Source organism: Endozoicomonas ascidiicola, from assembly GCF_001646945.1.
GTDB lineage: Bacteria > Pseudomonadota > Gammaproteobacteria > Pseudomonadales > Endozoicomonadaceae > Endozoicomonas > Endozoicomonas ascidiicola.
This window is the reverse complement of record NZ_LUTV01000003.1, coordinates 124,327-181,997: the sequence shown is the minus strand read 5'-3', so window position 1 is coordinate 181,997 and position 57,671 is coordinate 124,327. Positions and strand designations below refer to the sequence as shown.

The following is a 57,671-nucleotide window of genomic DNA, read 5'->3' as shown; positions in this document are numbered from 1 at the left end:
ATGTTTTATCTTATGTTCTTCCAGGTTCGGATAGTTGATGCTTTCTAAAATACGCTCTTCTGTTTCAAAGTGAATGGCCGCGTATTCTTCAAGCATCTTCAGGGTTGCTCGCAGGGTACTGATTGAGGCGCCGATTTCATAATCGTGATAAAACGTGTTGATAATACAGACAAGCCCGCGGTGCTGCTCATCAATAATATTTACACCAATGCACAGTTTATCTGTCCAGACGATATATAACGGTTTATCAGCGTATTTGGGTTGATCTTCTGTGTAACGAAGCACCATCAGTTTCTCTCAAATAAAAAGTATCGATCATTGGTTCTGCCAAAATAAATGCTAACAAGATGCTCGAAAAGCAAACAACTCGTAGTTCCTCTTAAGGGCAGAGCAGGAATGGCGGCAATTCACCCCACCCCTGCACAGATCCATACTTTTACTGCCCGTGCATACCACTCCCAACTCCGGTATCTAACGTCAAACGTTGTTCAAGCCATGAATGACCATGGTCGGAGTGCGACTGTTACTTAGTCAAAAAACAGGATTTAACCCGGCTAACCACTTATAAATACTCAACCGGATGACACCAATCACGCATCAATGCAATGCTGATTGTTCATTAGCCTGAATCTCAGCCTGAGCCATTACTTGCATTTGTTGTTTATAGTTTTCAACAAACACATCAGATGACATGTTACCGATCAGGTCTACAAACTCCCGATCTTCTTTCACAATGTGATCCATCCACCAGCGCCTCAGAAAAGGCATCACGCCATAAACATCCTGATCGGTTTTAACCGACGACAGCAGTTGCTGAGTTTTCAGCAGAAGGTTGTCATGGCTAATCCGATGCGCGTCTAATCCTTCAAAACCAAGACCCGCCATAACCGCTTCTTCTGTAGCAAAGTGGATCTTTGCGTAGTCTTCAATGGTTTTGAGCGTGGACTGCATGGTCACCATAGAGGCGCCCATTTGAATGTGGTAATAAAATGAGTTGATCAGACTCACCAGGCCACGGTGCTGTTCATCAATAATGTTGATGCCCAGGTTCAGATCATCAGACCAGACGATATATAACGAGTTGTTCATGTGCGCTTCTTGGTTTCAGTGGCCTTCGCCACTTTCAGTTAATAATTCGTTACTTGCCCTGCAGGGCTTCCACTTGTTGAATCAGTTGATCAGCTAAGCCAATACCACCGCTTTCTGCCATGGAAATAGCCAGCTCAGAATCGTGCCAGTCGCGCATAAACGACTGTTCTTTACTATTAAACGGATTGTCTTCCGCCAGCACATCATTGGCCTGCCGCATGCTTTTCAGCATTTGCCGGAAGAACATGGCTTCAAAGTCGGTTGCCGCCTGTTCCAGCTTGCCGTTATTGGGCTTTACCGTTGACGCTGAAATGCCGGTTCGCATGTCTGGCGCCATTAACCGTGGGTCTGGTGAATCAATCTTCATTTGTTACGTCTACTTAAATTACGATCAGCTCAGCCTTTAAGGCGCCAGCGGATTTCAAAGCCTGCAAAACAGCCATCAAATCAGACGGTGTTGCACCCACTCGATTAAGGGAATCTACGACAGACTGCAGAGAAGTACTTTCCGGAAGTACAAACAAATGACTTCCGCCTTCTTCCATGGTGATGTCCGTATTTGGCGTTATGGCAGTCTGGCCTTGATTAAGAATTCCTTCCGGCTGACTGACATTGGACGATTCCCGAATATTCACCACCAGATTGCCGTGACTGACCGCTGCCGGCAGCACGCCCACATATTCGTTCATGACCACGGTGCCGGTGCGACTATTGATCACCACACGAGCCGGTGGTTTTTCTACGACAATGGGCATGCTTTCCATCATCGCCATATACGCCACACGCTGATCCGGGTCTTGCGGAGCCTGAACGGTGATTGATGCGTTATCCAATGCTTGAGCCGTTCCTTCGCCAAAGCGTTTATCAATGGCTGCGGCAATATTGCGCGCAGTGGAAAACCCCGGATTACGAAGGGTCATCACAATATTTCCACCATCCGCAAAGCTACCGGGCACTTCCCGTTCAACAATGGCGCCGTCGGGTATACGACCAACTGTAGGTACGTTAACGGTCAGACTACTGCCACTGTTGCCATCTACGCTGATGCCAGAAACCACCACACTGCCTTGAGCCAGAGCGTAGATATTGCCATCCACACCTTTCAGGGGCGTCATCAACAAGGTGCCGCCTTTTAAACTGCCCGCATCACCAATGGACGACACTGTGATATCAATTTTCTGGCCGGGGCGAGAAAAGGATGGAAGGCTGGCGGTGACTGAAACCGCGGCAACATTCTTCAGGTTAGGGTCAATACCTTCCGGAAGCTGAACACCCAACTGCCTCAACATATTGGTTAAAGACTGGGTGGTAAATTTAGTCTGGCGGGTTTTATCACCACTGCCATCCAAACCCACGACAAGACCATAGCCAACTAACTGGTTACTGCGGACACCTTGAATATCCACCAGATCCATCAATCGTGAAGTGCGTTCATTGCCCTGAGCAACACCTGTCACCAAAAACAAACTACCGAGACAGAGACTCAATACATAAGAAAATCGATTCATAACCATCTCAGAGCGGGAACCAGGAACTGTTCAAGAATTTCGTTAACCAGCCCGGTTCGTTGGCATCCGCCAGGAATCCTGTTCCGGAATAGGTAATTCGGGCATTGGCCATACGCTGGGAAGAGACAATGTTCTCAGGGCTGATATCTTCCGGACGCAAAATGCCGGAGATACGAATGTATTCATCGCCCTGATTTAACCGAATCCATTTTTCGCCACTCACCGCCAGCGAACCATTGGGTCGCACTTCCAGAACCGTCACGGTAATACTGCCAGATAGCATGTTCTGCTGAGCACTGGAACCACTACCGGCAAATGAACGACTACCTTCCAATGAATTATTCATGGAATAACCACTGCCAAAAATGGAACCCACAGTGCGGCCAAACAGGGTTGGATCAGAGATCGCTGCACTGCTGTTTTTGCTCATGTCCGTACCCGCACTTTTGCTGGAACGGGTTTCTTCATCCAGTCGAATGGTCAGGATGTCGCCAACCCGATACGCCATGCGATCCTCAAACAGCGAGGTGGCATAACCGGCCTGGTATAAACTGCCATGGTTGTATTGCACTGCCTGCTCCGGCGGCAACTTGGGTGGCTGCCAATCGGTTTCTCCGGGCGTTGGCTTGGGTGGCAGAGAGCTGCAACCCGTGAGCAGTATCACCATGACAATCATTAACATCCTGATCATTGGATACACCTCACTACAGCGTCTGGTTAGCAAATTGCAGCATCTGATCCGCTGCCGCTATCACTTTGGCGTTCATCTCATAGCCACGCTGGGCAGTGATCATGCTGACCATTTCTTCCACCATATTGACGTTGGAAGATTCCAGGGTGAATTGCTGTATGGAACCAGCGCCGTCTTCTCCGGGCACAGATTCTGCAGGCTGACCACTGGCGCCACTTTCTGCGAACAGGTTGTGACCCAAAGCCGTCAAACCGGCTGGATTAACAAAGTTCACCAATGTGATCTGGCCAATTTCTTCTGGCCCGGCATTGCCCGGAATGGTTGCTGTGACAGTGCCGTCTTTACCGATGGCGATACTGGTGGCTTCTGGCGGCACTTCGATGCCCGGCTCCAATAGCTGACCGCTGCTGGTGACAATTTCACCTTCCGCACTCAACTGAAACTGACCGTTACGAGTGAATGCCTGAGTACCGTCGGGCATTTGCACCTGAAAAAAACCTTCGCCTACGATGGCAATATCCAGAGGCGCCGTTGTGGTTTGAAAACCGCCCTGTGTGAACACTTTCTGAGTGCCCGCCACCTGAACACCGGTGCCCAGCTGAATGCCGGTAGGGTATTCAGAATCCTGTGTGTTGTTAGCACCCGGCTGACGCTGAACCTGATAAAACAGATCCTCAAAGACGACACGGTCACGCTTAAAACCAACCGTATTAATGTTGGCCAGGTTGTTTGAGATCGCCGTCATCTGGCGATCTTGCGCAGTGAGGCCAGTCTGGCTGACCCATAAAGCAGAATTCATTGGTTACAAATACTCAAATCAGATACATATCAGCCGCGCAGCAATACATCGCCGGCTGCCGCCATGTCCCGCGAGGTAGACATGACTTTTAATTGCATTTCAAACTGGCGGTTCAGGGACATAAACGACACCATTTCACGGACGCTGTTCACGTTGCTGGCTTCGATAAAACCAGAGGCCAGTCGTACCGTTGGGTCTGCTACCGGTGGAGCGCCATTTTCTGTGCGAAACAGACCATCGGTGCCTTTTATCAGGGGCTGTTCAGCGTTGACCAGCTGCAACTGATCAATCACTGCCATTTCGTTATCCCCTTCCGGCAGAATACTGATGGTGCCATCTTCACCAATAAGCAGTTGCTCATGGGGCGGGATTTCCACAGGACCGTTTTGCCCCATCACCAGATGACCACTGGCATCTGCCAGCATGCCTTCAGCGCTAAGGGTTAAACTGCCGCCACGGCTGTACGCAGGCTCACCACCAATGTCGTTTACTTGCAGAAAGCCCGGCGTTGCTAAAGCAACATCAAGGCTTCTACCAGTCTGCTGCATGGCACCTGCTGCAAAATCACTCCAGACGTCACCGGTCTGAACCATGACCCGGGTAGGCATACCTTCGCCGGGTAGCGCATTGGCCACTGCCTGGGAATAGTCCGCCTTGAAACCACCGGTATTGACGTTGGCCAGATTGTTGGCGTGCTGCTGTTGCGCCTGCATGGTTCGCACGGCACCGCTCATGGCGGTATGAATTGCCTTATCCATTACATGGACTGCATCAGAATCTGGTTCATTTCATCGCCGGCCTGAACCACTTTGGCACTGGCCTGATAGGCGCTTTGAGCGACAACCATATCCACCAGTTCGCGGGTCATATCAACGTTGGAAGCTTCGAGTGCGCCTGCAACCAGTGAGCCAGTGCCAGCACTGCCGGGCTGATCAATCATGGGTTCGCCGGAAGTACTGGTCGCCACCCAACTGGTGCCGCCATTTGGCTGAAGACCGTTGTTATTTGGGAAGGTCGCCAGAGCAATAACACCGAGGAGACGTGTTTCGCCATTGTTGTACATGGCGAATACTGAGCCATCGTCGGCTACTGAGAGATTGGTGTATTGGCCAGCGCCGTAGCCGTCTTGGGAGTTTGTAGAAACAGATGAGTCGTTACCGAACTGCGTCAAATTGCTTAAATCGATATTGAAATCCAGATCGCCTGCAGCGCCGGTATCATACTTCAGATTAATGTCTCCACCGCTCAGCAGTGTGCCATCTTCATCAAACTCCAAAGTCGCAAAACTAGCTGTTTCTGTACCTGAACCATCAGCCTTGGGTACATTGACATCCACATCCACATTATTAACTTGATAATGAACATTCCATTCATTGTCACCAGACTTCACGTAATAAGCCGTAGCAGTATGAGAATTACCCTGCTGGTCATAAACTATCGAAGATGTTGTGAAGTTGTAACTTTCTGGATTAGAGTGATCGAAGTCAATTTCCGGTGCCTTCTCACGAGTATCTAGGTTTGCTTTGATAGTGACGTTGTCGGTTGCTTTTGATGGCAAATCACTGGTATCCGCCTGCAAATCTGACAGAGAACCCGTTACCACGTTTCCGTTATTATCTACCGGAAATCCCTGAAGCTTATGCCCCATATTATTAACAATCAGGCCATTCTTATCAGTTTCAAAATAACCGGCACGGGTATAAACATTCTCTCCGGAAGGGTCTTTCATCACAAAGAAACCTTCACCACTGATCGCCATATCCATGCTGTTTGTGGTGTAGCTGATAGAACCCTGGCTAAACGATTGCTTCACCGCAGCCACATAGACACCGCCACCACTAGCGCCGGTGTACAAATCAGCAAACTGTGAGTCCAGTGACTTGTAACCAACGGTGTTCGAGTTGGCAATATTGTTACTGATGGTGCCCAGATCTTTAGAGGCGGTCTGTAAGCCTGTGATACCGATATTCAGTGCCGACATGGTGTTATTGTTCCTGAGCTAAACGTTGAATCTGGGAAAAAGCCTGCAGAGCCGGCTGTCTGAAGTAAGGGTTGGATGCCATCTCGGGCTGGCTGCCGGAAGCAGCGCCCTGAATTTCCATAATGTACGACAGTGGAACAAGGCCGATACCTTCTGCCTCTATCAGGATTTCCTGACCATTGCCTGGCATTACCACACTGTTGACTGAGGTGCGCTGAACAATGGCCACTTCGGTTTCTTTACCATCAAAAGAGGCGGTTGCTTCCAGTCGGTATTTACCTTCAGGCAGAGGCTCATCCAGATCGCTCAGGTCAAATTCAATCTGACCAGACTTCTGAGCACCCATTGGCAGGGTTGCAACAACATTGTCGTTTTCATCGTAAACATTGATGGTCAACTCATCGGTACTGGCCTGAAGGAGGATTTCACCTTCAACGGTCTGCCCTTCAGACAGATCAGCCACATTGGCCAACACCATGATTTCTTTACCCACCAGCGCAGACGCATAAAGTGCCTGAGATGAATAAATCTGAGCGCCCAAATCACCCACGGCACTTTGCATTTCCGTCATGCCGGTCATCATGGTCAGGTCGGATAGCTGGGTGACCATCTGACTGGTATCCATGGGTGCGGTTGGATCCTGATTATTCATCTGCACCATGAGCATTTGCAGAAAGGCATCAGAATCCAGCCCATTATTTGGGTTGTTTAACTGCGGCGGCGCTGCCTGAGCACCACTGATTCCTGAAACAGACATGTTCAATATTCCTGTTATTGACCGAGACTCAGCAGGCGTTCCTGCATTTGTCGGGCGCTGTTCATGACTTCAATGTTGCTCTGGTAGTTACGGGAGGCAGACATCATGTCTGCCATCTCTTCCACCACGTTGACATTGGGATAAAACACATTGCCATCTGCATCTGCCATGGGATGATACGGCTGATGACGTGCAACAGCAGGGGCCTCACTTTCCAGAATTTCAGTGACAGACACTGAATAGCCGGAAGCCGGTTCGTCATTTACCTGATTCAGCACCGCAGAAAACTGTGGCTTTCGGGCTTTGTAAGCTTCTTCAGCAGAAGCAGCCGGAGTTTCGGCATTGGCCAGATTACTGGCCACGGTATTCAATCGCAGGGACTGGGCAGTCATGGCCGACCCGGCGATATCAAAAATTCGGTTTAGAGACACAGAGAAAATCCTGAATTACTTAAAAGACTATTGCCCATTAATGGCTCGTTCGAGGCCACGGACTTTCATATTGAGAAAGGTGAAACTGGTTTCATATTCCATGCGGTTGCGGGCAAACGCTGCCTGTTCCTGACCCAGCTCAACGGTGTTGCCGTTATGAGATGGCTGCAGCGGTGTGCGTTCATACACAGCAGGTTCTTTCGGGCTGATGTCATCCAGAGACAAATGATTTTCTCGGGTGCGCGTAAGGGACAGCTGGTTTTGCTGCTGTTGAAATACTTGCTTAAAATCCAGATCCTGCGCTTTGTATCCCGGTGTATCGATATTGGCGATATTGCCCGAGATAACTTCTGCACGCTGACCTCTCAGCTGCAACCCCTGCTCGTGAACTCCAAGAGTCTTGTCAAAATTGACACCCATTAACTACTGCCTGCTGTCGTTTGATTTACATTTTCAAACCCGGTTAAAGCAATAGGCGTGCCAAAAAATAAACTTATTATCAATTATGTGAATTAGCGCAAATCACTCATACATTTCAATGGCCTATCGTGAAATACTCGAAAGCCTGTTTTGTAAGTCAGAGTGTTTATCAATGAAGGCGGAAATTCTTTTCCGCATGGAAGCGGTGACATCAGCAATTTCAAGCGCTATACGGCAACTAATACAGGCCTGCACCTCGAGGAAAGCATTTTCCGCCTTCCTTATCATTGCAGTGTCCGGAGCGCTTCAGGCCGAGACGTTTGAACATCAGGTAATCAGTGCTGGAGAACAGTTTCTCCATGCCAAGGCTGCCCGCATAAAAAAAACGCTGGCCGCCACGGGATACGAAACATCGGTAATACCACCGTCGACACGCTTGAGCATGCCAGCCTGCTCATCAACACCGGTGATTGAAGACTTCAGTCGTAGTGATATAGGAGACCAACGCCTTAAAGTTAAATGTCTTTCTGGCAAACACTGGAGTGTTTTTCTGCGGGGGAATATTGCGATGTATAAACCGGTTCTGACTGCGAACCGATTACTTGAAAGAGGTGAAGCCATACCCTCATCAGCGGTTTCATTAAAACGACAGAACCTGGCTGAACTCAGGAAAGGGTATTTATCCAGCAAACAGGCCCTGGCTTATCGAGTCACCCGTGTCCGGATAAAGACCGGCACACCGATAGCGCCCGATATGCTGACTTCAGAGCAATTGATTTCCAGAGGGGATAGAGTTGTGATCAAGACGGGTGACGGCACTGTGAATATCAGTGTCGCCGGTGAAGCAATGGAGGGCGGAGGGATAAATGACCAGATCCGGGTACGGAACCTTAACAGCCAAAAGATGGTCTACGGTATCGTGACCGGGCGGGGAGAAATCACCATCAAATGAGAAAAAGCAGCCGTAAATTTAATTTTTTCCCATTAGTGACGATTACGGTTTGCCTGCAAATGCTGTGTGAAGAAAATTGTTGAGTGGTGGATGTAATGAGTACAAGCAAAATTGGTGGCAATGATCTGTCACTGTTGATATCAGAGCCTCGTCGGTTTGCTGACAAAAAAGATCAAGCAAGTGTGGGTTCAACCAATGCGAAACCATCGTCATCCTTAGTGGAACAAGCCACCGAGAAGGCGATGACGACACCTGACGTTGATACCGCAAAGGTGGAAAGCATTCGCCGCGCTATTTCCAATGGTGAGTTGAAGATTGATGCAGAACAACTGGCACAGAAAATGCTGGAGTTTGAAGACGCTATTTTTGGCGCAGAGACTGAGTAAACACTTGCATGGCCACCATCCCTGAAATCCTGACGACAGACCTGAGCCTTTTGAAACAGTTGAAAGCACTGTTTCTTCATCAGCAGGCCTGTATCGCCAGCCGAAACACTGATGCTCTGCAGAAAAGCAATGAGCAGATGGATGAGATTGGAGCGGCTACGGAACAAAACAATCACCATAAAGCGCAATACCTTCAGGAAAATCGCATTCACCTTGCTGCAGGCACATCATGGGAAAGTGCGGTCAAAAGTCGAATTAATGCATGGCCTGTGAACCATTCGAAACAAGCGCTGGATATGCTGGCGGAGATCAGCGCACTGGCAAAAGAATGTCAGGCGCTCAGCAGAGATAATCAAAAGACAGTCGTCTTGCAAATGACACTGACTGGCAAAGCCCTTAATCGTTTACGCGGGCCGTCTGTGGATAACGGCAGTTCTTATTTTGCGGATGGTTCTCAGAATATGACCAGTGATTCTATGTCGCTTGCTATTGCTTAATATTTTATACGCTCCTCGTTCCCATGCTCTGAAGTTGTCGCGAAAGGGTGAAAAGGGCTAAATATTCTAATATCGTCGTTCCCGCGTAGGCGGGAACCTACCACGAACAGTGGATCTCCGCCTGCGCGGAGATGACGACTAAGTGTTTTATCCTTATCAATATACCTTTTGCGACAACCTCGCTCCGCATGGGAACGAGGTTTCTGGAGTTTTTCGGCAGCCTTGGAGCTGGGGACGAAGTGTCGTATGTCGTCGTTACTACGCAAACTCATCTTGCCTGAGGGCAAATCCGGCAGATAATTCATCCAACACTTTCTGCTCGCTACGCTGGTATTGCTTGATCAGCGCTTCCTTCTTTTTTTGCAGTAATTTATCAGCCGTTTTTAGTTTCTTCTGCTGTTCTACCAACAACGCTTCACGACGACGGTATTGCGATTGCTCCACCGCCAATTGCTGACGTTGATGTCGAATAACATGATCTAACTGGCGACTGAACTGCCAATTAGCCTGCAGCTCCAGAGTAGTGATCTGACGACCTTGTTGGTGATAAAGATTCTGCTGAAAACTGTCCAGACGCAGTAGACGATCCTGCTCTTCTTCCAGCTTTTGTCGTGCTTGCACTGAGGCGCGCTTCTCTTCTTCAAAAGCCGACTGCTGAAGTTCTCGCCAATGGGTTAAGCCATCTTTTCGTTGCGTCATGTTTTGCTTTTCCAGACAGAGGAGAGCGATGCCAGCGATGATTCAAAATCAGCACTCTCGCTGATTTCCTGCTGTAACAACCCGGTCATAACCGGCAATAGCCGTATCGCTTCATCCAGCTGTGGATCTGAACCGGCCTTGTAAGCACCAAGGGTGAGCAGATCTCGATTGTGCCGGTATAAGGACCAACCACGACGGAAACGCTGCGCTTCACGGATATGTTCCACAGATGCTATCTGCGGCATAACCCGGCTGGCAGAAGCCTCAATATCAATGGCGGGATAATGCCCGAATTCTGCCAGCTCCCGGGAAAGTACAATATGACCATCCAGAATTGCACGAGCAGCGTCAGCTATTGGGTCCTGCTGATCATCCCCTTCTGATAACACGGTATAAAATGCTGTGACCGAGCCACCGCCGGTTCTGCCATTACCAGCACGCTCCACCAGACGGGGAATCATGCCAAAAACAGACGGCGGATAACCTCGTGTAGCCGGCGGTTCACCAATGGCCAGAGCAACTTCCCGCTGCGCCTGGGCATAACGCGTCAGAGAGTCCATCAATAACAAGACATCCTGTCCCTGATCACGAAAGTATTCAGCGATACGATGGCACAGGTTCGAGGCTTTAAGCCGCATCAGCGGTGGATCATCAGCAGGGGAAACCACAACCACTGCACGACGAAGACCTTCTTCACCAAGAATATGCTCGATAAATTCCCGGACTTCCCGTCCACGCTCGCCTACCAGACCCACCACAATAATATCGGCCTTGGTAAATTTCGTCATCATCCCCAACAACACACTCTTACCAACACCACTGCCGGCAAACAAACCAAGGCGCTGGCCTTTGCCCACAGACAACATGGAGTTTATGGCTCGAACGCCAACATCCAGAGGCTCTGTGACCGGGTGGCGTTGTAATGGGTTGATGGTTTCTCCATCAAAGGGAATGTACTCATTGGTGAGCAATGGCCCTTTGTTATCCAACGGCGTACAGACCGCATCAATCACCCTGCCCAGCAGGGATGGACCAACAGGAATACCATTGTCGTCATTTAAAGGGATTATTCGATCACCAGGGCGAAGGCCTGAGGCTTTACCGACAGCCATTAGGTAGATGCGATCCCGATCAAAGCCCACCACTTCTGCTTCTATACGACGATTACCAGTCGTTTCAATCTGACAGCGCTGACCTGTTCTCAGGTCACAGCCACTGGCTTCCAGTTTCAGCCCGGCAACCCGTTGCAAACGACCATAGGTCGCCATGGTGTTCAAACCAGTCACCGCCTGTTTAGCCAGTTCGCAGCGCTGGATCAGGCTAGTCATTTATTGTCTGCCCAGCGGAAATCGATCCGCTTTCAGAAACTGCGAAACAGAGTTTATATAACCTTCCATTCGCAAACCCACACTGGCATCCACTTCGGACTGATCACAGAAAACACGGCAGCCGCCTTTTTCTTGCGCGTCATCCGCAATCACTTCTACTGAGATCTCTTGCCCGAGATTAAGATCCTGAAGTTTGTCAGTATCATCAGGGTTCACATGAATACGTAACTGCTTCGATGTCCTTGGTAACAGGGCAATCGCACCGTTGACCACACGTTGTATCGCTTCTGGCTGCAGCATCAACTCCGCCTGCACCATTTCTTTAGTAATGCTGCTCACCAGCTGAACCACAGCATCCGTCAGTTCGTGATCCTGCGTTTCGCCATAGATCTGAAGCTGTGAAACAACCTGTTTCAGCAAAGCATGCTGCTGTTGCAGTTCAACCTCATGATTTTTTAATGCTTGCGCTCTACCTTCCTCAACACCTTGGGCAAAGCCTTGTTCGTGTTCTTTTTTTTGTTCCTCAACCTGTGCTTCCTGCTCACTCCTAAGCGCTTCCTGTCCTGCCTGAAACCCATTTTCATAGGCTTTATCGCAGGCAGCTAATAGGGCAGCTTCTGTAATTTCCGGCTCTTGGGGAGACTCTTCAATGGCATCGAGACTTTGATCTTCATGCTTTGGCTCGTCATACTCAAGCTCAACAGGTTCATTGCTCTCGGCAACGTCAGCTGATGTTTCTGGCAGCTCAATAAAAGGCCGAATCGACGATGCAGCGACTTTAGCCATCGACATATCCACCAAAGGCACTAACAGCTCAGACTCAAATCGGCTCGCTAAAACCGGGAACATAAGCTCCTGTGATGGTCTCTTGTCGTCCATCAGTTAACCAGTTCCTCAGAGGCCATTGATATTTCGATAAGCCCATCAGATTCCAGTTTCCTGGTAGTGTTGAGCATTTCACGACGCGCCTGCTGGACTCGACTCATTTTCACTTGCCCGGCGGTTTCCATCTCATCCCGCACATAGCTGGAACCACGCTGAGTCATGCAGCCAAATACCTTGTTTGTGTCGTCTTCTGACAAACCTTTCAGCGCCAGTGCAAGTACATCTTGTGGGGTATTCTCGATCACCAGACGCAACTGTTTTTCATCAAGCTGTAACAAATGTTTAAAGGTAAAGCGAAGGGATGCCACCAGCTCGGCCACCGCTTCGTTGCTTTCCCGCAGGTGCTCCATCATCAGCTCGCCGGCACTGTCTTCTACATGGTTAAGAATCTCTGCCAGCTGTCCGGTTCCATCAATGGAATGAGGACGGCTACGATCATCGTCGATACTTTCCAATAGCGCACAAATAGCATCAATACTGGCCGGAGGAACTTTATCCAGTGAACCAAGACGACTAACAACGTCTAATTGCTGCTGCTGTGGTAATAGTGACAGCACTTCAGCTCCGCGCTCCGGCTCCATACAGGTCAGTAGAACCGCCTGCAATTGAGGAGGTTCATCGCGCATGGCCTCCACCAGAACATCCGCTTCGAGCCAGACCAGTCGTTCAAGAATCGGACTGAGCTCATCAGACATCATGGACTCCATCAGACTTCCGGCTTTTTTATCACCAACAACCGTGCGAAGCGTACGCTGAACGTAATCACGGTCGGTGATTAACGGCAGCTGTTCACTTTCCCGCAACGCCTTGTTACTGACGTATTCCAGCTCCTGCAGCGTAATGTCGTTTAACTGTGTCATCGCGCGGGTGAGGCGATAGACTTCAGAAGAGGCCATTTTTTTTAGAACCTCTGCCGCCGCCTCTTCTCCCAGACCAAGCAGTAGAATGGCAGCCATTTCCAACTGAGTTCGCTGGCTTTCAATCCCGTTAAGATCGTTGCCGGGTTGCATTGCTAGTTCCATGATTTACTCCGGCTTAATCCACTGTTTCAGAACATGAGCAATCAACTCTGGTCGCTCGGTGGCCATTATTCGTGCCTGTTCCAGAGTCTGCTGAGGCGTGTTTGGCGTGACCAATACGCCTTCCGGCGTCAGAAGATCAACGGGGGATAGCTCGACTGGTGCTTGAATTTGTGTGATTGGCCTTCTGCGGAGTATAAAGACTCGAAGCAGCAGACCCAGACAAATCGCCACCAAAACAATAGCCAGCATGGCCATCACGTTGGCAGCGGATTGCCCGGTGTATTCCTGCAGGGTATTTTCCCACTGACTCTGGCCGGACTGGGCAATCATGGATTGCAGGAATGGCAGGCTATGAAGACTCATCACATCGCCACGCGCCTCATCAAAACCCACCGCTTCTCTTGCCAGGGAGTTCATAAGGGCCAACTGCTCTGGTGGAAACTCTGTGTTACTGACCGATGGAAGACTATTAATAACAATGGCAACGCTCAGCTTGCGAATCTGCCCTGTGGCTTCTCGAATGTTGCTGACCGTTCTACCCAGCTCAAAGTTACGAACCGATTGGGATTTTTGCCGTTGCTGACTGTCAGCCCCTGGCACAACAGCCGCAGGTTGACCGGCAGTGGTCGTATTTTCTGTACTATTGTCTGCCTCAGAAGAAATGCTTTCGCTACGAACCACAGCGCTTTCAGGATCAAAACCTTCACTGGTTTTTTCCACAACGCTGTAATCAACATCTGCTGTGACCTGAACCCGTATATTGCCACTGCCCACCACCGGTTCCAGCAAATTGAGAATGCGCTCAATATATTGCCTTTCCATTTGTCGTGTATGGGTGATCTGGCGATTTGACAGGTTCAGTTCATCAGGCTGACCGGTGAGCAATGTGCCGTACTGATCCAGTACATTTACATTTTCTGGCTGCAGTTCAGAGCGACTACCAGCGACCAGATGAATAACGGCGTTCACCTGTCGTGAATCCAGCTGCATGCCAGGCTTAAGATCCAAGACGACAGATGCAGTGGCCTGTGACTGACCCCGCATAAACGCACTGCGCTCTGGAATAGAGATGTGAACCCGGGCATTCCGCACTGCATTCAGTGTCATGATCGTTTTAGACAGCTCACCTTCCATGCCCTGGTTATAGCGCGTTTTCTCAACAAACTGACTGCGCCCGAGAGCACTGCCACTTTCCAGCAATTCCATACCCGCGGGCAATTTTGGTGTAATACCGGCAACGGCCATTTGCATACGAGCACTGGCAATACTGTGGTCTGGCACCAATATCTGGCCAGAATTGGGGTCAAGGCGATAAGGAATAGCCTGACCATCCAAAACACCAACGACACCCGCCGTATCAAACTGTTCCTGACCACCGAACAATGGACGCCAGTTGTCGTCACCCTGCCAAAACCAGAGTGTTCCCAGAACCGCCACGAGGGCAGCAAAGCCAATACCGGCAAACAGCAGCATCTGCCCCGTCGGCAACCGATTGGTGATGGATTCAGGCAAAGAAGCGCGTAAGTTACGCGCTTTAGCCGTGAGTGTTTCCAGCAGCGGGCGGCTGGATGCCGTTGTCTGAAGCGTTTCCTGAGTCTGGGCTTGTGTCACGTTACCAACTCACCCCTTAAACCGGCATATTGAAAACAGTTTCATAAGCGGATACCACCCGGTTACGAACCTGCATCATTGTTTGAAAACTTAAACTGGATTTCTGACTGAGAATCATGGCGCCGGCTACATCGTCGCTGGCTCCGATTTCGACAGCATGACGCGCTTTGTCCGCTACCTCTTGACGATGATTGACCTGCTCGACGGCCAGTTCAAACAGATCAGAAAATGCTACCCGGTCAGTGTCTGGTAATTCACCAGAGGCACCTGCCAGTATTTGTGGTTGCACCGTATCAACCGATGCTGCGGACAATGAACCTGAATTTGGCATTTCGACCAGAGGCGTTATGTTCATGGGTATTCCTGTCTATCTCTGCCCGGTCTCAGGCGTAAATCAAATGTCGGTTGTCAGCATCAAAGCGATAAGCAGAAAATCTGCCTGACGCTTTCTCATTAGACGATAAATGTTCTGTATTGATGCCCATTTCGCGCAGGCGAGCCAGTTTGTAGCGGAGCATGCGGGTCGATATACCAAGGGCTTCTGCCGTTTTTCCGCGATGCCCCTGATGTTCATGAAGACATCGAACGATATGCTGAAGCTCTGCTTTTTTGCGTCCGGGCTGTGGCAACTGCTCAATTTCCCGGGAAATTTCAGTTTGAGCGTTTTTGACCGGAATCGCTTCAGTCTGCAAAACCTCTAAAACCTCTTTAGGTGCAAGCGGTGCAGATACTGATTCCAACATCAGATCATCAGGACGTATAACAAGATGACTGGACATCACTACTGCACGTTGCAATACATTATCCAGCTCGCGAACATTGCCAGGCCATTGATGATTCTGAAGGCATAGTTCAGCCTCCGGTGACAAAACCGGTGGCTGTAATTTTTCCTGAAGCGCCGAACGTTTCAACAACGCATTCGCCAGTGGAAGAATATCTTCCCGACGCTCTCTCAATGGCGCCCAATGAATGGGGAACACATTCAAACGGTAATACAAATCTTCACGAAAGGTGCCGTTTACTACCTGCTGACGAAGATCCTGATTGGTTGCTGCCACAACACGAACATTGAGTTTAATCGGTGCATTACCGCCAAGGCGGTCAACTTCACGCTCCTGCAGCACACGCAGTAATTTTGCCTGTTGAGCCAACGGCATTTCTGCGACTTCATCCAGAAACAGTGTGCCGCCGTTGGCTTGTTCAAATTTACCTTCCCTGCGACTGGTTGCCCCCGTAAACGCGCCTTTTTCATGGCCAAACAAGATCGACTCCAGCATGCTCTCAGGTAACGCTGCACAATTCACGGCAACAAAAGGGCCTTTAGCACGGGAGGAATTATCATGAATAAAACGGGACAGTACTTCTTTGCCCGTGCCACTCTCACCGGTAATCAACACGGTTGCCGGTGAGGCGGCCACTTTACGAGCCAGCTGCACGGTTTGCAGGCTGGAAGGAGAGGCTGCAATAATCGTACTTTGATGCTCTGAATGGCTAACCGCAGATCCAATTGATTTCAATAACGCCGCTTCATTCAACGGCTTGGAGAGAAAATCAACAGCGCCCATCTTGATAGCATTGATGGCTTTTGCTAAATCGTTGTGCGCACTGATCAGCAGAACCGGCAATCCTGGCTGTAAAATAGATAGCCTTTGATGAAGCTCGTAACCATCACCAGACGATTGTCTTTTTTCCGCGCCAGTGGAAAGATCTGCATCAATAATCACCAGACTGTACAAACACTCTGAGACGACACATTGCGCCTGCTCAATACAGGAAGCATGGTCGACCTGAAACCCCTGGCTGTTAAGCAGGTCACTCAGGTAACTGGTCGTCAGTGGATCACTATCCACTACAAGGATTCGATGCATTTGCCGGTACGTTCTCTCTTTTGAAGCGGAATTATTTTTCCAGTTTGGCATCTTTGACCGCGGTGTCGGTATCAGGTCTAACCGTCTCGTTATCTGTGTTAAGCCGCACATCAACACGTCTGTTGCTGCGCTGACTTGCATCCGGGTAGCGTTCACCGTGATGACGCACAGCCTTTATCAACGTTTTATCGATACCAGCACTAATCAAGTAAGTTTCTACGGCTTTCGCGCGGTATCTGGATAAATCCAGATTTCTCAGTTGAGGGCCACTGCTGTCTGAGTAACCATCAATAGTGATGCTGGTGATAGCCTTTGGATCATATTCCTGATAACGGCGAATAAGATCGAGCTCTGGGCTGGAATCATTGAGTACTGAGCCACCTGAATCGAAGAACACTGACGTTTTTTTGATTTTTTCAAAACGAACTGGCGGCAGTTTTTTCCGGCAGGCTGAGAAATCGTTGTAAGGCACCTGGAAGTCTACAGATGACATGGCAATGGAGAGCTCTTTCCCTTCTGTCGATTTTAGATTTATTCTCCCCCAATACCCCTGAAACAGCTTATCTGCCAATTGACTGATATTTTGGCGGAACAACACTGTTCCATTTTCCTGGAAGGAGCCATTAGAAAGCCGTGTCGCCGCTGTGTATTCATGCCATGGCGCAGCCTCCAGAAGGAGGACTGAACTTCTTTGAGCGGCTGTTGTTAAAGGAGCATCAAGAACAAGCTGCAACTCGCTCTGATCTCTGCTTTGCAGATACAATTCACCCTTAGTGTAACTGTTCAATATTAAACGACAGTCAGTATCTTTACTGGACGCAGACCAACGCCCGCTATGCAGTCGCTTTTCTGGATATTGAACTTGCCAGCTTGTTGCTTTGGATGGTGCTACAGTCTCGGCATCAGCCAATGAGGAAATGGCCAAGACTGAAACAAGCATCAAGAAACGGACTGCATAGGCTTTTGATAGCTTTATTACATGACCATTCTGCTGCTGACTGCATATACATAACAGTGTCGCTATCATTTTGGTGCTTACTTTAGATTTTCAGAAATCGGAAATCCGAGTCAAACACCAATCGAGATTACTAACCACACTATTGGTATGACGTATGTTTACGGATTCGCAAATGAAGTAATTTTGTCCTGCTTCGCGAAATCGTCTGGACGCACTAAATTCGCTATTTTCATTACTCGGTATCAATATAATTCGAATAATGAGTAACGCGTCACAAATCTATTTCAAATTTAAGTAAAGATAAACACTTGTTGTTTAGGTTTTGTACGCAGCAGTGTGCGTACTTGCACTTATTATCAAAAATCTCTATTCGTTTTCTAATGCGCAAAATTTCTCAGACTGGCCTACCGCTTTTCTAGAATCCAACAGCTTCAGTATTTATAACACCACCAAGATGCTTGTCTGACTATGGTCGTTTGTTGCCATATTTATTTTGTCTTGAATGGCTAATGAGGAGTAGTTCGTAAAAATGAGACCTTTTGATCTGATTCAAGGTAGAAACAACGCTGCATCACAATCAGAGTCACTGACAGGTCTGTTTGAATCCATGGGAAGCAAATGTACTGAAGCACTTGCTAGCACTATCAAAAAAGAATGGGGTGAAGCAATTTGTCTCGAACAACGACCACCCTCGGAAGAAACACTAGAACAACCCGTTATAGCGGATGATCAATTCATCACTCATCATTTCACGGTGGCAGAACATGCCCAGGCACGACTATTTATTCACCGGCTAATACCCACCATACTGGTGGATATCGCCTGCGGTGGTAACGGTGAGGTGTCAATAGCCAGGCCATCTTTAACCATTAGTGAAAAACACCTTCTCGGTAAACTGGTCAGATTTATCACTGCGCAGCTTCAGCGTTCATTGGAAGAAGTGACTGAGAATAGCGGGCTTGAATTTCTAGCCCTGTCCGGTAATGAAGCCATCAGCAAAAGTGAACAAGAACCAATCGAGCTTTTTCATACCCTGACGCTATCGATTGGAACGAATACCGTCGACATTCATTTTGTGATGTCCAGGGAAAGCTTCGCTCTGCTACAAGAAGACGATACGGATCATTTCGTTTCCTCTGTTGACCCTGAAGAATTGAATACTGCACTTCATACCGTGCCCGTGTCACTCACGGCAACGCTCTGTGAATACACAACCCGACTGCGAAATATACAACAGTTAAAGCCTGGTGATTTTATTCCCATCCGAATGAGCTCAGTGGCCAATATTCACAGCGCAGGGCGTCATTTATTCAACGCTCAGGTGGTGAAAATGAACGACCAGCTTTGTCTGCAAGTGATGGGCTGCAACGATCGCGCTTCTAACTTTACTACCGAACTCTAAATTCCAGGTTAATTCTATATGTCTGATGTACTTATGGATCAGTTAACGACTGACTCTGACGCTACTCTACAGAGTGAGCATGATGCCGCCCTGCCTTTGGACAATGACGCCAATAACACCACCGATCTGTCCATCATTCTTGATATTCCGGTCACCGTTTCTCTGGAAGTGGGGCAAGCCGAGTTATCGATTAATGAACTGCTGGCTCTTAAGCAGGACTCGGTGATTGAGCTTGACCGTAAAGTCGGCGAAGCACTGGACGTACGAGTGAATGGGCGACTTATTGCCCAGGGCGAAGTGGTTGAAGTGAATGGCCAATACGGCATACGACTGAGTCACGTAGTCAAACAGCCAGCCGATGCGGCGTTCAAACTAAATTGAAAATACGACCATTACTGTTAGCTCTACCGCTGCCCTTCTCACTGCCAGTGTATGCCAGTGAGAAGAGCGGCAATCTCGATACTTTGAGTTGGGCCATACAAACCGGTGCCATGCTGATGTTTGTGCTTGGTCTGTTTCTAGCGTTGGCATTTTTAATGAAACGCATGCGTGGATATTCCGTTGCCGGCAGTCGTATGAAATTACTGGAAACATTGCCTCTTGCCCGTGGCGAGAAACTTTGCCGGGTGCAGGTGGGTGATCAGGTAATGATTATTGGCGTTACCGCCGGTGGCATCACACGTTTAGGTGAGCATTCGGTGGAGCCAGAAGAACAGACGGTTCAAAACAACAGCGCATTCGCACACCTGTTAAAAAGTTGTACTGCCATTAAAACCAGCGGTAGCAAGGTGGCGGAACAGTGAAACTCAGTCTCCTTAAAAAGAAAATTCTGCCAATCAGTTTTCTGGGTATGCTTTTGTTTGCTCCGGCGGCTCTGGGTAATATCCCACTTTTCCAGATGACTCAGGCATCCGGTGGCCAAGAGTACAGCGCTAGTCTGCAGATTCTGTTACTGCTGACGTCTCTGTCTTTTCTGCCAGCCGTGTTGCTCGTAATGACCAGCTTCACCCGGATTATCATCGTGCTTTCCCTGTTGAGGCAGGCACTGGGTGTTCAGCAAATACCACCGAACCCTGTGCTGGTCGGGCTTGCGCTGTTTCTGACCCTGTTTATCATGCAGCCGGTGCTGGATCAGGTGTATGTCCAGGCAGTTGAACCTTACATGCAAGAGGAAATGACGCTTAAAGAGGCTGCATCTGTTGCCAGTGTTCCCGTGCGCGGATTTATGTTGCGACAAACCAGAGAATCCGACCTTGTTCGTATGCTGGAAATTTCCGGAAATCCAACTCAGCTCAGTGCTGATGAGATTCCGTTCAGCGTATTAATTCCGTCGTTTATTTTGAGTGAACTGAAAACGGCGTTTCAAATTGGCTTTATGCTGTTCATACCCTTCCTTGTGATCGATATGGTGGTCGCCAGTGTGTTGATGGCCATGGGTATGATGATGTTATCGCCGCTGGTGATTTCGTTGCCCTTTAAGTTAATGCTGTTTGTGCTTGCGGATGGCTGGGGCATGACCGTCGGCACACTTGCCGCCAGTTTCGGGTAATCAGATGACTCCAGAAGTTGTAATCGATCTGTTTCGTCAGGCTCATATGCTGGTTGTCATTATGGTTTCGGTCATTATTGGCCCAGGGCTGGTACTGGGTTTAATTGTTGCGCTGTTTCAGGCAACGACCCAGATCAATGAACAGACCCTCAGCTTTCTTCCCAAACTGATAGTCACTCTGTTAACCCTGAGCGTGGCAGGACACTGGTTACTGCAGCAAATGCTGGCACTGTTTGAACAGTTGTTTCTGGATATTCCCGGGTTGATTGGCTGATATGGTCACAACCGCTGAACTCACAGCATGGATTGGTCAGATTATCTGGCCTGCCTGTCGTATTGCTGCCGCACTCTGGTTGATGCCTATCTTTGGTCGCAACAATTTGACGCGCCATGTACGACTTGTGTTGTGCATAAGTTTATCGGTGCTGGTTGCGCCGTTGTTGCCACCTTTGCCTGTCGTTGAACCCATGTCGATTCAAGCCATTCTGCTGATTGCCCAACAGGCACTCATTGGGCTTGCCATGGGATTTATTATTTTACTCTGGCAGGCGGTGTTTGCTTTTACTGGTCAGGTGCTTTCCATGCAGATGGGTTTAGCCATGGCCGTTATGAACGACCCAACCAATGGCCCGGGCACACCCATTATTGGTAAGTGGCTGCAGACCATGGCCTTGCTGGTTTTTCTGGTGATGGATGGCCATATGGTCATCGTTCAGGTGCTGGTTGAAAGCTTCCGCACTTTGCCTATCGGTGTCACTCCCGACAACACACAATTTATGCAGCTGGTGATGCGCGGTGGCTGGTTATTCAGCAGTGGTCTTTTAGTAGCCTTGCCCGCGGTCATCAGCATGTTGCTGGTGAATATGGCCTTTGGCGTTATGAATCGAGCTGCAGCACAGTTAAATATTTTTGCCTTGGGTTTTCCCATGACGTTGTTGCTGGGCCTGTTCACCATGCTGTTTACTCTGGACAGTATGTCCAGCGTGTTTGTGGATCTCAGTGATCAATCACTACTGTATTTACGACAGTGGACGGTCAACTGAGATGACAGACAGTACACAGGAACGCACGGAACAACCCAGCGAGAAACGCCGCCGGGAAAGCCGGGAAAAAGGCCAGATTCCCCGCTCTAAAGAACTGGTCACCGGCCTGACGTTATTGTCTGGCTCTGCCGTGCTCTATCTGATGGCGGGCACCATGGTAGAAACCATGGAGGGAATCCTCCGGTTGAATCTGGCCCTGAGTCGGGAAACGGTGTTTGCTGAAAAGCAGATGGGCATACATTTGCACAGCTCATTGAGAACGGCATTTACCAGCCTGTCGCCATTTTTTATCACGCTGGTTTTGACGGTTCTGATAGGTTCGGTTGCTTTGGGTGGATGGGTGATGAGCCCGAGCTTAATGAGCCCGAAATTCTCTCGAATTAACCCCGCTCAGTGGTTTGGCAAAGTCTTTTCCCTGGCGTCGTTAATGGAACTTCTGAAGTCCATCTTGAAAGTCGGGCTGGTCATCGGTTGCCTGCTTTGGTTGCTGTACGACTATTATCCGTTATTACTCAGCCTGTCTCGTGTGCCATTACCGGTCGCATTCAGCCAGGGTCTTCAGGTTCTGGCGATTGCCATGATTGCTTACGCAGCTACCCTTGGCATTATTGCCCTGATTGATGCCCCGTGGCAGCTGTTTCAACACAACAAGAAAATCATGATGACCAAAGAAGAGGTCAAAGAAGAATTTAAGAATCAGGACGGTAAACCGGAAGTAAAAGCCCGGGTTCGACAGCTGCAGAGGGAAGCAGCAAATCGTCGCATGATGCAAAAAGTACCTGAAGCCGATGTCATCATCACCAACCCGACTCACTACGCCATTGCCCTGCGTTATGCCCCGGAGAAAGCAGGTGCCCCATTTGTGATTGCCAAAGGCACCGATGAAACCGCGCTGAAAATCCGCGAAATTGCGGCAGAACATAAAGTTGCCGTGATTGAAGCGGCATTACTTGCTCGAGCCATTTTTTACACGACAAAGATCGATCAGGAAATTCCAGGGGATCTTTACATGGCTGTTGCCCAGATTCTGGCTTATGTACAACAGCTGAAGTATTACCGACAGGGTGATGAAATGGCACCTCCCGTGATGCCGACACTGAACATTCCTGACGGTTACGAATCCAAATACCAGGCCCCTGAGACATTATGATGTTGGAACTCTCATGACCCCCACGACCTTTCGACAACACCTGCAGACCTCGCAAAATTATCTGGGCGTGCCACTGCTGTTGCTGGCGCTGCTGGCCATGGTCACTTTGCAGATTCCACCCCTGCTGCTGGATATGCTGTTTACCTTTAACATCGCATTGTCGCTTGTGGTGCTGCTGGTGTCTGTGTATACCTTGCGCCCACTGGACTTCCGGGTATTCCCCACCATTCTGTTGATTGCTACGTTGATGCGACTGGCGCTGAACGTTGCCTCGACTCGAGTGGTTCTGCTGTATGGGCATAACGGCGGTGATGCAGCCGGTAAGGTTATTGAAGCGTTTGGTAACGTGGTGATTGGCGGCAATTATGTGGTGGGTATTGTCGTCTTTATCATCCTGATGGTAATTAACTTTTCGGTAGTAACCAAAGGTGGTGGTCGTATATCAGAAGTCACCGCTCGATTTACCCTAGATGCCATGCCCGGTAAACAGATGGCCATCGACGCGGATTTGAATGCCGGCCTGATTAATCAGGAAGAAGCCCGAACCCGTCGAGAAGAAGTACGACAGGAAGCCGACTTCTACGGAGCAATGGACGGTGCCAGTAAATTTGTTCGTGGTGATGCGGTTGCCGGCCTGATGATTCTGGCCATCAACATTATCGGGGGTGTCATCATCGGTCTCATGCAACATGGAATGAGCTTTGCCGACGCTTTTGAGACTTATGCACTGCTGACTATTGGTGATGGTCTGGTGGCACAAATTCCCTCGCTTATTTTATCCACAACCGCCGCTATGATGGTGACCCGGGTTTCCGATTCGGAAGAGATGGGTAAGCAGCTATCTCGTCAGATGTTCACGTCACCGAAAGCGTTGAGTGTTTCTGCTGCCATCTTGATTATTATGGGCCTGGTGCCGGGTATGCCGCACCTGGCGTTTCTTAGCTTTGGTTCTCTTGCTGCATTTATTGCCTGGAAAATGCATACACGTCAGTTGACTGAAAAGACCACCAGCCGGGATAAAAAAGATATCGCTGAAAATATTACAGCGCCTCAGCAAGCCGAAGCACGAGAGCTTTCCTGGGATGATGTACCTCAGGTTGATCTACTTGGGCTGGAAATTGGCTACAAACTCATCGCCCTTGTGGATAAAAAACGTAACGGTGAACTACTGGATAGAATCAAGGGTGTGCGTAAAGCACTGTCCAGTAAAATTGGCTTTCTAATTCCCAGTGTCCATGTGCGTGACAACATCCGTCTGCCAGCAACGGTTTATCGAATCAGCCTGATGGGTATTGCCATCAGCGAAGGTGAGTTGGAACCAGATCGCCTACTGGCACTGAATCCGGGACAGGTTTTTGGTGAGGTTGAAGGTACAAAAACGACAGATCCTGCCTATGGGATGGATGCGGTGTGGATAACCAAAGAGCAACGAGAAACAGCAATTGCTCTGGGTTACACCGTGGTTGACCCTGCCACCGTTCTGGCGACTCATCTCAGTAAAATTCTGGATGAGCACACCCACGAACTACTGGGCTTTGAAGAAACCCAGAAGCTTGTGGATAAGCTGGCTACTCTGTCACCAAAACTGGCAGAAGAACTGGTGCCGGGCAAACTGACCATCAGCACTCTGAGAACGGTTTTCCAACAGTTGTTGATCGATAAAGTACCACTGACGGATTTACGAACCATTGGTGGTGCATTGCTGGATGGTGCTGGAAGAAATAGTCATCCCGTGTTGTTGGCTCAGGATGTTCGTGTTGCTCTGAGAAGAACGATTATTGATGAGCTGATTGGTATGGAACCCAATGTGCCTGTCATTACTCTGGCACAAAATCTGGAACAGCTGTTACTGCAGGCGTATCAAACTTCCCAGCAAACCGGACAGTTTGCTCCGGATGCGATTCCGCTGGACCCCAACGTTACACGACAACTGCAACAGTACATGCCAGAAGTAACCGAGAAACAGCAGACAGCCGGCAAACGTCCAATCCTTCTGGTAGCACCACAGCTAAGGCCATTGCTGGCTCGATTTGCCCGTATTTGTGCGCCAGAGTTGCGCGTGCTGTCTTACAATGAGATACCGGATAACCGGCAGATTGCGGTTGAAGCGACGTTGGGATAAATGAATCAATGCCTGCAGCCACTCTGATCATGGCAGCAGGTATTACTCATAACTGATTAGTGCAAAGCCCCCAGGCTGTTATCACCGTCTAATTCGGTTCGACTGATAATTTCATCCTGAACTTCTTTGCATAATTCAACAAAGAAAGCACTGTAACCCGCCACACGCACAATCAGGTCACGGTACAGCTCCGGGTTGTTTTGTGCAGCTTTTAACTGCGCATTATCAATGTAATTAAACTGCATCTGCGCGTTTCCCATCATCGATGCGGCTCGCAGCAAATGAGTGATACCTTCTTCACCCTGCCGGGTATCCAGACTGCCTTTCACTAATTTAAAGTTATGAGACATCCCAAGGCTCATGGCTTCCACATTGATTTTACTCACCGATTTAATCACTGCCGTCGGGCCAAAGCGATCAGCACCCTGAGTTGGACTCATACCATCGGACAGTGGTTTACCAGAATGACGACCATCAGGCGTTGCCCCGACCATTGAGCCTAACGGCGTATTAAACGACTGCGACAATGTGCCGTGGATCATTCGGGCATAAAGCGATTTTTGCTGATTCAAACGCTGCTCAGTGAAATCGACAATATCTTTCGCAATGAAATCCGCATAGTCATCATCATTACCGTATTTCGGCGCTCTCAGACAACCAAGACGCAGCTCTTCATATCCCTGCCAGTCTGCATCCAGCGCAGCCTTAAAGGTTTCCAGCGTGTATTTTTTATCATCAAACACCAGTTTGCGAATCGCCGCCATGCTATCGACATAGGTGCCAAGACCCGCAAAGATGGTGCCCGGGCCTTCGTACAACACAGCACCGCCCGCGGTCACATCTTGCCCTTTCTCCATACACCCATCGACCCACAGAGACATATAAGGGTTTGGCATTCTGTCTCTGACCAGCTTCTGGTTAATAACAGTGCCCGTGGCTGTCATCGATATGATGTGCTCAACTTGTCGTTTAACAGCCGAATCAAATTGTTCGTAAGAGGTGAACTGCGATAAATCGCCGGTATCAATTCCTTGATAAGAGCCGTGGCTTTTCATAAATCCACGATTCAATACAAACTCAATGGCAATAGGCCATTGCGTGAAGCCACCGACCGTCCATTGATGGATCCGACCTGATTTTTGCGGTTCAACACAGCCCATCAAGCAGTAATCCCGGGCATCTTCAAAATCAAACCCTTTACGCAACATCATTCGAATATGAGCATCATCAAAATGAATTGCGGGCATTCCAATCCCCGCTTTGATGACTTCATTGATGGCTTGAAGATATTGTCTGGGTGAGCCGTTATGCACACGACAGGCTAAGGATGGTTGATAGACTTTTACTCGCCTCACCGCCTCCATAACCAGGTAAGTCAGCTCGTTGGTAGCATCCCCACCTTCACGCTTTTGTCCGCCAACACACATATTAATAAACGGCATATATCCGGCAAAATAAGTTGCCGTGCCACTGGGGGTATACCAGATCATTTCCGAGCATTTCAGAATGAAGCAACCAAGCAGTTCAAAGGCCTGCTCTTGGGTGATGTTGCCACTGGCCATATCCGCAGCAAAGAGCGGGTAAACATATTGGTCAATTCGGCCCAGTGATGTACTGCACTGGTTTTCTTCCATTAAAAACAGCGACTGAATCGTCCAGATGGCCTGCAGTGCTTCCTGAAAAGTTTCAGGAGGATGTTCAGGCACCCTGAGGGTAACGCTTGCGATCTGCTCAAGCTCTGCCTTTCGGGCAGGGTCACTTTCTTGACCTGCCAGTTCCAATGCATGGGCTGACAGACGTTGGGTGTAGATTTGAATGCCTTCACAGATCAGAATGGCCGCCCGATAGTGATTTAACTGATCTTCGTCGTATTCTTTATTGAGGTTAGCTAGCTTTTCTTCGGCTTCCGCTTTCAGCCCACTGACGCCTTTGGCAAACAGAATGATGTCATAGCCCGGGCTGGTATCACCGCCACCACTGGTGTGGTGATAGGTCAGATCACTGACACAGGCTTCGGCTGAAAACTCCCACAAACCCGGTACTTCCCGAAACTGCTGCTCACAGATTTCATCCAGTGATTTGCCTTCCCAGAATGGGAATATTTGATCTTTCAAAATCTGCTTATCGGAGTCCGATAGGTAGTATGGATCCTGTGGGCGGCTATCAATGGTATCCAGTTCATCTTGCAACCAGCGCCAGGCGGTATCCGGAGAAAAAGCACCGGCTCTTGGTTTGCCGCAGGGGTGACCGACAATAAGCTCACCACCTTGAATCAGCATCGGTGCGGTTTCACAGGCTCTTTTAAAACCCATGGCCCGGCGTACATTATTCGGCAGGTTTGGGTAGTTTTTTGTGATTTCCGTATAAGCCAGCGCACGGTGAATAGTAATGCTCGGCTTTACTGTCAAATACTGATCTTTCAGCAGTTGTAAACGAGAAGGCAGCCCTGATGGGACAGCATTTGATGGTATTGCGCCCGACATTTGAGAACTCATTATTGAACCCATCATCACATGATCATCACATGGCATCGAAGAAAATTTCAGCGATACCAGCAGCATTATTATTGCAGGTAGGAGGTAACGAAATTGGAAAAGTCTAAAGAAGATAAAACGACACCGGATTATTAAGTAATGCCGGCGTCATCAGTATTGATAATTACTCAGCCTTGGCCATTGGCAGAATAACTTCAACTTCATTGTGTGGGCGTGGAATAACATGAACAGAGATCAGCTCACCTACACGTTCAGCCGCTGCAGCGCCAGCATCGGTAGCCGCTTTAACAGCACCAACATCACCACGTACCAGAACAGTCACCAGACCACTGCCCACCATTTCTTTACCCAGCAGAGTGACATTGGCCGACTTCACCATGGCATCAGCCGCTTCGATAGCGCCGATTAAACCCTTGGTTTCAACCATGCCCAAGGCATTTGAAATAGACATTGCAAGAACTCCTTAATTATTGTCTGCAATTTTGCCCACCACCTAATCGATGATGGAGCTGTTACAAAAAATCTGCGTTTCAGTAATTGTGCAATAACGAGACCGGGTAATGGCCTCTATGTCTACAGAGGTTGTCGCAAAATTCCAGAAATCTCGTTCCCATGCTTCGCGTGGGAACGAGGTGTACGAGATATCTGGAGTTATGCGACACCTCCCTACATTCTGTGGTAACAGCCACTTTTCAGTGACGAACCAACCGAACATCAAAATCAAATCGTTCCAGAAACTGATCAAACATATCCATTTCGAGGCTGCTGTATCCGGGATTGCCCGGAACCGGGTATTCCAGATCCAGCATGTCGTACTTTGACTTGCCCAGCTGGTGATAAGGCAGAAAATCGATACGCTGTATGCTGCCTTTTTTAGCCAGATTTGAAACGTATTCAATGGCACCAGTAATGGATTCATAGGAATCGTTATAGCCACGAATTAAAGGCATACGCACGACAACATTCGCCTTTAACTCAACCAAACGTTCAAGGTTACGCTTCACCTGTTCGTTGCCAATGCCAAACAGCTGTCGGTGCAAATCCGTATCAATCTGTTTCAGGTCAAACAGGAACAAGTCGGTGACAGGTGCCAGCTTTTCATAATTGGTAATGTTCGTGGTGCCGTTGGTTTCAATAGCGGTATTGACCATGGCCTTTTTGCATTCCGCCAGCAAAGCCGCAGCAAAATCGGCCTGCAGGCTAACCTCACCACCACTCAGGGTGACACCGCCGCCAGACGACAGATAAAAGTCATAGTCTCGAAGGATGATGTCCATCAACTCAGAAACCGTAACTTCTTTCCCCATGATGTTGAGCGCTTCTGAAGTACAAATCTCTTCACAACGCTTACAACCGATGCAGTCCACCGTGCGGTCAACATGATGGATGGTTTCACTGCCCTGAACCTTCATGACGTGCACACCGGCAGGGCACACTTCAGCACAGCGACCACAACTGACGCATTTATCCCGGGAAAACATCACCTGATATTTACTGCTGATGCCTTCCGGATTTGCACACCAATCGCAGCGAATATTACATCCCTTAAAAAAGACCAGCGTCCGGATACCTTCACCATCGTAAATCGAGTATCGCTGGACGTTAAAAATCCGACCTTTCTGTTCAATCGCCTGTTCAAACGTCTGCTCAATCATGCCGTTCTCTTACTCCAAAACCATTGCTCTGAACGGGTCATGAAAGACGACGTCGGTTATTCACCGATATCGTCTTTCATGCCCTTATCATCAGAAACTATCCAGAACGGTTCGGCTGATAATTTCATCCTGTACTTCTTTACAGAGCTCAACAAAGTAAGCGCTGTAACCAGCCACACGGACAATCAGATCACGGAACTTTTCAGGCTCTTTTTGAGCCTGGATCAGCATGTCGTTATCGATGTAACTGAACTGCATCTGACCATTACCCAGAACAGAAGACGTACGCAGCAGTGTAATCAGACCTTGCTTGCCTTCCGGTGTATCCAGCAGACCTTTCAGGAACTTGAAGTTATGAACCATACCAATGTTCATACTTTCCACGTTCATGCGGCTAATGGATTTGATGATCGCCGTCGGGCCTTCTTTATCCGCACCCTGAGTCGGGCTGATACCATCGGATAGTGGCGCCCAGGCCAGTCGACCATTCGGCGTGGCGTTGGTCAGTTCGCCGATAGGTGTGTTGTTGGAAATAGACAGCGTGCCGTGGCTCAGTTTTGAGTAGAGCATGTCGTATTTCTGACATTCCGCTTCTGTCCACTCGGTGATATCACGAGCAAAGTCGTCTACATACGGGTTATCGTTACCGTACTTCGGCGCACGCAGTGCATCGTGACGGAGAGTTTCGAAGCCTTCAAAGTTGGCTAACAACGCATCTCTGAACTGTTCAAGGGTGTACTTGCGATCTTCAAATACCAGCTTCTTGATCGCCGCCATGGAATCCACATAGGTTCCAAGACCGGAGAAGATCAGACCCGGGCCGTAGTTAACCATGGCACCGCCAGCAGCAAGATCCTTACCCTGCTCCATACACCCTTCCACCATCAGCGACATCAGTGGCTTAGGTGCATAGTCTCGGTGCACACGCTGACTGACCACGGTACCGATGGCAGAGAGTCGAACGATCTTGGCAATCTGCGTCTTCACCGCCTGATCAAACTTATCAAAAGTGTCCAGTGCTTCCAGAGATCCGGTGTCTTCACCCTGTACCGAGTCAAACAAAACCATACGACCACGGTTCAACACAAACTCAATGGCGATGGGCCACTGGGTATAACCGGTGGATGTCCACTGATAGATACGACCGGATTTCTGCGGCTCTACACACCCCATCAGGCAATAATCACGGGCATCCGCAAAATCGAAGCCTTTGCGCAACATCATCTTGATGTGAGAATCGTCGAAGTGACAGGCTGGGAAACCCATGCCCGCTTTTACGACTTCTACGATTTTTTCCATGTAGTGCTGTGGCGACTGGTTATGAATACGACACGCCAGAGATGGCTGGTACATTTTCACAAAACGAACTGCGTCCATCATCATCAGGGTCAGATCGTTGGTGGCATCACCACCCATGCGCTTCTGACCACCAACCGTCAGGTTGATGAATGGCTGATAGCCGGCAAAGTATTTTGCACCCGCTTCAGAAGACACCCACATCAATTCGGAACATTTGATGATAAATGCCTGCATCAATTCCACCGCCTGATCCCGGGTCAATCGACCGGAATCAATGTCCGCCTGATACATTGGCAAGCAATACTGATCCATACGACCCAGTGACAGGCCGGTCTGGTTTTCTTCCACTTCAAATAGGGATTCTACGGTCCAGACAGACTGCAGCGCTTCCTGGAAAGTCTGTGGTGGATAGGCAGGTACACGCTCATTGACGTCTGCAATAGTCAGAAGATCCTGACGACGAGCCGGATCATTCTCACGGGCTGCCATCTCACGGGCCTGTGCCGCAATGCGGCGTGCGTAGATCATGACACCTTCGGTAGTGTCCAATGCTGCCTTGTAGAAATAAATACGATCGATGTCTTCTGGATTTTCCATCGACAGGTTCGCCAGATGGGCACGAGCCTCATCCTGAACACCCTTCATACCTTTGGTGAACAGCACCACATCAAAACCAGGGCAGGTATCACCACCGCCGTTGATTTGATGGTAGGAAAGGTCAGATACAAACGTTTCGCCACTGAATTCCCAAACACCGGCTTCGCGATACTGGGTTTCACAGATTTCGTCGACGGACTTGCCTTCCCAGAACGGAGCCAACTCTTCACGAATCAGTCGTTTATCTTCTTCGCTGACAATGAATGGGTCCTGTGGACGAGTGGACATGGTGTCCAGCTCATCCTTCACCCAACGCCAGGCGATGTCTGGCGAGAACGCACCGGCTCTTGGCGCACCACAAGGGTGACCAACAATCAGCTCGTCCGCCTGAATCAAAATCGGCGCCGTTTCACAGGCATAACGGAAGGCTTTAGCGCGCAACATAATTGTTGGCATGCCCGGGTTTTCTTTAACTACCTTGGTGAAGGCCACTGCACGATAAGTGGAAATGGATGGCCGGGCATTCAGGTAATTACTTTTCAGGCGCTGAACCCGTGGCGTCATGCCTTCCATCGCCTCAGCAGAGATCGCTAAAGACTGGGCACCATCACAACGACTGTGAGCCTGCATGGTACTTTGGTTACCGCTATTTTGGTTTCCGCTATTTTGGGTACCACCATACACACGAACCTGCAACGCAGAATGATGTGCCGACAGATTCTGTCGCGCAGCCATCAGCATTTCAGAGAGTTCGTTAATAATAACGCTACTGTCGTTTAGATTGGCGCCATGGAACAGTGCGTCAAACATCGGGAAGCCATCAACGGCTTTCGGGCCACGAACTTCAGACAGTTCGCACAATTTCAGCCACAGACATTCAACCAGTTCGTAGGCCTGCTCGCGGGTAAGACGGCCCGCATTGATGTCCGCCATCATGCAATCGTTCAGCGCACGGTCAAAACCTTGAGGGCTGACAGCAAAGCTGCCATTTTCCAAATGCAGGGCTAGCTGCAAAACATAGAATGACTGACACGCTTCTTTAAAGTTACTGGCTGGCAGGGCAGGCACTTTTTTCAGAATGTCTGCGGATTCCAGCAGTTCTTTTTTACGGTACGTGTTGGACTCCACCATGGCCATGGATTCAGCCTTGCTCGCCAGAGTCCGCGCCAGTTCGATCACCCCGTTGCAGCCATAGGCAATTGCACGACAGGTGTTCATGGCATCCTGCCCCAGTAATTCAGGCTGGCTTTCAACCCGGGAGCGAATGCCCAGAAGACCACTTTTGATAACGTCGTAATAATCCGGCGCTTTAATGGTGGAAGCGGCTGCTGACGGAATCAAACTTAAGACCGACTCAGATGCCAGCTCTTCCTGACTGTGGAAAATGGCCGCTCTTGGAGCAGAGGCCTGCGCTCCGATAATCAGTTCATCCTGCCCAATGTGCAGCGGTAATCTTCGGGTCAGCTCATAAAAGGTTTTTGCGCTTTTAACCTGACCGGGTACACCAACAATTTCAGCAGAAATCGTGCTGATCATGCTGGCACGTTCCGGGCTGATGGTACTGACCGAAGAAAGCAGTCGGTCAGCCAAAACCCGAACTCTTGGAGTCAACGTGTATTTTGACATCGAGTTACATCCTGATATTACGAGCCCGCATGTCTTTGTTTTACAATGACACCGGCGTTATATGTGAAATTTTATTGAGGAATTCGGTTCAGCACTTCTTTGACGATGCGCGTGATGATCTCTTCATTGAGTTCAACAGACTTAGTCGTGTTTTGGCTGTTTGATTGCGGCTTCAATTCAGCGGAGTGATTTGCAGAAGGTGCGGCTACTGCGCTGAATCGATTGTCGTCTTCTGATGTGTGATGGACCGTATCAACAAAGGATGGATTCACCTGAGCAAATCGATCATCAGACGATGCATATAAACCACTATGAGGCTGTGTTTCTGTCATGATGTTAGAAGCCGATGAAAATCGATTATCAACCATGGTCGACTCGCTTGAAGAAGTAGAAATGGGTGATGACTCCCTTCCATCACGGTTAAATCGCTTGTCATCAAAAATGCTGATACAGAATTTTCCAGAATTCTGACTTTCAGGGTGTTGACTCACTGTTCTACCCTTATTGAAATCAATAATTGATACCTGCCAGCTTCAACGTATCAGGCAGGCTGACTTAAAAATGGCGCTATAACTGATGATGGCGAGTCACTTTGCCAGTACTCTCGTTAGGCCGAGGTATCACTTTCCAGGCCACGACTTCCCCAATGGTTTTCGCGGCGCTGACGCCCGCTTCGACTGCGGCATTCACTGCGCCAACATCACCTTTAATAATGACTGAGACATAACCAGACCCAACATTATCAAAGCCTTCCAGTTGGACATTGGCAGCTTTCCCCATGGCGTCTGCCGCGTATATACACGACACAAGGCCTTTTGTTTCAATCAAGCCAATTGCTTCGCTCACAGGGATTCCTCCTCGCTGGCTAGATTTTCCACGGTGGCCAACATATCGGCTAAAAGGTATTGGGAAACTATGATTTTTACGTCTTCGTGGGGCCTGGGAATCACAAGAGACGTGAGGACTTCGCCTACTTGGCTGCCGCACTCAACACCCGCCTGGACAGCTGCAGTCACCGCACCGACATCACCCTGCACCATGGCGGTAACAAGGCCTGAGCCAATATTTTCATAACCTACCAGCTCAACATTGGCCGCTTTGCACATAGCGTCTGCAGCCTGAATACACGTCACAAGTCCAACAGTTTCAATGAAACCCAGAGCTTCACTCATAATCCGGCATTCCCTGAGCTATTTACGTTTTAGTTACGTTTTACGTTAAATGCAGTCGAACAATACGATCGACATCATGGTGTGGGCGTGGAATCACCAGTGACGTCAACACTTCACCCACCATTTCAGCCGCTGCAGTTCCCGCTTCTACTGCGGCTTTTACGGCGCCGACGTCGCCACGAACCATGACAGTCACCAGGCCTGAACCTATATTTTCATAACCCACCAGCTCTACATCTGATGCTTTCGTCATTGCATCAGCCGCTTCAACGCAGGTCACCATCCCCCGGGTTTCAATCAACCCTAATGCATTCAATGTTGTACCCTCATTTTTCTAAGCTCTGCTGAGTTCAGGCAAGAAGCGCAGCGTGCATCTGATACTTAAATTATGTAATGATTACCTTAACGGTAAGTTATTCAAACCAAAGAAAGCCCGCACCTGACATTCAATTCAGGTGAAAGATAAAAATCTTTAAAGAGGTTTGTATAACTACTTACTCGCCGGTTTGAAACTCAGCAGCCAAATCATAAATAGAAAAATTTCAATCTATAATAGGCATACGGACTTTATGCCAAAGCCCTGTGTTCATTATTGACATGTATCAACTAAGTTTGTGCTTTTTTGATCAGCTCGCAAGGTATCAATAGTTATCGAAAACTGGCGGCTGAAGACAGGTATTTAACTCACATTTCAACCTCGGAATTGCGCAATAGAGGCAGTAGAAACCGAGCAGACCAACCACCGATTACTTTGACAAGTATCTCCTGAAATCTTTTAAAATTAAATGATCATTAATTGATCAGCACATAAAAATCACCCTGAAAAACAAAACAACACAGACAAAAACATGATTTAGATCACTTTAAACATTTCAGAAATCTGTAAATATGCGCAGCAATCAAGCCAGCCTTTATTTATTGATCCGGCAGAACATTATTTAACCAAACGTTTTCAAGGTTATTTTTTATACAGATTGATTTTAATGAATCAACTCATCGTCGTTGAGTTGGTTGTGTGGTTATGCCTTTTAAAACTGTTGATATTGATTTTATCGATTAGATCATTAGCTATTTAACAAGGGAATAAACAGCCACTAAATGCACATGCTTTTCTATACTTAATTCGACGTATAAATACCGCAGATTTGTTGTAGGCAAAATCTGACAGATGAAATTCATCACTATCATTGAAAGGAAGATTATCCATGAGTGGAATGTCTGCTGCAGCCTATGCTGCTAAAGCCAAGCTGGATTCCAGCTTTCGCAGCAGAGGCATAGCCATTGCCCTTACTTCAGGCTGCACCTATGGCATTTACACTGCTTTTATGACGCTGGCCATGTCCAAAGGCGTTTGGGCGGACTGGTACGGTGCGAATACTGCAGGTTTATCGGCCTTCGCCTTGATCTATCTCCTTGGCGCTCTTGGCGCAGCTGTTACTGATACGTCAAGTGCCGTCTGGGCAGTCGGGATTGCTACTGCCCGTGGTCGTATTGGCGACTTCTTCCGCACTCTCAAGACAAAACCAGGCAAAGTTATGGTCGTTGGCGCGCTATTTGGTGGCCCCATCGCCAGTACCGCGTACGTCATTGGCCTGCAGATGGCCGGCTCAATCATCGTACCGATCAGTGCTCTTTGCCCTGCCTTCGGTGCCATTCTTGCGAAGTTCATTTTCAAGCAACCTCTGACTCCACGCATTCTGTTGGGTATTGCCATCTGCTTTGGTGCCAGTTTCATGATTGCTCAGTCAAGCCTCGGTGGAGATGCGCCTGAGGGCATGGCACTGGGTTTGGTCTTTGGTTTTATCGCAGCACTGGGCTGGGGCTTTGAAGGCAGCGTATGTGGTTACGGCACCTCTATGATCGACTCTGAAGTTGCCATCACTATTCGACAAGTGACGTCTGGTCTTTCCAACCTGATCATTTTGGTGCCTATCTTCGGCTTGATGGCCGGTGATGGCATGACCGCTTCCATGGTTTACCAGGCCTTCACTTCCTCCGCTATGTTCTGGTTCGCCATTGCCGGCTTCTTTGCCTACTTGAACTTCATGCTCTGGTACAAAGGCAACGGTATGTGTGGCGCGGCTTTGGGTATGTCCTGCAACGGCGCATTCTCTTTCTGGGGTCCCTTCTTCTGCTGGATTATCCTTGGTGCTGTCTTCGGTATTGACGGCTGGGAGATGCAACCCATCGCATGGTTTGCTGCACTGCTGATGGTGTTCGGTATCCTGGTGATTGCCATGAACCCAATGGATCTGATCAAGAAAAAAGAGATGCCAATTTATGAAGCCGCTTAATTACGCAGTCCTGAAATATTTCACCACGGTTCCAGACGCTTGTATTCAAGATGTAATGGAAGCATTAAAAGATGAGTACGGTGATTTCAAAGCGTTTCAGCAAGATCAGCTGATCTCTGCCTGCATGACTGCAGAAGCAAATGGCCTGCTGGAAGAGTCTCGCTTTGAACTGGATAATAATAATGAACTACGGGTTTATTTCCGTGCTCATGAGGAAGGTGCTGCGACCATTAATAAGTACATCATTAACTGATCGTCTTATTGATTGAGCACACTTTCAGTGTCACTTAAAAACACCGCCTTTGATGGGGGTGTTTTTTTGTTTGAGCGATAAGCAAAGCAGGGAAGAAAAAACCTTAACACTGCTCTTGGTTATAAAACTGCCTTATCAACCTACAAAGCCTCCAGAGATTGGAGCATGGCACTGTCTTATGATGAAAATTGATCTGGATAAAGACCCTGTCGGCAAGTTGTTGTTCAATTACTCCTTCCCTGCCATTACCGGCATGTTGATCAGCGCTCTTTATATGATCGTGGATGGGATTTTTGTTGGCCAGTTTGTGGGCCCGGATGGGCTTGCGGCGATCAATATTGCCTACCCCATTATTATGCTGGGCACTTCTGCCAGCATGATGTTTGGGATAGGTGGTTCAACGGTCATATCCGTCATTCGTGGGCAAGGTAATCATACGACTGAAGCAGGTAAATATCTGACTCAGATTATCCTGATGATCCTGGTCAGTTGGTTGATTATTTTAACGGTCACATTTTCTACCTACGAAACACTCATTTATAGGCTGGGCAGTAATGAGCACCTGTTTCCCATCGTTAAAGATTATCTACTGACCCTGACCTCATTTCTGATTTTCTTTATGCTGTCTATCGCACTGAATGCCGTGGTCAGAAATGATGAGTCCCCCGTCTACGCCATGATCGCCATGGGCATAGGTACCATTGTAAATATAGGCCTCGATTGGCTGTTTATCGCAGAGTACGGAATGGGCATGAAAGGTGCCGCTCTGGCTACCGGTATTGCACAGACGGCATCTTTCGTTTTTCTGGCTGGACACTTCTTCCGAAAGAAATGCACCATACGTCCCGCTATCACCGGCTTTATGCGCTCTCATATACAACGCATTATGGATAATGGCTTTCCATCGTTCGTCATGGAGATTGCGTTTGCGATTGTTATGGTCGCTTTCAACAATGTGCTTATGGTCTATATGGGGCAGATTGGCACCTCGGCTTACGGGGCTATCTGTTATGTGTTTTATATTTTCATCATGATTTTCACCGGTCTTGCTCAAGGGCTTCAGCCAATCGTGAGTTACAGTTACGGGGCTAGACAGTTTGACCGCATGAAGGAAACACTGGTGCTTGTCCAGCGTACTGCCTTTGTGATCGCCTCTGGTATTTTTCTTCTGGTTTTCTTTAAAAGTGAACTGTTGATTCAGATTTTTAACAGCGATCCTGAACTGGTTGCTGTTGGTAGTCATGGGTTGATGATCTATACCAGCGCTATCGTATTTCTGGGCGCAAACTTCGTTAATATCGCTTATCTTCAGTCCATGGAAAAACCCAAAACTGCCAACATACTGTCGCTACTGAGAAGCACTGTTTTTGTTTTACCCAGCCTGATTATTTTGCCCAAGTTGTTGGGCAATGATGGTATTTGGTTATCCATGCCGCTGGCGGATGTGATGACATTTGCTGTGTTTTTAGTGGTTCGCAATCATAAAAGCAACAAAGATACATTAACTCCCAAGGCACTATCTGTATAAACCTGCTGTATAAACCTGCCATTTACTGAAACCGAACAATTCCCCCCCACAAAGATTCCTGCAGAACAAAAAAAAACAGGGGCTTTCTTTGAGCCCCTGTTTATGATGAATACACTTTAAGTACCTAGCCATATGAAACCATATTTTCTGACTCAGTGATCAGCCACTCTCGGCAACCTGCTCCTGCGTTGCTTTTATGCCCTTGGGTGCTACCTCCTGCATCCCAGAGGAATATCTGATGCGCATCTGACAGGGTAAAAGCAGCGATGGCTTCCACCGTTTTCATTTCAAGCTTCATTGCATTCATTTTTGTTGCCAATCAAGAGTTATTGATTTAAATCAATTCGCTGCATTCGGTAAATACGTACAATATACTTATCCATTGAGTGTTTACCGAAGTCGATATCGATTGTTTCGGGGCTGGGTAATAAGAACACTAAATACTCACTTTCTGGCTAAGAATAAATACCACACAAATAATAATAAAAAACGTTTTTTGCTGTTTGATCAGCACATATAGCCTTGCTTTTAGCAAGGTTTTTTATTGCTGGGTACGACAGGCAGGCAGGATGCACAGGAAATCCTAACAACTTTATTCGTTCTCTACAGGCCTCGCTTGTACGCATGTGTTGTTCGATTAGCCATCAATGGTCAAATAACAACCAGCACCCTTTGAGCCCGTATTTACCTCTATTTCCCTAACTATCCCACGAGTGTTTCACCGGTAACCATCTGGACCAGGCCGATAAGCCAGACAGTCAGATTGACGGGCTGAACATCTACTCAGTCATTCCAGATCACACTAAATAAACGCGATGTTCGACTTGCAGATTTTTAACTTTGCATGGAAGTAAGTCCAACTAAAACTTTAAAAGCTGTACCAAAGTGGAGTTTCACTGATTTTTAAGCAGCAGCAATCAGGCTTTCAAACTGAATCGGTGCTTTCCCTGCACTGATATTCAGATATGAACCCATATTGTGTGCCAAAAGCTTCCTGGCTATACGCGAAGTCATATGCCACCTGTCTCGACAACGGCACCTTTCGATTTCAAATTGTTCTGCCAGCTGGCCAATAACTGTTTCAATCCTCCGTCGTACCCGCATGATTAATTTCACAAACGACTTTGGTCTATCATCTTTCATGTTTTTTCTTAGTGGTGTCTGTAGGTCGATACCTAACCCCCGGCAGTCTTCTTTGAACTCTGGTCGTATATACCCTTTGTCACCTAACAAAAGTCCGGCAATGATATCCATCATGTCATAAGCAGCGTCACGCTCATCAATATTAGCGGCAGTCAGCGTAAATCCAACGGGAATACCGCGAGCTTCAACCAGTAGATGCCCCTGAAWTCCGTAGAAATGCTTATTCTTTGAGGCACAGTAACCGTAGCCAGCCTCCCCTTTAAAGACTTTGCTTCTGGGCGCTCTTGTCCTTACAGCGACATCAATTGGAAAGCCGTCAATCAGGTGAATATCTGCATTATCAGCATGCATCAACTGAACGAGTCGCTGCTGAAGTTTCTGTTTAACGGCCCATAAGTTAGCGGCCTGCTTGACGAATGTGGACCGTGATGGAATATCAGGAAACAGGTGTCGCCAATGTTGAGCAAAATACTTCCAGATATGCTTATCAGCATGATGTCCAAGCCATTCACCGGTGACCTCCATGGTGATCACTTCACTATCTGAAAGCTTTGGTGGATAACCGCGGCTTCTCAGAGGTAATGGAACGAGTTCTTTGATTAAATCGTCGATCAGGCAGAAGACAGTAGTGATAAACTGTTCAACKGGCATGGCTGGTTTCCTCCTTTGTATCCACTGTTTTTAATAGCAGAAAAGTAGGTCAGTCATGCCTTTTTCAGGTCAGTTTAAAAGTCGAACATCGCGTTAAATAAACAAAATCAGACGCCTATTTGAGTACTGTCTATACTTCACCACTCATGCTGTTCTGCTGTCTTTCAAATGCTTTTTGGCTCTGCTTTGCCTTGATCACTACATTCTTGATCGACTCTACCCATCATTCTTCAGCTCCATAAGCAGGCAGGAAACAGCTCAGACGTTGTATTCAGTGCACGACTGAAGGAGTTTTCCTATGAAGCTTTTCAGCTGTTCTTCTATCCGGTTTGTTCCAAAAGTTCTGATAGGTATTGTCGCATCGCTTATCACCGGCATGGCACTCAACGCCCTGGCGGCGGTAAACCCTACCGAGCCTGGCATCAGTAATTCAGAAGGTTCATTTACGATCACCTATTTCAATGGCACGAAAATTTTACTCTATGGCCTGAAAGATATAACCCTAACCAGCGATGCCGCCGACTCACCCGTAACCAGCGCACAAGGTGAGCATGTCACTCCTTTCTGCGTTGCCGAAACCGCAGAATCACTCCCTTATCAAATCTCCCTGGCCTCAGCAAACAACTTCGAACTTAAGACCACGTCCTCCCTACTCGGAGCACCAACTATTCCTTACCTCGTAACCGTACAAAGCTCAAACTCTGGTACTCTTAACAGCGTTGGCGTTTGGGGCGCTGGTGAACATGCCAGTGGCGTATTCGTTAAAAATGACAACCTACTGGCAGACAGTGCAATCGGAAGTGCGCCCTACATTTGTAATAGCTCTGCAACCGAGGGGCGCTCAATCAAAGTAGGGCTTACCGGAGATGCCAAAGTACCTGCCGGTGTTTACTCTGATACGGTTACCGTGGTGGTTTCTCCTATTTGATACTTTATTCATCCAGCTTTATTCGTCATTCCTGATTCGTCATTCCTGACGTTGCAGGGATGACGACAAGCTGGAACAGTGCGGTTTATCTTACCTCTGTTGTTTTATCTAAAGTATTCTGAGCCAGTGTCTCACGATCTTTCAGCCTGAGCAGAAGTTAAAGAGCCGTCAGTGAGTTGTGCGCGGTACAACAGTTTTTCAAGACGACGCCTTAATGCAGAAATAACTAATCTGAGTCGGGACGTTTTTAGTCGATGCGATGGTCTACTCAATGGTCTATAAAACAAAAGCTGTTCACTGTGTTGATTCTGAGTACATTCTCTATCACCCTATCTTACTCACTGAACCTGCTGTCTTATCCGGGTAACGGTAGAACGCAGGATGCCTCCCCTATCTTTCTTGCGGCCCTAACTCCACCGGTGGGTTTTGAAACCCTGACCCAGTCCGGCACGAATCTGGCCGATGTCTATTATGGTAATCGCTACCTCACCTCTCAGCTGATTTACCTGACTCCGGGGTTGATAGAGCTATCGAATCCTGAAGAAGTGGTTCAGTTGATCGGCGATGTGAACGACCCTGATCTTATCATCAGTGCGTTAACCGGCCCATTGAACAGTCACCCGGAATTAACCTGTTCTCCCACCGCACCGGATTTCTGCACGCTGATTCCCCCTGTCGCCGGTGTTACCTATGATGAATCCGCCTTTCGGGTGGATGTATTTGTCAATCGTCGTTTTATGCAGGGTCGTGCTGCCGAAGTACTGAAATATCTGCCTCCGTCCGATGCCGGTTTTGCCTTGATGCAGAATATTTCAGCCAGCGCATCCGGATTCAACAGCGATAGCCCGGACTACGAGAACAGCTCTCCCAGCTACACCTTTAATGGCCTGACCATGGCGTCATGGAAAGAGAACAGCCTGTTCTGGGAATGGAGTTACTCCGACGTTCACGATTTTTCCGTACGGCATTTATTCGCCCAACGGGATTTTCAGGGCATGGAGTACAGTGCCGGGTTGATGAATTCCCGGGGGAACGGCGGCTTGAATTTTCTAGTTAATCAGCCTCTGTTCGGTGTTCGCACTGGCAGCTCCGAGAACACCCGTAAAGACCTGGAGTTCTCACGGGGGATTCCGGTTGAGGTGTATCTTCCCGTGCGGGGTTGGGTTGAGGTGCGTGAAAACGACCGGCTGCTGTACAGCGCACCCTACGAGGCGGGTGCCCAACGGCTCGATACAAGCAGTTTTCCCAATGGAGCCTACGATATTGAGATTCGCATTATAAGCGACAGCGGTTATCTAATTTCTTCTGAAGCCCGTTTTTTTGCCAAGCAGAGTCAGCTGCCTCCTCTGGGTGAGTGGCTCTTTATGGCGGAGGCCGGCCGTGTGGTTGATGCTTCGGATAACAGCGGCTTTCCAAACATCACCGACGACTGGCAGGCGCGAGGTTCTGCCAGTCGTCGACTGTCGGATACTCTTGCTGCTACAGGGAGTGTATCCCTGGGAAAGCATGAGCAGCTGGTAGAAATCGGTGCATTTTTTTTCAATACCCACTACCAGTTTTCTCCTTCTGTGATGCTGGCCGATGATGGCAGCAAAGGTCTGGCCGTGAACGGTCTGCTGTTACTCGGTCCGCTGACCGTATCTGGAAACTATCGTCGTTTATGGTATGACCATTTACCGGACCGCTTACCAAATAAAGACGCCCTCAAATTAAATGATCAAACGGATATTTTTGAGCGGTTCGGCAGGTCGGTAAACCAACAATCGCTGTCCACCGCCTTCCCCTTATTCCAGGGCAGCCTTGGCTATCGGTACAACCTGAGCCAGAGCTATGACCTTCAGGGGCAGCTGCAGGCGCCGGAACGAAGCCACTACATGGACTGTCGACAAAACCTGTTCCGCTCCTTCGATTACGATGGCGATATAGTGCTGAGCCTGGGAAAAAATGCCACCAGCAAAACCGCCACGCTTACTTTTTATATGCGCTACAGAACTGAGCGCTGGAGCTTCCAGGCAGCCCCGAGAGCCGAGATACAGAAAGAAGAAGGATCGGTTTCACGCACTGAAAAATTACGGCTGTCTGCGGGCTGGAATAGTCGCAGCCTTACCGAGGCCAGTATCCGCTTTGATGCAGGCCTGGAAACGGGAGGCAGCGACAATCGGCTGGATAGCAGCCTGGAATTTGCCAACCGGCTGGGCAGGGTTTCTGCCAGCGCCAACCATGGCCGTTACGATGAGATCACCTCAACAGCCTGGAGTGTCAACCTGAGCAGCCGACTGCTGACCAATGGTAATATGCTGGCAGTAGGGGGGGAGGATCTGACAGAAAGCGCCCTGGTGGTGAACGTGACAGGGCGAAACGGTGATGTGTTCGATGTGAAAGTGAATCAGGCACGACGCAGTTACGCCGTTGTCGGCAAACCCTCAGTGATTACCCTGCCTCCTTATGAGCAATACCAGATCAGTCTGAGTCCGGCGGGCAAAACGCTTTACCTTTTTGATGAACGGGAAAAGAACGTCACCCTGTATCCGGGAAATGTCGTTACCCTTGATTATCAGGCAACACCGTTATTGCTGGTTTATGGTCGTTTATTATTGAATGGTAAACCGCTGAGTAATGCAGCTATCAGAGCCGGTGACAATACCGGGGATACCGATGACCTGGGCCTGTTTCAGCTGGAGGTGCCAGCGACCGTAAAAAGCCTGAATATCGCTTTTGATAAAGCAGCTGATATAAAAGCGCACTGTCAACTGCCATTAACCGTGCCAGATACCGGTTATCTCTTACAGCTTGGGAGTTTGGATCTGGCGGATTACGGCTGTGGAAATGATGTCGCCAGCCGCCTCCCGTAAAAATAATTTGCCCTTTTTCGGGCAACTGGCAACTGATGACGTAAAAAACGACGGTGATAAACAACATGATGAAAAGCGGTATTTATCTGCTCTGCAGGCGCATCATTGCATTGGTAATCTACTGTCGTCCGTTAGCGGATGAATCTCTGGCTCTGATCGGTATTATTGGTATGTTGTCTCTGGTGTCCGTTCAGTCAGCTTATCCTCAGGAATTTACCATGAAGCCCCTTGAAAAATTTATGATCACGCAACCCACCGGGCAGGTTTATATTTCATTTTATGCCGATGTGCTGATGAGAGACATTTCCAACTATCAATTTTTACTTTCTATTGGCTCGCTAGAAGGTAACTGCCAAAAAAACCCCAATGTCGATATTAATCAAACTATTCAAAATGTTATTACACCTCAAACTATTCATTTTGATGCACCTAACTCCTGCAGAGAACAGTTTAATTTTGGCACAGTCAGCAACCCATGTCTGAGGATTCGCCCTCATATTAAAGCTCACTTCTGGTTTACTATCGATGTGAATAAACTGAACGGTTTGACGGGACAGGATTTACAGAATTGGAACAACCTGCACTTGTCGATACGTCAACAAAATGCTGCACAGCCCTGCACATCACAGCCGCTTTTTATCTCCGCCACGTCTAAATCACAGATAAAGATCGGTGGTCTGGATGATATGGAACTGACCCAGCGGGCAAAAGATCGCTATAAGCAGGATGAGCCCTTCTGTGTTTTTGTCACCGACGCTGGAAAATATAAATTGAAAGCCAGCGGCGGGTTTGCTGAACATGCAGAGTTCCTGCTGACTAACGGTGACCACTCGATACCTTATATTCCAAGGCTGGTAGTTAATAAACTGTCTGAACGGCTGAAACCGGGGATATGGTCAAATGAGCATCAAGGGAGTAAATCCATCAACTGTGACTCCACCAGCAACGCCAAAATGCAAATTGTATTGCATGATTCTGCGGTAGAAAATAAACCACCCGGTAATTATATAGGGACTTTGTTTATTACGGTTGAGTTGCAGTAGTGCGTTTTTCGTTGTCCGAAAAGCCTATCATATTGCAAAAACTAACAGCGACTTAATGGGTTGGAGCATTATTCGCTGCATTCAAATCATTCCTGACCGAAGCCCTTTGAACCTGAAATCTCAGCACCAAGTGCTCCAGCACAACGCCCTGAGCGAGGAAAAAGTCGGCATCACTGCCTACCTGTTGCAGGGTGCATCAGGCAGAGAACGATTTTGTTCTAAAATGAGCAGAAATGGTCAGTTTTTTTCCCATATATGTCTCGACATTTTGTCTACGCTATCTTTAACCACCCCTTAATCGCCCCTTCAAACTATTGAGATATTCCTGAATTCGTATCATAAATGCATAACCTCTGTAACCACAGGGTTGCTACAGAGCCACCTTTGAATTCAATCAGAACTCAGGTGTACTCTGTAAAGCTACTAAACACTACAGAGGATGCCACGGATGGCCTTTAAGCACCTGAGCTCTGAAGAGAGACATTATATCGAAATTGAACTGAAAAATGGGACTTCTCAAAACAAAATTGCACAAAAACTTGGGCGCGATCAGAGTTCCCTGTCACGGGAATTAGGGCGCAACAAGGGGTTACGCGGTTACAGACACCAGCAGGCCCACCGTATGGCTCAACAGCGTCATCAGGAAAAAACCAAGGCTGTTAAGCTAACGGATGATATTAAACGACGCATAGCTAATGATATCCGTGCAGACTTGAGTCCAGAGCAAGTGGCTGGAAGACTTAAAAAAGAAGGGGTAATTGAGCTACACCACGAAACGATTTATCAGTATATAGCGGATGATAAACGTAAAGGAGGCACCCTCTATAAGCACTTACGACACCAGAAAAAGACCTACAGGAAAAGGTATGTTCAGCCCATAACCGAACCGGTATACCCAATCGGGTTGGAATTGAGGAGCGTCCGGCAGTGGTCAACAACAGAGAGCGTGTTGGCGACTGGGAGGCTGACACCATAATTGGCAAAAACCATAAAGGGGCAATCGCTACATTGGATGAGCGAAAGACCAAGCTTCGTCTTGCTGTTCCCTTGCCTGGAAAGAAAGCAAAAGCGGTWAAACAGGCGATGATCGGTGTGCTTAAGCCTTTGAAAAAGTTTGTAAAAACCATAACGTACGACAATGGAAAAGAATTTGTTCAGCATGAAGAGGTTGCCAAAGCGTTGAAGTGTGACAGTTACTTTGCTGCTCCGTATCACTCTTGGGAAAGAGGTCAGAATGAGAATGCTAATGGGCTACTCAGGCAGTATTTCCCCAAGTCGATGGAGCTTAATAACGTTACAGAAAAAGAAGTCATCATAGCGGTTGATAAGCTGAATAATAGACCTAGAAAATGCCTTGACTACAAAACACCTTATGAGGCTTTCAAAGAGTTAACTGGGATTGATGTAAGAAAAGTTATGGGTTATGTATTTATTACTTGAATTCAAGATTCGACATTTAATAAGTAAATCATCTTATTGCTGTTCATTATTCAACCACCCATAATCGTGCGGGTTGATTAGATCTGTTAATGTTTTTTTGAACCGGCTTTATTCATTTATTTTTTTGCTACTGACAGCGAAAAAACAGCCAGCAGCCATATCTCCGATACAGTAGTTGAATAACGAAAACACAGCGTCCCTCAACGCTTTCTAACACCTTGTACATTTTTGTACACAGCAGAGATACGGAAATGACTCCTGCTCTAGTTGCCAGTACCGCGTTTACCATTTCGATGATTGTAAGCCCGACGGTGGCTATCAACATCGACGGAAAAAACATTACCTTACCGATTCCCGAGCACAGTACCTATACTGTAAATAAAGAGATAATGAAAGAAAGGGAATGGCGAAATTTTAAACACTATAAATTAGTGGCCGCGAAATAATAAATATAAGCATCGATCTTTTAAAACAGAAATAATAACAATCCTCCTTATTGATCTGAGAAAGGTACAAGTAAGTCACCAAGAACAAGCCAACCGTTCCTCAGCTCTCCTGAATAACATAATGGATAACCAGCTTAAGTTCTTCGACTGCGAATATACTCACAAGTGTCGCATAACGCGTATAGAGAATTTTCTGCGCCGTTCGCTTTGGTTTCGGGGGATACTCTGGGTCTTGATGCCCGCTTAGTAGCAGGCATCCACATATACTGACTCATAAATGTTTCTGCTGTAAAACTCAATTATCAGTGAGTTATGTTTATTGTCTATAAAGAAAAAGTGACTGTCATTATAGTGGAATACTCTGGGTACTCCGAGTTCAAATAATGGCATAAGAGTGAGAACTACGCTTCCCTTAGCTTTACAACCAACCCTACAAGACTGGAATCATGCTTCGTTTCGTACTGTGCATTCTGCTTATGATCTCGGTATACAGCTTCGCAACAGCGAGCGAAGAAAACGCATTAGTTATTCAACCATTAGTTATTCAATATTGTGATATATCGGGAGGAATGGTTACTGGCAACCAGTTCTACGGAGATTGGTTGTTTATCAGCTTAATGCTGGAAAATGGGGCACACTTCACTTTTAACTCGGTTCTTCGCTTGGACGTATTACGAAATGCCCCTGTTTTTTGGCAATATCCATTTGCGGACATACTGTCACTCAGGATTAAAAAGCATGTTCTGAATATCTAATATGGAATATTTGTTTAATTCTTAAATCTCAGCATAGAGCCTGACAAACTCTTTATAAGCCACTGTTTTTTTTCATTGGATTTTATGGGGTGTGTTGGGTATGCACAGTATGAAAGGAAACCTCCCCACCCTGCCGCTGTCACGTTTGCCCGTGGCCGTAACGGTCACGGTGGAGGCTACTGAGGCGATTTGGGCTTTCCGCTACGAGGCGGACTTGCACTCCGGCACCTAGCAGGAGCCTCCTGGGTAGTATTATCGGCTCGGGACGTATGGTGACTGGCGAACAGGCCAGGGAGGTTTCAACGGCATTATATCGACTAACGGGGGTTTGTCTGCAAGTTTTTCAGTTAAACTTTTTCTGATAAGCAGTGTCGTAAAAAACAATTAAGGTTATGACCTTACTGCCCTTCAGACGCAAGCGCTTTATCTAGCTTACCCAGTAGCTGATTGATGTGCTCGTGGGTATCCAGTTTTTCATTTTCAGTCTGGTATTTGCTTTGCAGGAGTTCATAGCTGATGTTCAATGCAGCCATCACCGCAATGCGCTCGACACCAACAACTTTCCCGGACGTACGAATTTCCTGCATCTTACTGTTCAAATAACGGGCAGCAATATGCAATGCATCCTGATCGTCTTCGGGGCAGGCAACACGGTATTCTTTATCCAGAATATAGACAGAGGTGATCGATGATTTATCTGTCATGATTCAAGCTCCAGGGAGCGGAGGCGCTGAATCATTAACTCTACCTTGTTACGAGCAATGTCGTTGTTTTCCATTAACTTAGCTTTCTCGGATTTCCAGGAGAGCTCCTGCTGACGAAGCTGCCTGTTTTCTAACGTCAATCTCTCACAAAGCTCAAGCAAGTAGCTGATCTTTCGGTCGAGTACGTTGAAGTCAGGCTCGTTCATAGCTTCCCTGAGTGTTCGGTTCTTAGGGTTACTATAGCCTCTGGAGAATCTCAGAACAACGATTTACTGGTTGACAAGATTTTCTTTTAAATTATTTCAAATAAGAAAAATGAGAGTACTGTTTATAAACGCAATAGGGTTCGAAGTTGGTTGTATTTGGGTGATCGCAGAGTCCTGAATAACGATGCTCACAATAGCAGCACCGTTATTCATGATCAGCTGAAGTAGAGAACCAATGGCTTATTGCCCTGGCATCATCATACCTTCAGGCATTTCAAAGTTTTCAGGAATCTGCATTTGCTGCATAACCTGATTGATTGAGTCACGAATGCTATCAATCATGGCTTTATAACCTACATCGAAGCCTCGGTTAAATGCCGCTGCGACAGGCTCAATGTCATCGGTGGGCTGAACAATGGCCGGTTGCTTACCCTGTGGTGCTTCACCACCAAAAAATGCTTCCATAGAGGTAGGCACTGTCAGAGCAACGCGCCCACCTGCCATGTAGCCATCAATGAAGCGGCTTTTTACTATGGGGTTGTTGTCGATGCCAATATGCCCCTGCTGAAACGCGACAGACGCTTCGCACCAACGATCTCGGTACTCACTGGCCATATCTTGAGTGCTGCAGTTGAATTCTGAGATACCCATGGCATCCAGAACATTGATATAACCTTCTTTATAGCCACTGTCATACAGAGGCTCAGACTGATCGCTTATCTCAAACAGGTTTACCCGGCTGTCAGCACCATCACTGGCCTGAGCATAACCATCACGGAAGCCTTTCAAGAAAACGACAAACTCATCAGCGTTTGCGGAGCCGTGCTGAGACTCGAACTGCTTCTGGGCTTTACACCAAGTCAGTTCAAGAACACCTGCTTTGGAAGGGCTCGTGCAGCTGTACGACTCGATGCCCTTATCAACACTTTGCAGATCTTCTAGCACCACTTCAGATATATCAGGACAATCAGACGATTTGTCACAGCCCTGCAGCATAACCAGGATGGCAATAAGAGGAACGGCACCTGCCAATAGATACTTCTGCATAATTTCTCCATTTCAAAAACTGATGATTTTTTATCCAGTTCAGTTTTGACGGAACTGGGTAAATATAGTTCAGTTTTATTTTTGAGCCATGCAGAAGTAGAAGATTTTTATAATAAAATCAGAAAGCTGGACGTTCAGCCCAGCATCAAAAAAGCACTTCAGGAAAGGTTAACGACCCAAACCATTGGCCTGCTGGATTAACAGCGATTTCAGAACCGGCAACCGATTCGTCACTTTCAGCCCAGTATTTCTCAGCCAGCGCACACCAATATCATCACTGCCAAACAAATTTTGGAACCCACTCATGGCAGCCATCATGGATGTATTGGGCGCTTTACGCCGACGCTGGTAGCGATCAAGGATATGAGCCGCAAACCAATCATCCTCACGGTGAACGGCACGGGTAATTTCTTCCGCCAGCACCATGGCATCCATTAACCCAAGATTAACGCCTTGCCCTGCCAGTGGATGGATGGTGTGGGCGGCATCACCCACCAGCACAACCCCCTGGCGATGATACTGCCGGGCATGCCGTTGTCGCAGAGGGAAGCGTAATCGTTGATCAGCACAAAGCACTGCACCAAGGCGGCTTTCAATAGCTCGTTGTAACTCTTGGCAGAAATCTTCGTCATTCAGTTGTTCTATTCGATCGGCTTCTGACGGAATCAATGACCAGACGATGGAACAATAGTGCTTACCCTCTCGGTCCGGTAATGGCAAAAACGCCAGAGGCCCGGTGTCCAGAAAAACCTGCCGGGCGGTACTACCATGATCGAGCTCTGTTTCTACCGTCGTCACGATGGCGTGATGTTTATAATCTTTCTGATTGCTGGGGATACCCGACAAACGACGTAAGTGCGATTCAGCACCATCGGCTGCAACCAATAAGGGTGCCTGCAGAGTTTGACCATCAACCAACGTGACAGAACCACCCTGCCCTGATAATTGATATTCAAGACGAGGTTGCTGCTCAAAGCAGTGAATGCCCGAATCACTTAGCTGCTGAAGAAGACCATTGCGGATAACCTTGTTTTCCACAATATACCCAAGGCTATCCTGAGTAAGTGACGATGCATCAAACTGGATACTACCTGTTCCCTCCCCGTCCCACACATCCATATAGTTGTAAGGGCAAACCCGTTGAGCCACCATGGCTTCCCAGGCATGGAGCTGTCGGAAAAACTGTATCGATGTTTCAGTGAGCGCACTGACTCGAGGCTCCCAAGGGCTCTCGTGAGATAGGCGTTCGGGCTGCAAAGATTGCTGATCAATCAGGGCAATCTGAAGGCCAGAGTTATCCAGAGCCAAGGCAAGAGAGGCTCCAACCATGCCTCCGCCGACAATTATGACGTCAAATGTCTGCATTTTCCTGCTCTCTTATTCCTGCTCTATTATTAAAGCCCCATGGCCTTGCGGGTAAATCCGGATTTAACGGGGTGCAGATAATCCAGAGAGATCAACCCAAGATTACGGGCTAATACCGAAGCTCTGTCCGTTCGGGAGAACAGGTGCACCAATCCGTTGCAGAACTGACTGGTCAGTGCCTGATCACCATGCTGCTGTTGCTGATAGCGCATTAAGCTGTTGAGATTGCCTACAGACATGCCTGCCTTGAATGAAGCGGCGATATTATCCGCCAGCGCCATGGTATCTCGAATAGAAAGGTTATAACCCTGACCGGCAATAGGGTGAATGGCGTGAGCAGCATTACCTAAAACCACCAGCCCGGGCCTGACCTGTTCACTGGCCATTTTCATGGTGAGCGGATAACTGTCTCGCTTACCAACGGCAATAAAACGACCCGCCCGGTAACCAAACCGCGCCTGCAGTACATCGAGAAATGCCTGATTCGATAAACCATGGATTTCTTCAAACTCATTGTCAGGTACCGTCCACACCAACCCAACACGATGTTCGAACTGCTCATCTGCGGTTAGAGGCAGCAGAGCCATTGGGCCTTTCCCTGCAAAACGCTCCCAGGCAACCCCTCTATGGGGGAGATCCAGGGCGATGTTAGCGATCACTCCGTGCTGTTGATATTCCGTTACTGTCTGGCTGATGCCCAGTTGTTCCATTAGCCCGGAACGGCCGCCATCTGCCAGCACCACCAATGCTGCGGTGATTTCTGAAGATTCCAGAGTAATCTTCATGCCACCAGCAACTGGTTTTAAAGCGGTCACAGTATCCGGGCTGAACAGGGTGAGAACATTCTGTTTCTGATAATCCCGAAGGCGCTCAAGCAATACATCCCCCAGAACATGATTTTTGACCACATAACCTAGAGCAGGCAGCCCTTCATCATTAGCGCGCAGGCGCGTAACACCAAAACTGCCTCGGTCCGACACATGCACTTGCTCAATGGGTTGAGCATGGGATTCCAGCGATGGCCAAAGGTTCAACTGATCATAAATACAGTGAGTACCCCAGGAAAGAGCTGAGGCGCGGGCATCAAAACTGGGGGGGACATCTCTGGCCTGTTGCAGGTCGTGGGGCTCCACCAGCGCTACTTTCAATCCCTGATCAACCACCAGCTTTTCAAGGGCGCAGGCAAGGCTGGCACCCACCAGCCCGGCACCGATAATCAGAACATCGAAGTCATGCTTCGCTATGTTATTTTTTTGGGTAGACTGATCCATACAGCGGCCACCAGATAGCGTTAGTGAACTGTGTTTTTTGCTTTATTCTTGCCCTGACTCTTGTTCTGGTCAGCGGGCTGAACACACACTTCGACGAAAATATTTAACCAGGCCAGACGTACAAATTCGCTGACTTCCACAAACAGCACTTCCGACTCTTCGCTTTCTTTGTCCGCTTCGATCATGGAAATTTCGGCAAAGTCTCTGAGGATTTCTTCCACCATCTCGCTAACAGGCTGTTTACCCAGACCTTGCCCAAAACCTGAGATAAATGACTGACACCATGAACCCAGGGCTTCGGTCCTCTGAGCCAGAGCTTCCTCATCGTCCGGCAGCAAAATAGCCGTTGCCAGATTGCCGGATTCAAGATCGCTGATCGTATTTTGATACAACTGGCTCAGCAGCTGCTTTGACGCTTCATCGAGGGATTTATCCCCCATTTGCTCTTCGAGCTGACGCAGCCAGTGCGGCAATTCCGGGCGGCCACCGGCGGAAATCAGTCCGCATAAATTGCCATGTATTTCAGATGGATGGCTGTGCTCCCCCAGAGCAAGAAGCCGATTGGCAAGCTCACTGAAAGAGACTGCGGATTCTCCGGAGGAAGTGGTCATAATGGTTAAGGTTCCTGATTCTGTATTCCGGAATAATATCAGACTTCCATTCTGCCTGAACAATTCTATAGAAGAGAGGGTTTGTTCCGACACAAAAAGATGAAAAATCGTCTATAAAATGATTGCTACAATAAAAAGTAGTTAATTTGGAATTAGTACAATAGATACAAAGGTTTGAACCATGCATAAGGCCGTGTTTTCAGTCAGACTCAATTCTGAGCAGGTACTCGACTTTTATAAGGGCACAAAATCCTCTGTCAAAGTGCGCACAGAGTGTGGCCAGACGATGAGTATTCCCTACGACATAATGGTGAAATTCGTGACCCGAGAAGGCATCTACGGTCGTTTTCAGATTTCGTACCGTGATGACGGGAAGATGGTGGATTTAATCCGACTATAAATACCTGCTACCGAAAGGTAGCAGGTGGTTGGAACCATTAACGTCAATTAGTCTCGCTCAAAATAAATATTATCAATCAAGCGCGCTTTACCCAGAAAGCCTGCGGCCAATATCACCAGAGATTTCTCATTGTGGGTGGCTGGCAGCAGGGTTTCAGTATTGCAGATATTAAAATAGTCTGGCTTAAAGCCAGCCTGCGCCATTTTGGCAAAAGCATCCCGGCGCAGGAGATCAAAATCACTTTCACCCGCTTGAATAGCTTCTTTTGCCGCCAACAAACACTGGTACAGAGTGGGTGCAATATCTTCCCGCTCTTCCCGGCTCAGATAACCATTACGCGAGCTCATCGCCAGACCAGTTTCTTCACGGGCAATAGGTGCACCAAGAATGTCCACCGGCATGCACATATCCTTCACCATTTTGCGGATAATGGTGAGCTGCTGGACATCTTTCTCCCCAAATACAGCCACATCCGGGCGAACGATGTTGAACAGCTTGGTCACTACCGTGGCAATACCACGAAAGAAGCCCGGGCGACTCATACCACAGTGCATGCCATCCAACACTTCCACACTGACATGCGTATGATTTTCACTGCCTTCCGGATAAATTTCTGTGGTGCTGGCTGCGTACAGAAGATCCACACCATGTTCAATTAGCAGCTGCTGATCCTGCTCCATGGTTCTCGGGTACGAATCGTAATCTTCATTCGGACCAAACTGCAGTGGGTTCACATAAATGCTGACCACCACGATATCACAATGCTGCTTGGCTTGCTCAACCAGAGTCAGATGTCCACCGTGGAGATTCCCCATGGTGGGCACAAAACCAATACGAAGCCCTTCGGATCGGCGGACACTGATAATATCCTGAACTTCGGCAATAGAATGTACGGTTTGCATGACGTTACTCAAATCCATGTTCCGGACCCGGGAAGGTACCATCTTTAACTTCTTTTACGTATGCAGCAACACCCTGTTGAACAGAGCCTTGGCCTGCAGCCATAGCGCCAGCGGCTGTCATAAAGTTTTTCACAAATTTTGGCTTACGACCCGGCGTCATATCCAGCATGTCGTAAATGACCAGCACCTGACCATCCGTGTCCGCACCGGCACCAATACCAATGACCGGAATTTGAACCGCACGGGTGATTTCTCTGGCAAGGGCTGAAGGAACACATTCCAGTAACAGAATCGCTGCGCCTGCTTTCTCCAAAGCAATAGATGCTTCGATCATGGCATTGGCACGCGCCTGATCTCGACCTTGTACTTTGTAACCACCCAGTACGTGAACGGACTGCGGTGTCAAACCAAGGTGCACACAGGAAGGAATACCTTGTTCCCGCAGACGACTGACAATCGGTACTAACCAGGCTTCGCCTTCCAGCTTGACCATTTCGGCACCGGCCTGCATCAAACGGGTCGAATTAGTCAGCGCCTGTTGTTCATTAGTGTAGGAGGCAAAAGGCAAATCAGACATCACCATTGCATCACCCGCTTTCATACTGACATTGCGAGTGTGATAACACATGTCGTCTACTGTCACCGGCACCGTGCTGGTTTGGCCCTGACAAACATTACCAAGGGAGTCGCCAACCAGAATAACGTCAACACCCTGGCTGCTGACCAAATGCGCATGGGTAGAATCGTAGGCCGTCAAACAAGTGAACTTCTCACCCGATTTCTTCATCTCTAACAGAGTGCTTAAGGTGACTTTAGCCATCGGTAAAAACCTTGATTTAGTTACTGCGCCGGATTATACGAGATGAACATATCATTGTCAGTCAGGGTTAAAACCAAGGGTATTGTTCTGCAATGACACTGAGACCATCCTGCCCCATTTTTTCCGCCAACTTCCTGAGCTGCATACCACCGGGTAACATCAGGTCGGGCGAAATATCCATCAAGGGCAATAACACAAAATTTCTAAGATGCATTTGATAGTGCGGAATCGTTAATCGTTCCGACTCAACAACTTCATTTCCATAAAGCAATATATCGAGATCCAGCGTTCGCGGCCCCCAACGTTCTGACCGCACACGACCATGATCGTTTTCTACACGCTGCATGGCATCCAACAGTGCAATAGGCGTCAACGTGGTATCAACGGCGATGACAGCATTGCAATAATCCGGCTGGCCGGGAGGCCCCACCGGATCACTCTGATACAGTTTTGAGCAACCAGCCAAAGTAATACCAGGAAAACTGTCTATCTCATCCACTGCCCTTTGTAGCTGCAACTCTGGTTGTTCCAGATTACTGCCAAGGGCAATGTATGCTCGGGTTCTCATTCAGATACTCCAGGCTGCTGCTCAGAACGGGGCTTCCGGCGACGGCGCCGACGCTTGTTGCCAGACTTTGGCGCACCTTTCGCGGTCAGTCCACGAATCATGGATACACGACCGTGTTCATCCACTTCCTGTATCTCAGTCCACCATTTGCCAGCTCCGGACAGATCTTCACCAGCCTGTTCCCTAAGAACCAGAAAGTCATAAGCGGCACGAAACTTTGGATGCTCCAACAGGATATCAATCTGCTTTGGCTGGCGACGCTCAAGACGCCCCTGCAGATCCCAGATATCACGCACCATCATGGAAAAACGTTTGGGGATCGCCGTATGATTGCACTGATTGCCAATTACCGTCATGGCGGATTGTTGCAAAGCGGGCACTGGCGGCAAGCCCTGCTCCATCAAATCACGGGACAACGCTTTCATCGGTGCCCACAGTAAAGCCGCAAACAGGAACGCTGGCGTCACCGGGCGATTCTGTCGAATACGGCGGTCGGTACTTTTCAGGGATTCAATGATCAGGCTTTGAACGTCATCACCCTGATTATTCAAAGCCTGATCGTTCAAACAATGCTCTGTTGCCGGGAACAACGGCGCAAACAGCTGATATTGTCGTAGTAGCTCAAACGTACGAACACCGTTGCCCGATTGCAAAAGCTTCAACACTTCATCGAAAAGGCGAGCCGAAGGGATATCCCGGAGCAAATGACCCAGCTCGAAAATAGGCTGTTCCGTTTCCGGCGCGATGGTGAAATCCAGCTTTGCAGCAAAACGAATGGCTCGAATCATTCGTACCGGGTCTTCATGATAACGGGTCACAGGATCGCCAATCAGGCGTAACGTTCCCGTACGAATATCATCCTCACCACGGCAGAAATCCACCACGGTAAAGTCACGACTGTCGTAATAGAGGGCATTCACCGTAAAGTCACGGCGCATGGCGTCGTCTTCCATGGTGCCGTAAACATTATCCCGGAGAATACGACCAGAATCAGAGTGGTGGGATTTCTCCTGACCGTGATGGTTTTCATGGTTCGCCCGGAACGTCGCTACTTCAATCATTTCACGACCAAAGAGTACGTGAACCAATTTGAACCGTCGCCCAATCAATCGGGAGTTACGGAATAACCCGCGCACTTCTTCCGGACTGGCGCTGGTCGCCACATCAAAGTCTTTTGGACGAAGATCCAGATACAAATCCCGGACACAGCCACCCACCAGATAAGCCTCATGACCCTGGCTGTTCAGCCGGTTCACCACCTTCAGGGCATTGTCGCTGATGTGCTTTCGGGAAATGGGGTGATGATCCCGGGGAATAATGGTTTTGCTGGCTTCAGTCACTGCACCACCTGCAATGTCAGAATGAGAGTGTGTAGGTTTACCCTGCTTTCTGTTTCTCATGAGCCAGAAAATAAGTGTGCCTCCAAGCACCATGACAGCTGCTGCTGTGATATACATGAACATTCCGGTGCCTGGCATCATAAACTGTGCATAATAAAATACTGGGTTGAAGTGAGATTCGGGCTATATCATAGCATCAGTCACTATGATCACTCCATTTGTCCGAACGGATAAACAGAAACTGGGGAAAAATCATGCGTACTCATCAGAAGAACATCGCGGTTGTACTTTCCGGCTGTGGCGTTTACGACGGCTCAGAAATTCATGAAGCCGTGTTAACCCTGCTGCACATCGAAATGGCTGGAGCCACTTACCAATGCTTTGCTCCGAACATCAACCAACACCACGTGGTTAACCACCTCACTGGCGAGGAAATGGCTGAACAGCGAAATGTTCTGGTGGAAGCCGCCCGAATCGCCAGAGGCAACATCAAACCGCTATCCGAGCTTAATGCTGATGAGTTCGATGCCATTATTCTTCCCGGAGGCTTCGGCGCAGCAAAAAACCTTTCTGATTTTGCCTTTAAAGGTGCCAGCTTCAGAATTCAGACTGATACGTTGTCTGCAATTAAGGCTTTCGCAACAGCCGGCAAACCTGCTGGGCTAATTTGCATCGCACCTGCAATGGCGGGGCGGATTTTTGGTGATGGCGTAACGGCAACCATTGGCAATGACGAAGCAACAGCCTCTGCCATGGCAGAAACGGGTGTTGATCATCAGGTATGTGCAGTCGAAGAGATTGTCGTGGATGAAGCCAACAAACTGGTGTCGACACCTGCTTATATGCTGGGGCAATCAGTGAGCGAAGTGAGTACAGGTATCAGCAAACTGGTGACCAAAGTTATTGATATGTCCTAAGGAATAGTCCCTGAATAACTTCCCGATTTCAGCAGGTACAGGGCATGGCGACATAGTTCCATTTTGGCAAGAATTTATCGAACTGAATGGCCATGTTCTTTTTGAAGTCAGTGGCATATTTACGCCAGGTTTCGAACACTTTGTCGATAATTCTTACAACCACTTTCAGCCCTTTGGTCGTTTCTGTTTTTTTAT

58 protein-coding genes, 1 other RNA gene and 1 pseudogene (1 of these 60 running past the window's edge) are annotated in these 57,671 nt (G+C 48.3%); 20 read left to right on the top strand and 40 right to left on the bottom strand.

The features are described from left to right. The 11 genes from AKL11_RS08330 to flgB all read right to left on the bottom strand — a co-directional run. Nucleotides 1-288, bottom strand: the 5' portion of a protein-coding gene (locus AKL11_RS08330) for a bacteriohemerythrin (protein ID WP_067516363.1). Its footprint begins 144 nt before the window's first position; the window shows 288 of its 432 coding nt (coding positions 1-288); the start codon lies at nt 286-288; its stop codon lies off the left edge, out of view. Between the two features lie 309 nt (nt 289-597). Beyond that, nucleotides 598-1,089, bottom strand: coding sequence for a bacteriohemerythrin (locus AKL11_RS08325; RefSeq protein WP_067516361.1), 492 nt, complete (start codon nt 1,087-1,089; stop codon nt 598-600). Between the two features lie 49 nt (nt 1,090-1,138). Next, a complete protein-coding gene (locus AKL11_RS08320) occupies nt 1,139-1,456 on the bottom strand; it encodes a rod-binding protein (protein WP_067516359.1) in 318 nt (105 codons plus the stop codon). 13 nt (nt 1,457-1,469) lie between these two features. After that, complete coding sequence (locus AKL11_RS08315; protein WP_067517258.1) at nt 1,470-2,597, bottom strand: flagellar basal body P-ring protein FlgI; 1,128 nt, start codon at nt 2,595-2,597, stop codon at nt 1,470-1,472. A 7-nt stretch (nt 2,598-2,604) separates the two neighbouring features. Further along, entirely contained in the window at nt 2,605-3,288 is a 684-nt protein-coding gene (flgH, locus tag AKL11_RS08310) for a flagellar basal body L-ring protein FlgH (protein ID WP_067516357.1), read from the bottom strand. Nucleotides 3,289-3,301: 13 nt separating this feature from the next. After that, nucleotides 3,302-4,087, bottom strand: a complete 786-nt coding sequence (flgG, locus tag AKL11_RS08305; RefSeq protein ID WP_067516355.1) for a flagellar basal-body rod protein FlgG — start codon at nt 4,085-4,087, stop codon at nt 3,302-3,304. Nucleotides 4,088-4,116: 29 nt separating this feature from the next. Further along, nucleotides 4,117-4,845 carry a flagellar basal body rod protein FlgF gene (locus tag AKL11_RS08300; RefSeq protein WP_067516353.1) on the bottom strand — a complete coding sequence of 243 codons (729 nt, stop codon included), beginning with the start codon at nt 4,843-4,845 and terminating at the stop codon, nt 4,117-4,119. Next, nucleotides 4,845-6,068, bottom strand: a complete 1,224-nt coding sequence (gene flgE / locus AKL11_RS08295; RefSeq protein ID WP_067516351.1) for a flagellar hook protein FlgE — start codon at nt 6,066-6,068, stop codon at nt 4,845-4,847. Before flgE ends, AKL11_RS08300 begins: the two co-directional genes overlap by 1 nt. A 4-nt stretch (nt 6,069-6,072) precedes the next feature. Then, complete coding sequence (locus AKL11_RS08290) at nt 6,073-6,825, bottom strand: flagellar hook assembly protein FlgD (RefSeq protein WP_067516349.1); 753 nt, start codon at nt 6,823-6,825, stop codon at nt 6,073-6,075. Between the two features lie 14 nt (nt 6,826-6,839). Next, nucleotides 6,840-7,256: a flagellar basal body rod protein FlgC gene (gene flgC / locus AKL11_RS08285; RefSeq protein ID WP_067516347.1), complete on the bottom strand. Its 417-nt coding sequence runs from the start codon at nt 7,254-7,256 to the stop codon at nt 6,840-6,842. Between the two features lie 27 nt (nt 7,257-7,283). Beyond that, the gene (gene flgB, locus AKL11_RS08280; RefSeq protein WP_067516346.1) at nt 7,284-7,676 is read right to left on the bottom strand and encodes a flagellar basal body rod protein FlgB; all 393 of its coding nucleotides are present in this window, start codon (nt 7,674-7,676) and stop codon (nt 7,284-7,286) included. 172 nt (nt 7,677-7,848) lie between these two features. Between flgB and flgA the strand changes: the two genes are divergently transcribed. The 3 genes from flgA to flgN all read left to right on the top strand — a co-directional run bounded on the left by flgA (nt 7,849) and on the right by flgN (nt 9,511). Continuing rightward, nucleotides 7,849-8,628 (top strand): flagellar basal body P-ring formation chaperone FlgA, encoded by a 780-nt coding sequence (gene flgA / locus AKL11_RS08275; protein WP_067516343.1) that lies wholly within the window; start codon nt 7,849-7,851, stop codon nt 8,626-8,628. Between the two features lie 95 nt (nt 8,629-8,723). Next, nucleotides 8,724-9,014 carry a flagellar biosynthesis anti-sigma factor FlgM gene (gene flgM, locus AKL11_RS08270; protein WP_067516341.1) on the top strand — a complete coding sequence of 97 codons (291 nt, stop codon included), beginning with the start codon at nt 8,724-8,726 and terminating at the stop codon, nt 9,012-9,014. 8 nt (nt 9,015-9,022) lie between these two features. Then, nucleotides 9,023-9,511, top strand: coding sequence for a flagellar export chaperone FlgN (flgN, locus tag AKL11_RS08265; protein ID WP_067516339.1), 489 nt, complete (start codon nt 9,023-9,025; stop codon nt 9,509-9,511). Between the two features lie 258 nt (nt 9,512-9,769). Here flgN and AKL11_RS08255 read toward each other — a convergent pair whose 3' ends face one another. The 8 genes from AKL11_RS08255 to AKL11_RS08220 are packed head-to-tail and all read right to left on the bottom strand — an operon-like array spanning nt 9,770 to nt 17,864. Next, on the bottom strand, nt 9,770-10,210 hold the full coding sequence (locus tag AKL11_RS08255; protein WP_067516335.1) for a flagellar export protein FliJ: 441 nt from the start codon (nt 10,208-10,210) through the stop codon (nt 9,770-9,772). Next, the gene (fliI, locus tag AKL11_RS08250; protein WP_067516333.1) at nt 10,207-11,538 is read right to left on the bottom strand and encodes a flagellar protein export ATPase FliI; all 1,332 of its coding nucleotides are present in this window, start codon (nt 11,536-11,538) and stop codon (nt 10,207-10,209) included. The genes AKL11_RS08255 and fliI overlap by 4 nt, the downstream gene beginning before the upstream one ends. Beyond that, on the bottom strand, nt 11,539-12,417 hold the full coding sequence (locus AKL11_RS08245) for a FliH/SctL family protein (RefSeq protein WP_067516331.1): 879 nt from the start codon (nt 12,415-12,417) through the stop codon (nt 11,539-11,541). Then, a complete protein-coding gene (locus tag AKL11_RS08240) occupies nt 12,417-13,445 on the bottom strand; it encodes a flagellar motor switch protein FliG (protein ID WP_095210264.1) in 1,029 nt (342 codons plus the stop codon). The genes AKL11_RS08245 and AKL11_RS08240 overlap by 1 nt, the downstream gene beginning before the upstream one ends. Before the next feature lie 3 nt (nt 13,446-13,448). Then, complete coding sequence (gene fliF / locus AKL11_RS08235; protein WP_067516327.1) at nt 13,449-15,056, bottom strand: flagellar basal-body MS-ring/collar protein FliF; 1,608 nt, start codon at nt 15,054-15,056, stop codon at nt 13,449-13,451. A gap of 16 nt (nt 15,057-15,072) precedes the next feature. Further along, a complete protein-coding gene (gene fliE / locus AKL11_RS08230; RefSeq protein ID WP_067516325.1) occupies nt 15,073-15,411 on the bottom strand; it encodes a flagellar hook-basal body complex protein FliE in 339 nt (112 codons plus the stop codon). Nucleotides 15,412-15,439: 28 nt separating this feature from the next. After that, nucleotides 15,440-16,924 (bottom strand): sigma-54-dependent transcriptional regulator, encoded by a 1,485-nt coding sequence (locus AKL11_RS08225; protein WP_067517256.1) that lies wholly within the window; start codon nt 16,922-16,924, stop codon nt 15,440-15,442. Nucleotides 16,925-16,955: 31 nt separating this feature from the next. Further along, on the bottom strand, nt 16,956-17,864 hold the full coding sequence (locus AKL11_RS08220) for a MotY family protein (protein ID WP_157673472.1): 909 nt from the start codon (nt 17,862-17,864) through the stop codon (nt 16,956-16,958). Nucleotides 17,865-18,411: 547 nt separating this feature from the next. Between AKL11_RS08220 and AKL11_RS08215 the strand changes: the two genes are divergently transcribed. Genes AKL11_RS08215 through flhA form a run of 8 tightly spaced genes read left to right on the top strand, consistent with a single transcriptional unit; the run spans nt 18,412 to nt 25,148 of the window. Beyond that, nucleotides 18,412-19,284: a FliM/FliN family flagellar motor switch protein gene (locus AKL11_RS08215; protein WP_067516321.1), complete on the top strand. Its 873-nt coding sequence runs from the start codon at nt 18,412-18,414 to the stop codon at nt 19,282-19,284. An 18-nt stretch (nt 19,285-19,302) separates the two neighbouring features. After that, a complete protein-coding gene (fliN, locus tag AKL11_RS08210) occupies nt 19,303-19,665 on the top strand; it encodes a flagellar motor switch protein FliN (RefSeq protein ID WP_067516320.1) in 363 nt (120 codons plus the stop codon). After that, nucleotides 19,662-20,087 carry a flagellar biosynthetic protein FliO gene (gene fliO / locus AKL11_RS08205; RefSeq protein ID WP_067516318.1) on the top strand — a complete coding sequence of 142 codons (426 nt, stop codon included), beginning with the start codon at nt 19,662-19,664 and terminating at the stop codon, nt 20,085-20,087. The genes fliN and fliO overlap by 4 nt, the downstream gene beginning before the upstream one ends. A 47-nt stretch (nt 20,088-20,134) precedes the next feature. Then, a complete protein-coding gene (gene fliP / locus AKL11_RS08200; RefSeq protein ID WP_067517254.1) occupies nt 20,135-20,833 on the top strand; it encodes a flagellar type III secretion system pore protein FliP in 699 nt (232 codons plus the stop codon). 4 nt (nt 20,834-20,837) lie between these two features. Next, nucleotides 20,838-21,107, top strand: a complete 270-nt coding sequence (locus AKL11_RS08195) for a flagellar biosynthetic protein FliQ (RefSeq protein ID WP_067516316.1) — start codon at nt 20,838-20,840, stop codon at nt 21,105-21,107. A gap of 1 nt (nt 21,108) precedes the next feature. Next, nucleotides 21,109-21,876 carry a flagellar biosynthetic protein FliR gene (gene fliR / locus AKL11_RS08190; protein WP_067516314.1) on the top strand — a complete coding sequence of 256 codons (768 nt, stop codon included), beginning with the start codon at nt 21,109-21,111 and terminating at the stop codon, nt 21,874-21,876. Between the two features lies 1 nt (nt 21,877). Then, nucleotides 21,878-23,026: a flagellar biosynthesis protein FlhB gene (gene flhB, locus AKL11_RS08185; protein WP_067516312.1), complete on the top strand. Its 1,149-nt coding sequence runs from the start codon at nt 21,878-21,880 to the stop codon at nt 23,024-23,026. 13 nt (nt 23,027-23,039) lie between these two features. Further along, nucleotides 23,040-25,148, top strand: coding sequence for a flagellar biosynthesis protein FlhA (flhA, locus tag AKL11_RS08180; protein ID WP_067516310.1), 2,109 nt, complete (start codon nt 23,040-23,042; stop codon nt 25,146-25,148). Between the two features lie 56 nt (nt 25,149-25,204). Here flhA and cutC (AKL11_RS08175) read toward each other — a convergent pair whose 3' ends face one another. From cutC (AKL11_RS08175) to AKL11_RS08140, 8 genes are all read right to left on the bottom strand, one after another. Beyond that, complete coding sequence (gene cutC, locus AKL11_RS08175) at nt 25,205-27,631, bottom strand: choline trimethylamine-lyase (protein ID WP_216636493.1); 2,427 nt, start codon at nt 27,629-27,631, stop codon at nt 25,205-25,207. A gap of 175 nt (nt 27,632-27,806) precedes the next feature. Beyond that, nucleotides 27,807-28,094 carry a propanediol utilization microcompartment protein PduA gene (gene pduA / locus AKL11_RS08170; protein ID WP_067516307.1) on the bottom strand — a complete coding sequence of 96 codons (288 nt, stop codon included), beginning with the start codon at nt 28,092-28,094 and terminating at the stop codon, nt 27,807-27,809. 241 nt (nt 28,095-28,335) lie between these two features. Beyond that, complete coding sequence (gene cutD, locus AKL11_RS08165; protein WP_067516304.1) at nt 28,336-29,298, bottom strand: choline TMA-lyase-activating enzyme; 963 nt, start codon at nt 29,296-29,298, stop codon at nt 28,336-28,338. Between the two features lie 90 nt (nt 29,299-29,388). After that, nucleotides 29,389-32,820 (bottom strand): choline trimethylamine-lyase, encoded by a 3,432-nt coding sequence (gene cutC / locus AKL11_RS08160; RefSeq protein WP_067516302.1) that lies wholly within the window; start codon nt 32,818-32,820, stop codon nt 29,389-29,391. Between the two features lie 71 nt (nt 32,821-32,891). After that, nucleotides 32,892-33,311, bottom strand: a complete 420-nt coding sequence (locus AKL11_RS08155) for a hypothetical protein (RefSeq protein WP_067516300.1) — start codon at nt 33,309-33,311, stop codon at nt 32,892-32,894. Between the two features lie 76 nt (nt 33,312-33,387). After that, the gene (locus AKL11_RS08150; RefSeq protein WP_067516298.1) at nt 33,388-33,666 is read right to left on the bottom strand and encodes a BMC domain-containing protein; all 279 of its coding nucleotides are present in this window, start codon (nt 33,664-33,666) and stop codon (nt 33,388-33,390) included. Then, on the bottom strand, nt 33,663-33,992 hold the full coding sequence (locus AKL11_RS08145; protein WP_067516296.1) for a BMC domain-containing protein: 330 nt from the start codon (nt 33,990-33,992) through the stop codon (nt 33,663-33,665). The genes AKL11_RS08150 and AKL11_RS08145 overlap by 4 nt, the downstream gene beginning before the upstream one ends. Before the next feature lie 40 nt (nt 33,993-34,032). Further along, complete coding sequence (locus tag AKL11_RS08140; protein ID WP_281180423.1) at nt 34,033-34,308, bottom strand: BMC domain-containing protein; 276 nt, start codon at nt 34,306-34,308, stop codon at nt 34,033-34,035. Nucleotides 34,309-35,197: 889 nt separating this feature from the next. On the opposite strand from AKL11_RS08140, the gene AKL11_RS08135 reads away from it, so the two are divergent. The 3 genes from AKL11_RS08135 to AKL11_RS08125 all read left to right on the top strand — a co-directional run bounded on the left by AKL11_RS08135 (nt 35,198) and on the right by AKL11_RS08125 (nt 38,067). Further along, nucleotides 35,198-36,286, top strand: a complete 1,089-nt coding sequence (locus tag AKL11_RS08135; protein ID WP_067516294.1) for a DMT family transporter — start codon at nt 35,198-35,200, stop codon at nt 36,284-36,286. Next, nucleotides 36,273-36,539 carry a hypothetical protein gene (locus AKL11_RS08130; protein WP_067516292.1) on the top strand — a complete coding sequence of 89 codons (267 nt, stop codon included), beginning with the start codon at nt 36,273-36,275 and terminating at the stop codon, nt 36,537-36,539. Before AKL11_RS08135 ends, AKL11_RS08130 begins: the two co-directional genes overlap by 14 nt. Nucleotides 36,540-36,609: 70 nt before the next feature. Next, nucleotides 36,610-38,067 carry an MATE family efflux transporter gene (locus AKL11_RS08125; protein WP_172807258.1) on the top strand — a complete coding sequence of 486 codons (1,458 nt, stop codon included), beginning with the start codon at nt 36,610-36,612 and terminating at the stop codon, nt 38,065-38,067. A 124-nt stretch (nt 38,068-38,191) separates the two neighbouring features. Here AKL11_RS08125 and AKL11_RS08120 read toward each other — a convergent pair whose 3' ends face one another. Continuing rightward, complete coding sequence (locus AKL11_RS08120; RefSeq protein ID WP_067516291.1) at nt 38,192-38,374, bottom strand: hypothetical protein; 183 nt, start codon at nt 38,372-38,374, stop codon at nt 38,192-38,194. A 596-nt stretch (nt 38,375-38,970) separates the two neighbouring features. Continuing rightward, complete coding sequence (locus AKL11_RS08115; RefSeq protein ID WP_067516289.1) at nt 38,971-39,861, bottom strand: IS982 family transposase; 891 nt, start codon at nt 39,859-39,861, stop codon at nt 38,971-38,973. Nucleotides 39,862-40,159: 298 nt separating this feature from the next. Here AKL11_RS08115 and AKL11_RS08110 point away from each other — a divergent pair, with 298 nt between their 5' ends. The 4 genes and pseudogenes from AKL11_RS08110 to AKL11_RS08090 all read left to right on the top strand — a co-directional run bounded on the left by AKL11_RS08110 (nt 40,160) and on the right by AKL11_RS08090 (nt 46,124). Continuing rightward, complete coding sequence (locus AKL11_RS08110) at nt 40,160-40,789, top strand: hypothetical protein (protein ID WP_067516286.1); 630 nt, start codon at nt 40,160-40,162, stop codon at nt 40,787-40,789. Nucleotides 40,790-41,043: 254 nt separating this feature from the next. Further along, the gene (locus tag AKL11_RS08105) at nt 41,044-43,641 is read left to right on the top strand and encodes a TcfC E-set like domain-containing protein (protein ID WP_067516284.1); all 2,598 of its coding nucleotides are present in this window, start codon (nt 41,044-41,046) and stop codon (nt 43,639-43,641) included. Between the two features lie 65 nt (nt 43,642-43,706). Next, entirely contained in the window at nt 43,707-44,684 is a 978-nt protein-coding gene (locus tag AKL11_RS08100; protein WP_067516282.1) for a hypothetical protein, read from the top strand. 448 nt (nt 44,685-45,132) lie between these two features. Beyond that, nucleotides 45,133-46,124 (top strand): annotated as a pseudogene (locus tag AKL11_RS08090) (IS30 family transposase). A gap of 1,319 nt (nt 46,125-47,443) precedes the next feature. Here AKL11_RS08090 and ssrS read toward each other — a convergent pair. The 7 genes from ssrS to AKL11_RS08045 all read right to left on the bottom strand — a co-directional run bounded on the left by ssrS (nt 47,444) and on the right by AKL11_RS08045 (nt 52,529). Then, nucleotides 47,444-47,623: non-coding RNA, 6S RNA (ssrS, locus tag AKL11_RS08075), on the bottom strand. Nucleotides 47,624-47,723: 100 nt separating this feature from the next. Beyond that, nucleotides 47,724-48,029, bottom strand: a complete 306-nt coding sequence (locus AKL11_RS08070) for a cell division protein ZapA (protein ID WP_067516274.1) — start codon at nt 48,027-48,029, stop codon at nt 47,724-47,726. Continuing rightward, nucleotides 48,026-48,235 (bottom strand): TIGR02449 family protein, encoded by a 210-nt coding sequence (locus tag AKL11_RS08065; protein ID WP_067516272.1) that lies wholly within the window; start codon nt 48,233-48,235, stop codon nt 48,026-48,028. The genes AKL11_RS08070 and AKL11_RS08065 overlap by 4 nt, the downstream gene beginning before the upstream one ends. Nucleotides 48,236-48,475: 240 nt before the next feature. After that, nucleotides 48,476-49,282, bottom strand: coding sequence for a hypothetical protein (locus AKL11_RS08060; protein ID WP_067516271.1), 807 nt, complete (start codon nt 49,280-49,282; stop codon nt 48,476-48,478). Between the two features lie 168 nt (nt 49,283-49,450). Further along, nucleotides 49,451-50,647: an FAD-dependent oxidoreductase gene (locus AKL11_RS08055; RefSeq protein WP_067516269.1), complete on the bottom strand. Its 1,197-nt coding sequence runs from the start codon at nt 50,645-50,647 to the stop codon at nt 49,451-49,453. 29 nt (nt 50,648-50,676) lie between these two features. After that, entirely contained in the window at nt 50,677-51,918 is a 1,242-nt protein-coding gene (ubiH, locus tag AKL11_RS08050) for a 2-octaprenyl-6-methoxyphenyl hydroxylase (RefSeq protein WP_067516267.1), read from the bottom strand. A 20-nt stretch (nt 51,919-51,938) separates the two neighbouring features. After that, on the bottom strand, nt 51,939-52,529 hold the full coding sequence (locus AKL11_RS08045; RefSeq protein ID WP_067516264.1) for a UPF0149 family protein: 591 nt from the start codon (nt 52,527-52,529) through the stop codon (nt 51,939-51,941). A 181-nt stretch (nt 52,530-52,710) separates the two neighbouring features. On the opposite strand from AKL11_RS08045, the gene AKL11_RS08040 reads away from it, so the two are divergent. Next, nucleotides 52,711-52,929 carry a DUF2835 family protein gene (locus AKL11_RS08040; protein ID WP_067516262.1) on the top strand — a complete coding sequence of 73 codons (219 nt, stop codon included), beginning with the start codon at nt 52,711-52,713 and terminating at the stop codon, nt 52,927-52,929. Between the two features lie 47 nt (nt 52,930-52,976). Here AKL11_RS08040 and panC read toward each other — a convergent pair whose 3' ends face one another. The 4 genes from panC to pcnB all read right to left on the bottom strand — a co-directional run bounded on the left by panC (nt 52,977) and on the right by pcnB (nt 56,676). Beyond that, on the bottom strand, nt 52,977-53,831 hold the full coding sequence (gene panC, locus AKL11_RS08035; protein WP_067517246.1) for a pantoate--beta-alanine ligase: 855 nt from the start codon (nt 53,829-53,831) through the stop codon (nt 52,977-52,979). Nucleotides 53,832-53,835: 4 nt separating this feature from the next. Continuing rightward, nucleotides 53,836-54,651: a 3-methyl-2-oxobutanoate hydroxymethyltransferase gene (gene panB, locus AKL11_RS08030; protein ID WP_067516260.1), complete on the bottom strand. Its 816-nt coding sequence runs from the start codon at nt 54,649-54,651 to the stop codon at nt 53,836-53,838. A gap of 67 nt (nt 54,652-54,718) precedes the next feature. Then, a complete protein-coding gene (folK, locus tag AKL11_RS08025) occupies nt 54,719-55,219 on the bottom strand; it encodes a 2-amino-4-hydroxy-6-hydroxymethyldihydropteridine diphosphokinase (RefSeq protein ID WP_067516257.1) in 501 nt (166 codons plus the stop codon). Continuing rightward, nucleotides 55,216-56,676 carry a polynucleotide adenylyltransferase PcnB gene (pcnB, locus tag AKL11_RS08020; protein ID WP_342669729.1) on the bottom strand — a complete coding sequence of 487 codons (1,461 nt, stop codon included), beginning with the start codon at nt 56,674-56,676 and terminating at the stop codon, nt 55,216-55,218. The genes folK and pcnB overlap by 4 nt, the downstream gene beginning before the upstream one ends. A gap of 137 nt (nt 56,677-56,813) precedes the next feature. Between pcnB and elbB the strand changes: the two genes are divergently transcribed. Next, nucleotides 56,814-57,476, top strand: a complete 663-nt coding sequence (elbB, locus tag AKL11_RS08015) for an isoprenoid biosynthesis glyoxalase ElbB (RefSeq protein ID WP_067516253.1) — start codon at nt 56,814-56,816, stop codon at nt 57,474-57,476. The last annotated feature ends 195 nt before the right edge of the window (nt 57,477-57,671 follow it).

Bases quoted from the DNA above. Each gene is read 5' to 3' on its own strand.
- AKL11_RS08105 (WP_067516284.1), top strand. From the start codon at position 41,044: ATGCGATGGTCTACTCAATGGTCTATAAAACAAAAGCTGTTCACTGTG.
- ubiH (WP_067516267.1), bottom strand. From the start codon at position 51,918: ATGGATCAGTCTACCCAAAAAAATAACATAGCGAAGCATGACTTCGAT.
- AKL11_RS08300 (WP_067516353.1), bottom strand. From the start codon at position 4,845: ATGGATAAGGCAATTCATACCGCCATGAGCGGTGCCGTGCGAACCATG.
- fliP (WP_067517254.1), top strand. From the start codon at position 20,135: ATGCTTTTGTTTGCTCCGGCGGCTCTGGGTAATATCCCACTTTTCCAG.
- fliR (WP_067516314.1), top strand. From the start codon at position 21,109: ATGGTCACAACCGCTGAACTCACAGCATGGATTGGTCAGATTATCTGG.
- AKL11_RS08130 (WP_067516292.1), top strand. From the start codon at position 36,273: ATGAAGCCGCTTAATTACGCAGTCCTGAAATATTTCACCACGGTTCCA.
- AKL11_RS08110 (WP_067516286.1), top strand. From the start codon at position 40,160: ATGAAGCTTTTCAGCTGTTCTTCTATCCGGTTTGTTCCAAAAGTTCTG.
- AKL11_RS08135 (WP_067516294.1), top strand. From the start codon at position 35,198: ATGAGTGGAATGTCTGCTGCAGCCTATGCTGCTAAAGCCAAGCTGGAT.
- AKL11_RS08145 (WP_067516296.1), bottom strand. From the start codon at position 33,992: ATGAGTGAAGCTCTGGGTTTCATTGAAACTGTTGGACTTGTGACGTGT.
- fliE (WP_067516325.1), bottom strand. From the start codon at position 15,411: ATGAACATAACGCCTCTGGTCGAAATGCCAAATTCAGGTTCATTGTCC.
- panB (WP_067516260.1), bottom strand. From the start codon at position 54,651: ATGGCTAAAGTCACCTTAAGCACTCTGTTAGAGATGAAGAAATCGGGT.
- AKL11_RS08120 (WP_067516291.1), bottom strand. From the start codon at position 38,374: ATGAATGCAATGAAGCTTGAAATGAAAACGGTGGAAGCCATCGCTGCT.
- flhB (WP_067516312.1), top strand. From the start codon at position 21,878: ATGACAGACAGTACACAGGAACGCACGGAACAACCCAGCGAGAAACGC.
- AKL11_RS08070 (WP_067516274.1), bottom strand. From the start codon at position 48,029: ATGACAGATAAATCATCGATCACCTCTGTCTATATTCTGGATAAAGAA.
- pcnB (WP_342669729.1), bottom strand. From the start codon at position 56,676: ATGTATATCACAGCAGCAGCTGTCATGGTGCTTGGAGGCACACTTATT.
- AKL11_RS08245 (WP_067516331.1), bottom strand. From the start codon at position 12,417: ATGGACGACAAGAGACCATCACAGGAGCTTATGTTCCCGGTTTTAGCG.
- AKL11_RS08195 (WP_067516316.1), top strand. From the start codon at position 20,838: ATGACTCCAGAAGTTGTAATCGATCTGTTTCGTCAGGCTCATATGCTG.
- AKL11_RS08065 (WP_067516272.1), bottom strand. From the start codon at position 48,235: ATGAACGAGCCTGACTTCAACGTACTCGACCGAAAGATCAGCTACTTG.
- flgE (WP_067516351.1), bottom strand. From the start codon at position 6,068: ATGTCGGCACTGAATATCGGTATCACAGGCTTACAGACCGCCTCTAAA.
- flhA (WP_067516310.1), top strand. From the start codon at position 23,040: ATGACCCCCACGACCTTTCGACAACACCTGCAGACCTCGCAAAATTAT.
- cutC (WP_216636493.1), bottom strand. From the start codon at position 27,631: ATGTCGGGCGCAATACCATCAAATGCTGTCCCATCAGGGCTGCCTTCT.
- AKL11_RS08045 (WP_067516264.1), bottom strand. From the start codon at position 52,529: ATGACCACTTCCTCCGGAGAATCCGCAGTCTCTTTCAGTGAGCTTGCC.
- AKL11_RS08040 (WP_067516262.1), top strand. From the start codon at position 52,711: ATGCATAAGGCCGTGTTTTCAGTCAGACTCAATTCTGAGCAGGTACTC.
- AKL11_RS08220 (WP_157673472.1), bottom strand. From the start codon at position 17,864: ATGCTTGTTTCAGTCTTGGCCATTTCCTCATTGGCTGATGCCGAGACT.
- cutC (WP_067516302.1), bottom strand. From the start codon at position 32,820: ATGTCAAAATACACGTTGACTCCAAGAGTTCGGGTTTTGGCTGACCGA.
- flgM (WP_067516341.1), top strand. From the start codon at position 8,724: ATGAGTACAAGCAAAATTGGTGGCAATGATCTGTCACTGTTGATATCA.
- flgB (WP_067516346.1), bottom strand. From the start codon at position 7,676: ATGGGTGTCAATTTTGACAAGACTCTTGGAGTTCACGAGCAGGGGTTG.
- AKL11_RS08240 (WP_095210264.1), bottom strand. From the start codon at position 13,445: ATGGAACTAGCAATGCAACCCGGCAACGATCTTAACGGGATTGAAAGC.
- AKL11_RS08055 (WP_067516269.1), bottom strand. From the start codon at position 50,647: ATGCAGACATTTGACGTCATAATTGTCGGCGGAGGCATGGTTGGAGCC.
- AKL11_RS08320 (WP_067516359.1), bottom strand. From the start codon at position 1,456: ATGAAGATTGATTCACCAGACCCACGGTTAATGGCGCCAGACATGCGA.
- flgH (WP_067516357.1), bottom strand. From the start codon at position 3,288: ATGATCAGGATGTTAATGATTGTCATGGTGATACTGCTCACGGGTTGC.
- flgN (WP_067516339.1), top strand. From the start codon at position 9,023: ATGGCCACCATCCCTGAAATCCTGACGACAGACCTGAGCCTTTTGAAA.
- fliN (WP_067516320.1), top strand. From the start codon at position 19,303: ATGTCTGATGTACTTATGGATCAGTTAACGACTGACTCTGACGCTACT.
- AKL11_RS08290 (WP_067516349.1), bottom strand. From the start codon at position 6,825: ATGTCTGTTTCAGGAATCAGTGGTGCTCAGGCAGCGCCGCCGCAGTTA.
- AKL11_RS08215 (WP_067516321.1), top strand. From the start codon at position 18,412: ATGAGACCTTTTGATCTGATTCAAGGTAGAAACAACGCTGCATCACAA.
- pduA (WP_067516307.1), bottom strand. From the start codon at position 28,094: ATGTCTATTTCAAATGCCTTGGGCATGGTTGAAACCAAGGGTTTAATC.
- AKL11_RS08255 (WP_067516335.1), bottom strand. From the start codon at position 10,210: ATGACGCAACGAAAAGATGGCTTAACCCATTGGCGAGAACTTCAGCAG.
- AKL11_RS08100 (WP_067516282.1), top strand. From the start codon at position 43,707: ATGATGAAAAGCGGTATTTATCTGCTCTGCAGGCGCATCATTGCATTG.
- elbB (WP_067516253.1), top strand. From the start codon at position 56,814: ATGCGTACTCATCAGAAGAACATCGCGGTTGTACTTTCCGGCTGTGGC.
- panC (WP_067517246.1), bottom strand. From the start codon at position 53,831: ATGCAAACCGTACATTCTATTGCCGAAGTTCAGGATATTATCAGTGTC.
- flgA (WP_067516343.1), top strand. From the start codon at position 7,849: ATGAAGGCGGAAATTCTTTTCCGCATGGAAGCGGTGACATCAGCAATT.
- folK (WP_067516257.1), bottom strand. From the start codon at position 55,219: ATGAGAACCCGAGCATACATTGCCCTTGGCAGTAATCTGGAACAACCA.
- fliI (WP_067516333.1), bottom strand. From the start codon at position 11,538: ATGACTAGCCTGATCCAGCGCTGCGAACTGGCTAAACAGGCGGTGACT.
- AKL11_RS08060 (WP_067516271.1), bottom strand. From the start codon at position 49,282: ATGCAGAAGTATCTATTGGCAGGTGCCGTTCCTCTTATTGCCATCCTG.
- AKL11_RS08325 (WP_067516361.1), bottom strand. From the start codon at position 1,089: ATGAACAACTCGTTATATATCGTCTGGTCTGATGATCTGAACCTGGGC.
- cutD (WP_067516304.1), bottom strand. From the start codon at position 29,298: ATGATTGAGCAGACGTTTGAACAGGCGATTGAACAGAAAGGTCGGATT.
- AKL11_RS08315 (WP_067517258.1), bottom strand. From the start codon at position 2,597: ATGAATCGATTTTCTTATGTATTGAGTCTCTGTCTCGGTAGTTTGTTT.
- AKL11_RS08225 (WP_067517256.1), bottom strand. From the start codon at position 16,924: ATGCATCGAATCCTTGTAGTGGATAGTGATCCACTGACGACCAGTTAC.
- flgG (WP_067516355.1), bottom strand. From the start codon at position 4,087: ATGAATTCTGCTTTATGGGTCAGCCAGACTGGCCTCACTGCGCAAGAT.